This is a genomic window from Pedobacter yulinensis (assembly GCF_003029735.1).
Classification (GTDB): Bacteria; Bacteroidota; Bacteroidia; order Sphingobacteriales; family Sphingobacteriaceae; genus Pedobacter; species Pedobacter yulinensis.
Genome location: NZ_KZ686268.1, coordinates 402,003 through 459,673, shown reverse-complemented (window position 1 = coordinate 459,673; position 57,671 = coordinate 402,003). Strand labels below are relative to the sequence as shown.

Below are 57,671 nucleotides of genomic sequence, written 5' to 3'. Positions count from 1 at the left end.
TTACTTCGCCAAAGGGATTGACCATGATGGTGGTGACTATGGTGTAGCTATTTTATCTAAATATCCTTTCGCCAAAACAGAAAAACATGCTTTGCCGCACAATGACGACCCGAAAGCTGAGCCAAGGGTGCTGGCACTGACAGAAATCCGCCTGCCCGGCAAAAGAACGATTCTATTTGCTTGCACCCATCTTGATGCGCAGCGCAACCATGAAAACCGGGTCATGCAGGTGAAGGCCATCAACACATTGCTCAAAGACCAAAAGCTTCCGGTCGTGCTGGCCGGAGATCTGAACGCCGAACCCGGGTCAGAACCCATCAACTTACTTGACGAGGTCTTTACACGCAGTTGTACTGATTGTGCGCCAACCATCCCGGTGGTCAACCCGCGTAAAACGATAGACCATATTGCATTTGTAAAGAACAACAAGATCAGTGTCAGGTCGCACGACGTGATTGCAGAGTCTTATGCCTCAGATCATTTACCGGTGGTTTCTGTCCTGACCATTCCATAGATCTGGCGGCCATGCCGTGAAACGGGCGCAGCGCTGGTTCAAATTTTGTATCTTTCAAACATTCAAACCAGAAAGTATGAACGTTTCAGTACTCGCCAGCACCCTGATCGGGTCTGAGATCATCAAGATCGGAAATGAGGTAAACGACATGAAGCGCCAGGGCGCCGATATTGCCAACCTAACCATCGGCGACTTTGATCCCGAGATCTACCCGATCCCGGTGGCTCTCGAGCAGGAAATTGTTGCGGCCTATGGCGAGCATCAAACCAATTACCCGCCTGCTGACGGCATTTTGCCACTTCGGCAAACGGTTCAAAATCTACTAAAAGAGCGGTACCGCCTTGATTATGAGCCCGGGCAGATTCTGATAGCGGGTGGCTCGCGGCCGCTTATCTATGCTACCTACCTGGCCCTGCTTGACCCGGGAGATAAGGTAATTTATCCGGCGCCCTCCTGGAACAATAACCACTACTGCCATTTAACCGGAGCAGCTGGTATTGACATTGTTACCACACCAGAGACGAACTTCATGCCTGATGCCGCGCAGATAAGGCCGCATCTTAAGGGTGCCACGCTCCTGGCATTGTGCTCACCGCTGAACCCTACAGGCACGATGTTCGGCGAATCTCAATTGCGGGAAATTGCGGGGCTGGTACTTGAAGAAAACAAGTTGCGCGGGGCCGGCGAGAAGCCACTTTATATTCTTTACGACCAGATTTATTCTCTGCTGACTTTCGGGCGGAAGCATGTTGATCCGGTTACGCTTTACCCTGAACTAAAACCATATACGATCTATATTGACGGCATATCGAAGTGTCTGGCCGCTACCGGTGTACGTGTGGGCTGGGCTTTCGGTCCGGAAGAGGTCGTTTCAAAAATGAAGGCAATTCTCGGACATGTCGGAGCCTGGGCACCGAAGGCCGAGCAGGTTGCCGCAGCCAGGTTTTTTGCGGAGGCCGGCCAGGTCGACACCTTTTTGTCACTTTTTAAGCTGAAGATACAGGAGTCGCTCAATGCATTGTTTGAAGGGTTCCAGGATCTGAAAAAAGCCGGGCTAAGGGTTGATGCTGTGGAACCAATGGGAGCCATTTACCTGACCATTAAACTGGACTACATTGGCGCCACAACACCAGAAGGGTCGGTGCTGAAAACTAGTGCCGACGTCAATTTCTACCTGATACGTCAGGCACAGGCAGCGTTTGTTCCCTTTTCGGCATTCGGGAACGCCGAAGATATGCCCTGGTTTCGGGCATCTGTCGGGGCTTGTACTTTAGACGATATCCGGCAAATGTTACCCAGGATCGGCACTGCGTTGAAACAGCTTCGTTTTGACCAGTAAACGGATAACCGGGTAAAACAGAGTTCGAGTCCTGCAAAGTTGGTAACTTTTGTAAAGTTACCAACTTTAAGTTAAAAAATCAATCGCTTCATGAAAATTACGATTTGAATTCGCTCGTTTTGTGGAAATCGATGTCAGGATAATCTTGTTTTGTCAGATTGATCATGTAGTCGTTGTCGGCAAGGTAAGCAGGGTTCCCCTCTTTGTCTATGCCAATGTGCTGCTGCTTCCGTTTCAGAAATTCCTCCAGCTTTTTCCGGTCTGATGAAGTAACCCAGCTTGACCTGCTGTAAGTCAGGGTACGAAAACGGCATTTGGCACCGTATTCATGCTCCAGACGGAAGTTGATTACCTCAAACTGCAATTCGCCCACCGCACCGATTACTTTCCGGTTGCCGGGCTGCATGACAAACAATTGGGCCACGCCTTCGTCGGTCAGCTGCTCAATGCCTTTTTCGAGTTGTTTGGTGCGCATCGGGTCCATGTTTTCGACCTCTTTAAAGATTGAAGGTGAAAAGCTGGGAATGCCTTTGAATTGAAGTTTCTCTCCTTCAGTCAGTGTGTCGCCAATTTTGAAATTGCCGCTGTCGTATAGCCCCACCACATCGCCCGGCCAGGCCTCATCTACTATACTTTTTTCATTTGCCATGAAATCCATCGGGTTGGCAAATTTCAGCTTTTTATCCTGGCGGGTATGGTAGTAAAATTTGTTTCGCTCAAACTTCCCGGAACAGATGCGCAAAAAGGCTATCCGGTCGCGATGCTTGGGGTCAAGGTTTGCATGTATTTTGAAGACAAAGCCCGTAAAATTCTTTTCACTTACCCCCACGATCCGCTCCTCGGCCGGGCGGTCTTTGGGGCTCGGAGCAATGTCGATAAATGTATCAAGCAGTTCCTTGATGCCGAAATTATTAATGGCGCTTCCAAAAAAAACGGGTGCCAGCAGGCCTTCGGCATACAGGTTCTGATCAATCGTTCCGTAAATTCCTTCCACCAGTTCCAGGTCGTCTTTCAGGGTGCTGACCTCCTTTTCGCGCAGGTGCTGCTGCAATGCAGGGTCGTCAAGATCCCGGGCCTGAACCACAGACTCTGCTACTTTCGTTTTGTCTGGCTGAAAAAGATTCAGGTGGCTGTTATAGATGCTGTATACACCTTTAAATGTATGGCCCTGGCCAATTGGCCAGGATAGTGGGCACAGGCTGATGTTCAGCTTTTCTTCAATCTCATCGAGCAGGTCAAACGGATCTTTACCCTCGCGGTCCATTTTATTAATGAAGATGATAACTGGGGTGTTCCGCATGCGGCATACAGACATCAGCTTTTCCGTCTGCTCTTCCACTCCTTTTACACAGTCGACGACCAGGATCACGCTGTCTACTGCCGATAAGGTCCGATAAGTGTCTTCAGCGAAATCCTTGTGACCGGGTGTATCTAGAATATTGATCCGTTTACCACTGTACTCAAAACCCATCACTGATGTGGCTACCGAAATACCGCGCTGCTTCTCAATCTCCATAAAATCAGAAGTATTGCTTTGGTTTGCTTTGTTCCGCTTTACAGCGCCCGCAGTATTGATTGCACCACCAAACAGGAGAAATTTCTCAGTAAGCGTCGTCTTTCCCGCATCGGGGTGACTGATAATGGCAAAAGTTTTTCGTTTTTCTATTTCCGGATTGACCATGTTGAAGACTAGGAGACTCAATGAAAGCGATACAGTTAAACGCGGCAGACAGCCTGTATCCAACGAGCTTTATAAGCTGCAAAGGTAATAAAAAAGGCCGGCAAATTTGCCGGCCTCCATATTGGTGTGTATCTGATTTATCCTCGTCCTCCGCGCGATGGCCTGCCGCCTCCGCTGTTTTCTCCGCCTCTTGAACGGCTCTCGCCGCCGCCCATTGACCTGCCCTCACTGCGCTGAGGTGCCTGTTGTACACGCTCCGGGCGCTCCATGCGTTGGGGAGCTTCCATGCGTTGGGGGGCCTCACGCCGTTGTGGTGCCTCCATACGCTGCGGCGCTTCCATTCGTTGTGGCGCTTCACGTCTTTGCGGTGCTTCCATGCGTTGAGGTGCTTCCCTTCTTTCAGGTGCTTCCATCCGCTGCGGTGCCTGACGATCTTGTGGAGCCTGCATGCGCTGAGGCCGGTCTGCACGGTCCATGCTTCCCCGATTTTCTGAGACTGACCGGTCTGACTGGCCGTTGCCAGCTTCGCCGCGCGCCATCCGTTCAGGGCGCCCGCTGCTGCCGTTTTCAGTACCGCGGTTGCGGTTCAGTGTCCAGGGGCGGGTGCCCTCGCTCCGGTTCATCTCAGTTGATCCGTCTGTTCTTGAGGGCCTGCCGTTTGTTGTATTCCCATCGCGGTTCATGGCATTTACCCGACGGTCTCCCTGAGAAAAGTCGCGGCCTGCGCCACTGTTTCCGCGAACCGGCCTGGCGTCGCTGATGCTTCCGGCAACGACATTTCTCGGAGCTGCACTGCGGTTATCAACGCCCCTTGTTGGCCTCGGGTTGTAAATATTTACTGTGTTGTTGCTGATCCGGGTAGAGCCTGGCCTGTTGCTGCGATTTACGCTGTAAACCCGTACATCCTGGTTTGTGGCCCGTCTGATTTCATCAGCACGCGGACCTGTGTAGTAAGTTCTCCTGTTGTTCACGTACGTATTGTTGATGATCGTCGTGTTGCGGATAATGGTAACGTTGCGACCAGCATAATACCTCGGGTATGAATTGTAGTAGATTTGGCGTTGCGGTATAAAGTTCCAGCAGTAGTCTGGCATCCGGTACCGACGGCCGAAATTGATATTAATGTTGATACTTGGTCCCATCGGCGCCCAGCCGTAGTAACCACCACCGCTTCTCCAGTCAACCCAGGCCGGCCCCCAGACCGTGTCGGGAATCCAAAGCCAAGTGTTGTAACGGTTGTAAACCCAGCGGCCGTAATGAAATGGCGCCCAACCCCAGTCATAGTTGGAAACCCAGGTATTGCCGTAATCGGTCATTACCCAGCGGCCATTGGAATAATAAGGTCTGAATTCGCCCTGATCTACATCAGGCCGCCAAACGTACCCATATTCGGGGTCCTGGATCCAGGTACCGTAAGGTGATAACTCATCATAAAAGGTTTGCATCGAAACCTCTTCGTCTTGTGCCATAACTTTTTGGGTCGTGGTAACGGCAAGGAGCAACATGAGCCCCGGCACAATAGCCGCCAGTTTGAATCTTTTCATTTTGTGTGTGTGTTAAACCTAACTCTTTGTGTGTATCAATTAGAGAACCAAAACAGAAGAATGGTTTAAGCCTGGCACACAAAGACTTGACTATCGAACATAAAACGGTTTAGAATGCATAAAATTGCGTCATCTTTGGTGCTTTAAAGTTTTTATTGTGTGCTAAACAAGTCATAAGACAGTAATATTTGCTACACTTCTGTTTTTATAAAATTTTATATGGGCATTATGGCCGCTCGTAGCTTTAACCTTGGTTTGTTGCCATCATTCCGTTTCTTTCATTTTTTGCCTATCATTACACCATGCAAAAAGGCACACTATACCTGATCCCGGTTCCGCTGGCGGATAACGCGGCAGCAAAGACGTTTACTCCTTTCCTGGTCGATACAATAAATGCATTACGCTGTTATATCGTTGAGAATGAAAAAACGGCCCGCCGCTTTTTGAAAGAAGCAGGGCTTAGTCGTCCTCAAAGCGAATTGTTGATCCATGACTACGGGAAACACCAGCGTAACGGCAGCCTGAAACCTTACTTTACTGAGCTGAACGCCGGTGAAGATGTGGGGCTCATGAGCGAGGCCGGCTGCCCGGGCATAGCTGACCCGGGTGCAGAGATTGTAGCCGAAGCACATAAACTGGGTATCCGCGTGGTGCCTTTGCCCGGGCCAAGCTCCATCTTCCTGGCGTTAATGGCTTCTGGTTTTAACGGCCAGAGCTTTTGTTTTCATGGCTACCTGCCGATTGATAAAGAACAACGCAGTAAACGCCTGCGTGACCTCGAGGTTTCAGCAAGGAAATACCGCCAGACCCAGATGTTTATCGAGACACCATTTCGCAATAACCAGCTGCTTGAAGAGGTCTGCAAAAGCTGCAGGCCGGACACGCAGGTTTCTATTGCCTGCAACCTCACCGCCGATGATGAATTTGTGAAAACACAGCCTGTAGCTGCGTGGAAAAAAGAAACGATTGACCTGCACAAAAAGCCGGCAATCTTTTCGCTTTTTTAGCCGTGAACGGATTGTGTCTTGCCGTAGCGGGTAATGACCGTTCCCTCGAACTCAAGCCACTCTTTCCAGCGGCTGTCAATGTCAAGACCATCTGCGTATTTCTTAGCCAGTTTAATAAAAAGCATGTAGTGGTTAGCTTCGCTGGCCATCAGCTCGCGGTAAAACCCGGCCAGTTCTTCATCTTCAATATGCGCAGCGAGCACCTTGAAACGCTCGCAGCTTCTGGCTTCAATCATGGCTGCGAATAAGAGCCGCTCGGTAAGCTGCTCAACAGCGCTGCCGCCTTTCCTCATAAATCTGGCCAGTTCATTTACGTAGGCATCTTTTTTGTCCCAGCCCAGTTTGAATCCTCTTTTCAGCAAGTGCTCATGAACCCGCTGAAAATGGTCCATTTCTTCCTGTGCCAATGCTGCCATAGCCGTAACCAGTTCAGAACGGTCAGGGTTCAGTGTGATCAGCGTAATCGCATTGCTCGCGGCTTTCTGTTCACAGTAGGCATGGTCGCTCAGCAAGGCCTCAAGATTGCCTTCCACAACGTTTTTTACCCAGAAAGGATCAGTCGCAAGCTGAAGATTCAGAATGGTTGCCGTTTTCATCTGTACATATTTTTACTGTCCATAAATTCTATGACCCGGTCGGGAACAAAAAAACGAATGCTCTTGTTTTCAGCTATAGATTTGCGAATAAAGGAAGAAGAAATTTCCATGAGCGGGGTGTCCGTGAGCGTTACTGAAGGGTGGGCTTTCCACTCAGCGGCGTCAAAACCGGGGCGCGGATAGACAAACACCCGATAGTCGCGAAGCAGCACGTCGTAATTTTTCCACTTGTGGAGTGAAACAAGGTTGTCTGAGCCCATAATGAGCGCAAACGACTTATTCGGATACTTTTCACTCAGGTGTATAAGCGTGTCAACCGTATAGGATGGTTGGGGCAGCTTAAATTCGATATCGCTTACGCGAATGCCCGCCGCACCTTCCGTAGCCAGGTTAACCATTTCCAGGCGGTCGTACATGCCGGCCAGTCCCCTGCGCTCTTTCAAAGGATTTTGCGGCGATACAACAAACCAGACTTCTTCGAGCTCTGTATGGTTAGCCATATAACTGGCAATGATCAGGTGCCCCTGGTGAACTGGATTAAACGAGCCGAAAAATAATCCGATCATATTGCAAAGATAAAGCTGTTAGCCGTGCAGAAAATTCCGGACAAGCAATTCGGCTTCGGCGCAGGCCGTATCCAGGTCAGCGTTTTTTAAAATAACATCGAACTTGTCGGCATACTGCAGTTCTTTTTCGGCTTTGGCAAAACGTTCCTGCAATTTTTCGGGGCTGTCGGTACCGCGGCCGCTGAGCCGTTCTTTCAGCACTTCGAGCGAAGGGGGCTGAACAAAGATGGCGAGCGCATCATCATCGTACTTGCGTTTCAAGCGGAGCCCGCCCTCCACATCGATATCAAAAATAACATGGCGTCCATCTGCCCAGATCCGCTCAATTTCTGAACGGAGTGTGCCGTAAAAGGTGCCATTGTAGACTTCTTCAAATTCCACAAATTCCTGATGGGCTACCCGATGCAGAAATTCTTCTTTCGAAATGAAATAGTAATCTTTCTGATGCTCTTCCGTACCACGGCGTTCGCGGGTGGTGGCAGAGATCGAAAAACTGATTTCGGGGAATTTGCGCAGCAAGTGATGAACGATTGTTGTTTTACCGGCGCCTGAAGGGGCCGAGAATATGATGAGTTTACCTTGTATCATGTGGTTTGAGCGCGCGGGTTATAGTACGTTTAACAGCTGTTCTTTGATCTTTTCGAGCTCTTCTTTCATGCCTACGACCAGTTTTTGCATGGCCGCATCATTCGCCTTTGCGCCCATGGTATTGATTTCCCGTCCAATCTCCTGCGAAATGAAACCGAGTTTCTTTCCATTCGCGTCCGCGCTGCCCAGTGTCTGAACGAAATAATCGCAATGGCTTTTAAGCCTGATCTTTTCTTCCGTAATGTCTATTTTATCGATATAATAGATCAGTTCCTGTTCAAAGCGGTTCTGGTCTACGTTTACCTTACCCACAGCGTCTTCCAGGAATTTGCTGAACTTGTCGCGAATGTGTGTAATGCGCTGCGGTTCGAGGTCTTCCAGGGCCCGGAGATGACTTAGTATATTTCCAATGCGCATGCTCAGGTCTTTACTGAGAACGGCACCTTCGGCTTGTCTGAACGAATTGAAGTTTCTCAGGGCCTCCTGAAATGTGTGCTGCACCTGTTCCCACTCCTCTTCGCTAACCGTTTCTTCTGCATAACTGATTACTTCAGGGAAAGTAAGGATGGTAGACAACAGGTCCTGACTGCCTGCGCCCAATTCAAGATCCAAAGCTTTTAACTGGTTAAAATATTGTTGTACCAGTACCGTGTTGATGGTGGCGCCTTTAACCTCACCGGTGTTGCGTTCGGCCGAGATACTTACACTGACCTTTCCACGCTCAATTTCTTTACTGCAAAGGTTGCGAACGGCCAGTTCCTTCTCAGAATAAGCTTTTGGCAGCTTCAGGTTCAGTTCGAAGAACTTGCTGTTCAGCGATTTTATTTCTACACTGTACCTGCTTTCGGGGGCATCAGCCGTAGCCAGCCCGTATCCGGTCATGGATTTAATCATGTGCAAAGATAGGAAAAAGGCAGCTGCAATCCCACAGCCCGTCCCCAGTTGTTTGATTCATGTTCTGCAGTTTCGGCGCAGGCGGGCGGCGGTTACCGGATAGCGCTATGGAACCCAGGAACCTGGATTTAATAAGCTCGCCGGTAAATCCTTAACCTTTTTTAACAATGCTTTTAGCGAAACTATTGCTAATTTTACAGGATATCGAACCCCCATGCACAGGTCTTTCTTATTCGTCTGTTTCTTTTTTTCCATGTTCGGCGGCCGGCTGCTTGCCCAGGACATTGAGGCTACAGGTGCGGTACTCGAATGGGGCACCAAAAACCGCATTGGCGGTGTCGAGGTAACAAACAAGCGCAGCCGCATTGTGGTAAGTACCAGCACGCTTGGTCTTTTCAGCATTCGGGCGGTGATCGGCGATACGCTGATCTTTAGCGGGCGCAACTACAATGAACAACGGCTGGCAGTAACATCGGCGGCGCCTTTAGTCGTTAAAATGCTGCCCATGGTCAATGTGCTTGAAGACGTAACGATCACAGGTTTTAACAGAAAAACAGGATTGGATGAGGCCAGGCGTGATTTTAAACGAAACGGGTCTTTCTACGAGGGCAAGCCGCCCTTCCTGTCGTTTCTTTTTACACCCTTAACGGCCATCTATGAAATATTCGGGCGGACGCCAAGAAATGCCCGAAGATTCGGAAAGTACTACGCGTCAGAAAGTCAGAATATCCTGGTCGATCAGCTTTTCAACAGCCGGCTAGTTGCTCAGCATACGCCGCTTCGCGGCAAGGAATTGCAATCGTTCGTGTTCAATTTTCGTCCCGATTACGAGACTGTGAAAAAATGGAACAGCTATGATGCGATCAAATACGTCAAGGAAAGTTATAAACGGTACCAGGAAAATCCAGACGAAGTGCTTTCGATTGACAGCATCAATGCCATTTTACGCAGCGGTGGAAAGCAGGAATAACGGCCGGATCACGGGCCGGTGTTTCAGATAGCGAGCATTTCGCAGGCCTTCTCTGCAGCCATCTTTTCTGCATTCTTTTTATTGTAATCGCGGCCCACACCCTTGCTTTCGCCTTCAACCAGCACCTGAACGGTAAACAGTTTGGTGCTTTCGCCATCGCCGTTATTGGTCAGTTCGAACGAAACGTCTTTGCCGTGCCGCTGGCACCACTCAATCAGTTTGCTTTTAAAGTTCGTTTCGGTCAACTCGAGCGTATGGATGTCGATATGGGGCTTGACGATCCGGTTCAGGAGAAATTCCCGGGTAAAGTTATATCCCCGGTCCAGGTAAATGGCGCCAATCAATGCTTCAAAGGCATCGCCAAGCATGGAGTTGTGTTTAGTCTGGATACTGACCGATTTCTGGTCAAACTGGATGAATTTATCAAAGCCCATTTTGCGCGCCAGCTGGTTCAGGTTAGCGCGGTTCACGATCTTGGATCGCATTTCGGTTAGAAAACCTTCTTCGCGGTAAGGGTAGTGTTTGAAAAGAAGCTCAGCGATCACAGAACCGAGCACAGCATCGCCCAAAAATTCGAGCCGTTCATTGCTGCTGCGGCTGCCGTTCTTCAGTACCCGTGCCATAGAACGGTGCCTGAAAGCCATTTGGTACAAAGAGACGTTGCCGGGAACATACCCGATTACGTTACGGAGGTTCCTGACGAATTCTTTTTGCGGCGAAAAGTAGAGTTTGTAGAATTTTAAAATAGGCATTCAGCGAATAAACAACGGCAGCTTAACTAATTAAGCTAATTTATGGTATTTCGCGCCAAGATGCAAATTATCGAAGCGCGGAAGAGGTCGGCGTAATTTATTCTTCAAACTTTTTGAAAACCACAGAAGCGTTGTGACCGCCAAACCCGAAGGTATTGCTCAGCGCAGCACGTATTTCGCGTTTCTGTGCTTGATTGAATGTAAAGTTCAATGCGGGATCGATCTGCGGATCGTCTGTGAAGTGGTTAATGGTTGGCGGAACGATGCCTTCTTTAATTGCCAGAATCGAGGCGATCGACTCTACCGCCCCGGCAGCGCCCAACAGGTGGCCTGTCATGGACTTAGTAGAGCTGATGTTGAGTTTATAGGCATACTCACCGAAGAGATCAACTATGGCTTTGGTTTCGCTGATATCGCCAAGCGGGGTGGATGTTCCGTGAACGTTGATGTAGTCAATGTCCTCGACGGTCAGCCCGGCATCACGCAGTGCGTTGGTCATAACCAGGCGCGCGCCCAGGCCTTCGGGATGTGGTGCGGTGATATGGTTTGCATCGGCACTCATGCCTCCGCCAACAATTTCTGCGTAAATCTTTGCACCGCGCGCCTTTGCATGCTCGAGTTCTTCAAGGATAATGGTACCTGAACCCTCGCCGGCAACAAAGCCGTCGCGGTCTTTATCAAACGGGCGGGATGCTGTGGCCGGATCATCATTCCTGGTTGAGAGGGCATGCATGGCGTTAAAACCGCCAATACCCGCTTCATTGATGATGGCTTCAGAGCCTCCGCTTATAATTACATCTGCATAACCGGTGCGGATGTAATTCATCGAATCGATCAGTGCATTTGTAGAAGATGCACATGCCGAAACGGTAGAAAAATTCGGTCCGCGAAGACCGTACTTGATAGAAATATGACCAGGAGCAATGTCCAGAATCATTTTAGGAATAAAAAACGGGTTATAACGAGGGGTACCATCGCCTTTAGCGAAGTTAACCACCTCGTCAAGAAAAGTTTTCAGGCCACCGATTCCGGATCCCCAGATCACACCGATGCGGTTGGTGTCCAGGTTCTCAAAATCCAGGCCGGCATCCTTGATCGCCTCATCGGTCGATACAAGGGCATATTGCACAAAGGGATCGAGTTTACGGGCTTCCTTCCGGTCAAGAAAAACTTCAGGATTGAAGTTTTTAACCTCGCAAGCGAACTTGGTTTTGAACTTCTCCGTATTAAAGCCCTGGATGGGAGCAGCTCCGCTCACACCGGCAGTTAAAGCGTTCCAGAATTCCGGAACGTTGTTACCTATCGGAGTGAGCGCACCAAGCCCTGTTACTACAACTCTTCTTAGTCCCATTTATGACAGAAAGGGTTATTACTTAACGTTTTTTTCTAAATAAGCGATCGCCTGACCAACTGTGCCGATTGTTTCAGCCTGATCATCAGGAATGGCTACGTTGAATTCCTTTTCGAATTCCATGATGAGCTCCACCGTATCTAAAGAATCGGCGCCCAGGTCATTAGTGAATGAAGCTTCAGGCGTAACTTCGCTCTCATCAACACCTAATTTTTCTACGATAATAGCCTTAACTCTTGAAGCAATATCAGACATAGTTTTAAATTTTTTATGGTTAAATAATTCAGTGCAAAGAAAAATAAATTCTGACAATTTTCAAATGTTTTTATTTCTCCCTCCTGAGCCCAGTATTAACAGAGCTAATATAGAATTAGTTTTTTAATTTCGCCCTGACAAATCTGCCGTGGTTTTGAACAGAACATACCTCAAGCTTACACTCGACCTTGATTTTACGCTGATCGCCATCACCGCGCCGCTTCGCGATTATGTGCTCTGCCATAAGATCAACAATCAACTCGGAATTGAGCTAGAACGGGTCGAAGAGCATGAAGTTTACCTGAATGCCGACGATGCCCCGCTGTCCTTTGCCAAGTATTCTTATTACGTAGAAGACCGTGAACTGGAATTTCATATTCTCGGCAACCGGAACCCCGAGGGCTTCCTGGTGCCTGAAATGGCCCGGGTCGACTTCTTTATGATCATCCGCGACTTCATTGATGAAGAAGACCTGGATTTTGTACTTGCCGGTCTTAATAAATTGCCTGATATTCAGGTGGCTGCCCGCATTGACCCGCGTAAACTGAAGTCGAGAGAGAATCTGGTAATATAAATTTTATCTTGATCGTGTATTAAATACACTATATTTGGAGGGCTCAAAAGCCCCAATAACAAGACATTGAATTAATTTTGCAGTTTCCCGGTTCATGCGGAATACTGCCTTGTACATAAAAGATAATAAATGAAACCTTTCCATTCCAGAACCAAAATTGTCGCAACATTAGGCCCGGCTTCACAAAAGCCCGATGTTTTATACAGTATGTTTAACGCAGGGCTGGATGTCTGCCGTCTTAATTTCTCACACGGTTCACAGGCAGATCACCAGGTTGTTCTGGATACCATCAGGGACCTCAACCAGAAACACGGTTATAATGTAGGCATCCTGGCAGACCTTCAAGGCCCCAAGATCAGGATCGGACAGGTAAAAGACGGCGGGATCAACCTCATTAACGGAACCCGGACGGTTATTACCACAAAAGAATGTATCGGCGACGATGGCCGGATATATATTACGTACCCAAGCTTTCCCAAAGATGTGAAGGCAAATGAGATCATCTTGCTAGACGATGGTAAACTGCAAATGCGTGTAATTGAAACCAATATGGAAGACGAAGTGCTTTGCGAGGTTGTACACGGCGGTATCCTGACTTCGAGAAAAGGCGTTAACCTTCCCAATACAAAGGTTTCCATTCCTTCCCTTACCAAGGAAGACCGGGACAATCTGGAATTCGTGCTGCAGAATGATGTAGAATGGATCGGTTTGTCTTTCGTTCGCAAGGCTGAAGACATCATTGAACTTAAGCAGATCATCGCCGAGCGCGGAAAAACTGCCCGGGTTATTGCCAAGATCGAAAAACCTGAAGCGATTGCCAATATTGACGAGATTATCGAGGTAACAGACGGCGTTATGGTAGCCCGCGGAGACCTTGGTGTTGAAATGCCGATGGAAGAAGTGCCCTTGTTGCAGAAAATGATCGTCCAGAAATGCCGTGCCGCCTCTAAGCCCGTTATTATTGCTACCCAGATGCTGGAAAGCATGATCACCACGCCAAGGCCAACCCGTGCGGAGGTGAACGACGTAGCGAACTCGGTTCTTGACGGCGCCGATGCGGTGATGCTGAGCGGCGAAACTTCGGTAGGTGAATTCCCGCTGATCGTGATCGAAACCATGCAGAAGATCATTCAGAACATAGAGCAAAACAACTATCCTTTCCATGCCGATAAATTTTTGAAACCAAAATCGCCCAGTTTTCTGAGCGATGCGGTATGCGACTCGGCCTGTTTCCTTTCCAAGCAGACAGGGGCTGTGGGCATCGTTTCCATGACATTGAGCGGTTACACGGCTTTTGAAATTTCAAGTCACCGCCCCGAGGCACTTATCTATATATTTACCGGCAACAAAACCCTGCTGAATACCCTCAGTCTGATCTGGGGCGTGCGCGGGTTCTACTACGATAAATTTGAGAGCACCGATAATACGATTATCGATGTGAATCAACTGCTGAAAGAGCAAAAGCTGATTAAAAAAGGAGACATTGTAATCAATACCGCTGCCATTCCGATGGAACAAAAAGGCAAGACCAATATGGTAAAGATTACGGTGATCGACTAAACAGCCTTTCAAAAATAAGCAGCCACTGCCCGCAACGGCAGTGGCTTTTTTTTGTGGCAGCTGTTGATAAAAGAGCCGCCCGCACCTTGCTTTTTTGCCTAAATTGCCTCATCACATGTACCGATTTCATCGAAATGCCCAAGTCAGTTAAAATACTCCAGGCCTCTGCCGGCTCAGGAAAAACCTACAGCCTGACGCTGCATTACCTTATGCTGCTTTTTTCGGGTGAAAACAAGTACCGGGAAATCCTTGCTGTTACTTTTACCAACAAGGCCACCGAAGAAATGAAGTCCAGGATACTGGAAGTGCTGGAAGGGCTGGCACGAAATCATGAAGGGCTTGATGACATACGGCGGGCGCTGCTTGAAGCCCATCCGAAGCATACACCAGGCTCACTGCAGCTCGAAGCAGATAAGATTTACCGCAAGATATTGCATGATTACAGCCGTTTCTCGGTACGCACCATAGACGGTTTTGTGCAGCGGGTCATCAGGGGCTTTGCCTTTGAACTGGGCCTGGATACCGGGTACATGCTCGAAATGAATTATGACAAGGTAAAGGAACAACTGGCAGAGCAGCTTGACCGGCAACTCGATGAACAGCCGGGGCTGCTGCGCTGGATCATCAGCCTTGCATTAGACCGCATAACCAACAACAAAAGCTGGAATTACCGCACCGAATTGAAAGACCTTGCCGGCGAGATTTTTAAGGAACGGTATCAGCCATTCGATGCGGCCATGCAGGAACTTTCTGTACAGGACGGTATCGACACGCTCTTTGAGAATTACCAGCAACTTACCCGGCAGAGCATTGCCGTTTTCGAGGAAGAAATCGGTGCATTGGCGGCAAGCGCTCACGAGCTTTTTCAGACCGCTAACATCTTTCCTGAGCTGCTGAAGGGAAAGTCCCGCTCGCCCCTGCTGCTGCTGCAGAAGATCGCCGGAGGCGAGTTTGAAAAGATAGAAAAACTGGGAAAACTCATCGATACGCCTGCAGAGTGGTTTAAAACCGGCTACGAGGATCCAGTCTTCATTCCGTTAAACAGTGCCATTACGAAACTGTACCAGCAGTACGCAGCCGGCCTGCCTGACTATCTTGTTGCCCGTGCCGTTGAAGAAAACCTTTACTTTTTACGGCTTATGCAGGAAATGAGCCAGTTGCTCAAAGCCTATCGCGAAGAAAGCGGGAACCTGCTCATTAGCGATGCCCAACGGCTGCTCGAGGGCATAACGGGGGGCGACCAGGGGAACCCATCCTTCATCTGGGAAAAGACCGGAAGCCGGTACAAACACTTTCTGTTCGACGAATTCCAGGACACATCGGTAAGCCAGTGGAGCAGTTTCAGGCCGCTGCTGGCCAATGCCCTGGCAGAATCACAGGGGGAACGAACGGAGCACCTCATCGTTGGCGATGTCAAACAATCTATATACAGGTGGAGAAATGGCGACTGGAACATTCTTCACCGGCAGGCCCGGAACGACATAGGCACCGGCTACATTGACGAAGAGAACCTGGAGGCAAATTACCGCTCGGCAGAAAATATTGTCCTGTTCAACAACCACATTTACAGGCATGGTCCGGAGCTCCTGCAGCGGCGACTGAACGAGCTGATCGCTGACGAGGCTGCAGCAGATGTTCAATCCTGGTGGCGAGAGCAGGATTATGACACGATCATAGAGTCGGTCTATGCACAGGCTGCCCAGCAAACGCATGCGGGAACAGCGGCCGGTGGTACCGTTCGTTTGCAGGTTATCGACGAGGACGAAGAAGGACAGGCGCTGAGGTCTGAGGCGTTCAGAAGGCTGTCTATGGCGAAGGCGAAACTTGAAATCCGCGCCCTGCTGAGCGAACAGGGCTATCAGGCGGGAGACATCTGCCTGCTTGTTCGAAGCAATAGCGAGGCGCTGCATGCGGTGCAGAGCTTGATGGAAGACGATATCCCGGTCATTTCCGGCGAGGCCTTGCTGGTTGCCTCGAACCTGGCCGTGCGCCTGCTGGTCAACACACTTGAAATGCTTGGCGGAGCTGCTAAAAATACGCAGCTGCACCGGGCCAATTGCGTGAGCCTGTATGCCATGCTGAACGGTTCAGTAGCACCGGCCGAGTCGTTTCTGAAACTTGGCGCTAAAGACATCGAAAAATTGAGTGGGATACTGCCTGCGGCACTTTGCAAAAATTACAAGAAATGGCTGAGCCTGCCGCTTCCCGAACTGATCGAAAAGCTGATCATGGCGTATGAACTTCATTTGCCGCGCCATGCCGTACACCTGGCCTACATGCTGGCTTTCCGGGATATGGCAGGAAACTTCGCGCGGCGCGGGGATAAAGGCCTTCATGCTTTTTTAGACTGGTGGGATGAAGAGGGCCGGGATACAGCACTGCCTGCGAGTCAGCAAAGTGATGCCGTGCAGGTCATAACGATCCATAAATCAAAGGGGCTTGCTTTCCGTGCCGTGCTGATCCCCTTTTGTTCCTGGGACCTGAACGGCCTGCCGAACAGTATCTTTTGGGTGCCAAGCAAGAATACGCATTACCAGCATTTGCAAAGCCTGCCACTAAAGTATAAAAAAGCTTTAAGCAGGTCCGGGCTGGCGGCATCTTATTTTGAAGAGCTGCTGTATAACAATATGGATGCGCTGAATATGCTTTATGTTGCCACAACCCGGGCTAAAGACTACCTCTCGCTGACTTTGATGGGCAGAAAAAAGGAGGCCGCCGGCCTGGCCAATACCAGCGATCTGCTCCAGCAAACGCTTGGGCTTTATCCTGTTTTTTCGATCGAGAGAGCGGAGAACGGAAGTTTCCATCTGGAAGCTTACCCACCCGTGCGGCCATCCAAACCAAGCCGAAACCAGGCTTTAAGCCTGGACCGTTATCCCGTCTCTGAGCGGCTTTCTGCCTTGTTTGATAAGGAAAACCTTCGTAGCGATCTTTTTATAGGTCCAGATAGCGGACGCGAGGGGTCAGTTCTGCACGAGGCCCTGTCACGTACCGGCCACGGAGAAACACCTGCCGACGTTTTGGCTGAAATGCTCCTCGAAGGACTCATCAAAGCAGCTGAGCTACCCGGTTTCGTGGCGCGCGTTGAAGAAGTCCTGGCTCATCCCGAACTGTCTGCGCTGCTTGGGCAAGGCCATGAAGTACTTAACGAACAGACGATCATTGCCCCGGGCGGCCGCAGCAAGCGCCCTGATAAGGTACTCATAAAAGGCAGCGAGGTGATCATCATTGATTATAAATTTACACAGGAAGAACAGCATAAACACACCAGGCAGGTGCAGGAGTACCGGCAACTGCTGCTGCAAATGGGTTATGGAAAAGTTGATGCCTATTTGTTTTATGCGGTAAGTGGAACCTTAAAAATGATTTAGCCATGCATGCCTTTCTCGAAGAAGTTGCTCTCCACCTGGTTGCCACTTATGGCGACACCCTGAAAGACACGGCCATCGTCTTTAACAACAAGCGGCCTGTGGCCCATTTGCAGTACTACCTGTCAAAGGCTGTGGGCAAACCGTTCTGGAGCCCGGCTTTTTTTACCGTGCAGGAGTTCTTTGCCCGCTCTTCTGACCTGAAAACTGCCGATCATTTCAGCCAATACTTCACGCTGTATACTGTCTATTCACGGTTGCTCGAAGAAGAGGGAAACACGCCCGTACGCCCTGAAGTCTTTTACAGCGTCGCACAAACTATATTGAGCGATTTTGCGCAGATCGATAATGACCTGGCTGATGCAGACCAGGTTTTCGCTGAACTGGAAGATATCGCTGTGATCCAGAAGCAGTTTCAGCACCTGAACGAGGAACAGCAAGCCTTTTTAGAGCAGTTTTGGCGTTCTTTTTCTGCCGGTAAGCAGCAGGCTCAGCAGGAACATTTCATTCGCATGTGGCGCCGCATGCCCCGGCTGTACCACCAATTTCACAGAGAACTGGCGGCCCAGGGACTTAGTACCAGCGGCAATATGTACCGGCAGCTCGCAGAAGACCGCCCAGGCACCCCTCATTTTGCCCGCGATTTTTCTAAAATCATCCTGGTTGGGTTTAATGCACTCAGCAAGGCCGAAGCTGCGGTCTTTAAGCGCTGGCAGGAAGAAGCGCGCGCGGTGTTCTATTTTGATGCCGATGCTTATTATGTAGATGATCCCGTCCAGGAAGCTGGTCTCTTTCTGCGCCGTAACATGGGGCAGCTTCAGCTCAGGAACGAATTGCCTGCCGGCCGCTCGCCCATGAAAGAAACAGCCAAAAAGGTGTTTGTATACAAGGCCCAGGGCCGGGCAGCGCAGGCAAAAATTCTTCACCAGGCGCTCAGCCGGTCATATCTAGCCCTGCAAGATGCCGGTCCCTCGAAAGTGGCAGTTGTCCTGGCGGATGAGAGCCTGCTCGTGCCGCTGCTGCAAACCGTTCCGCAACAGTTTCCTGAAGATTTCGGCTATCCGATCCAGCTGAACATAACCATGGGCTACCCTTTGGCTGCCTCGTCTGTTTATGGGTTTGCAGATCTCTGGATAACGGTGCAGGAGCACCTATTCAAGAATGGATACAAAAGTGTGTATCACAAGGAAGCCAGTGCTTTTCTCAGTCACCCGCTGGCCCTGGTGCCCCTTGCCTTGCAGCAGGAACTGCAGGCCGGTATCCTGGCCAGCCAATGGATCGAAGTTCCCGTGTCTGCATTGCTGCGCAGCAGCAGTATAGCAGAACTATTTTTTGAGCGGCCCGCCAATCCGCGACAGGTACTCGGCATACTCACGGCACTTTTTGCAAGGGTGCTAGATAGCCAGCTGGCGGCCGGGCTGCTCAAACAACTCGATGCCGACCTTTTGGGGGGGCTGATCAAAGAGCTGAACCGGCTTAATGACACGCTGGGGCAGCATTTGCCCCAGGTAAAGGACTTGTCGTTTCTTTTTGGACTGGTCAGAAAGGCATTGTCAGGCCTTTCTGTTGCGATTCTGGGCGAGCCCCTGCAGGGTATCCAGGTTATGGGTCTGCTGGAAAGCCGTAGCCTTGACTTTGAAGAAATTTACATCATTGGCGCAAATGAGGGTGTCTTGCCAAATGCGGGGATTTCGCACAGCTTTATTCCAGACAGCATCAGGAGGGTATACGGACTGCCGGTGCTCGAAAACCAGGATGCCATTTCAGCCTACATGTTTTACCGGCTGCTGCACCGGTGCAAGTCTTTGCACTTGGTGTACAATGGCTTGTCAGATGAACAGAATACGGGCGAGCCTACCCGTTTTTTAAAGCAGCTGGAATATGAAAGCGGATTTGAGTTCAGCTATTTTGAGCAGCAGCAAACGATTAGCCCTTCCAGGCGTATTCCGTTCCAGGTTCAGAAGACCGGTGCCGTCAGGGAGCGGCTGGAGCGGTATCTGGATGCCTATGGGCCCTTCGCCAAAAAACTCTCTGCAACGGCGCTTACCACGTACCTGAACTGCCAGATGCAGTTTTTTTACCGCTACGTCGCCGATGTCAAGGAGCCAGATGAACTTATTGAAAATATGGAGTCTAACCAGATCGGGTCAATCCTGCACCTTGTTATGGAGAATTTCTACAGCCCGATGAAAGCACAGGAACAGGAAGTTACTGCAGAACGGATCCGCGCCGCGCGGCGTAACCTGGACGACCTTTGCCGCCGTGCGTTCGCTGAAGTGATCTTTAACAAAGCCGATGTTCCAGAAGGCTTTTCAGGCATGCAGCAGGTTATCCTGGCCATCGTAAAGCAATATGCCAGCGTAATAATTGATCACGACGAACAGATCGCGCCTTTTACCCTGGTCGAACTGGAAAACAAGGAGGCCTACGTACTGCCATATACCGTCGAGGTTGAAGGCCGGCCACGGAAGGTTAATTTGTATGGCATTATAGACCGTGTTGACCGGCGAAATGGCATAACACGGATTGTTGATTATAAAACCGGCAAGGATGAACTGCGGTACGCAACGGTTGCCGAACTGTTTGCACAGGATACGAAGAAGCCAAATAAGGCCATGGTGCAAACGCTTTTTTATACCTATATATATGAACAGGTAAAAGGTTTGCGGGCTGTCGAACCCAACCTTTACGTGGTACGGAAAATGAAAGAGGAAGGAACTTTGTTCAGTGAAGGCCCTGCCAGAAGCAGGTTGTTGCTTGAGGCCGATCAACTGCAGCAAATCAAAATGGGGTTCGAAGCTGAGCTGCAGGCTAAACTTGCTGAAATGTTTAGCCCCGACAACCCCTTCAGGCAAACTACAGTAGAAGAGAACTGTACCTTTTGTCCCTATTTAACCACCTGCGGCAAGTAGGGCCGTTTGCGCGATAGTTTGGCATAAAACGCGGAATGCAACAATTTGTCGGGGAGGCGCAACCGGCCTGCCAGGTAATTTTGCCGCGGCACAAGATTATTACGGCAGCGGCCCCACACCGATCAAAACACAGTCTTCTTTTTAAGATACATTAATTATATTTGCCGTCTGTAAATCAAAAACGTACAATGAGAGAGATACAATTCAGAGAGGCGCTTCGCGAAGCCATGAGTGAAGAAATGCGAAAAGATGACCGCATTTTTTTGATGGGTGAAGAAGTGGCCCAATACAACGGAGCTTATAAGGTGAGCCAGGGAATGCTGGATGAGTTTGGAGACAAACGTATAATCGATACCCCGATTGCTGAATTGGGATTTGCCGGAATCGGCATTGGTGCGGCCATGAACGGATTGATTCCGATCATCGAGTTCATGACGTTCAACTTCTCTCTTGTTGCAATTGACCAGATCATTAACGGAGCGGCAAAAATGCTTTCCATGAGCGGCGGTCAGTTCCCTATTCCTGCTGTGTTCCGCGGGCCGACCGGAAATGCCGGGCAGCTGGCAGCGCAGCACTCCCAGAACTTTGAGAACTGGTATGCAAATACCCCTGGCCTGAAAGTAGTTGTCCCGGCTACACCTTACGATGCGAAGGGCCTGCTGAAACAATCTATTTTAGATCCGGATCCGGTAATTTTTATGGAATCTGAGATCATGTACGGCGACAAAGGTGAGGTGCCTGAAGGTGAGTATTACCTGCCGATCGGTAAAGCGAATGTTGTAAAAGAAGGATCGGACGTAACGATCGTTACTTTTGGCAAAATGCTGAGTAGGGTGGTTAACCCCGCTGTAGAAGAGCTGACTAAAGAGGGAATCAATGCAGAAATCATTGACCTGCGTACCGTTCGGCCAATCGATTATGCAACCGTTATCAATTCTGTTAAAAAGACCAATCGGCTGGTTGTTGTAGAAGAGGCCTGGCCGCTTGCATCAATTTCTTCTGAGATTGCGTTTAACGTACAGAAAAATGCATTCGATTACCTGGATGCTCCGGTAACACGCATAACATGCGCAGATGTGCCGCTTCCTTATGCGCCAACGCTTATCGCAGCAAGTCTGCCGAATGTGGCACGTACCGTAAAGGCCGTTAAAGAGGTTATGTACGTATCGAAATAGAAACCTCCCAAAAACACACAAATAAAACCTGGTCCCGCAAGCATGCTTGCGGGACTTTTTAATTTATAGCAGCAGCCTGATATTCTGGCTGGCCAGGAACCGGTTTACGGCGCTTATAGCATTTTCCAGTCGGGTTTCAATACCGCCCACTACAACATAATTTGCGTTCAGGGCTTGTAATTCCTTGTGCCAGATGGTCATAAAATGCTCGCGGAGGTGTGGAAAATCACGCAGGGGGTCATCTGCCCAGGGCAAGTCAATGTCGAGCAATACATAAAAATCGTACTGGCGCTGGGGCAGTGCCTCCAGTACAACATCAGGGCTTTCGCCAAGAATTTCATCGCTCCAGATCTTTACAGTCAGAAATGTGGTATCGCAAAACAGTATTTCGTGTTCGGTAAGGGCCAGAATGGAATCTTCAAGTGCTACCTGTCCGTGAAACATGTTGATCTCATCCTGCATGGTGCAGGGGCCTGTGAGTGCGGCACAATAGTAACGCGCATACTCCGGGACCCAGTGGGTTTTATAATGTCGCGCAAGCTGTTGGGTAATTGTTGATTTGCCGGTGCTCTCGGGGCCGACTACGGCTATTTTTTTAATTGATCTGTTCACGTTGCTCAAGGTAGATTTTTTTCCATTCCAGGTAACCGCGGGCGGCAATGTATACATATAAGGCATACATCATTGCAGTAGGATAAAGTCCTTTGGAAATGTAGAGGCCAATATAGATCAGGTCGACAAAGATCCAGATCAGCCAGTTTTGCATGGCACGGCGTGCCAGGAAAATTTGTGCTACGAAGCTCACCGCTGTGCAGAAACTGTCCAGGTATGGAAAGGACGCATCGGTATGGCGGTAAAGCAAAGTGCCCAGGACAAAGGTAAAAAATACCGTTGCGCCGGCACAAAATAACCATTCGTGGTTGGTCATGCTCGTAATCGGTTGCTCGGCCGAAGCGTTGCCGCGTCGCCGGCTCCAGAAATACCAGCCATAAATGTTCATCAGCAGGAAATAAAACTGAAGTCCCATATCCGCGTAGAGGCGGGTTTCAAAGAAAATAAAAATATAGATAATAACGCTGACGATGGCGATCGGCCAGTTCCAGATAATGTTGCGCGCGGCAAGCCACACGCACAGGATCCCGGTAAACACACCCGCCCATTCGAGCAAAGAGGTCCCGAACAAAAAATTTTCAAAAGCCTCTGAAATGTTCAGGGCCACTACTGCTGGATGCATGGTCAAAAGTACGAATAAAGCATAAAAAAATCCGGCAGGGAAGGGCTTCCCGTGCCGGATAATAAACCAAACAAACTATTTATGAAGAAAACCCTCGGTGCAACTAGCGTTGCTGAGGATGCTTTAGATCTTATTTGACAGGCAGCGAACTGAAGCTTACTGAGGCTTTAACGCTAACATCCTGTTTCAAATTGTTTCTGAGTATATACTCCATCCGGATTCTCAGGTTCGTCCCTTTGATGTACTCATCTATGAAACGTGATTTGTCTACGTCAAGTACAAGCGGCGAGCCAATATTTTCTGAAATATCGTTTCGTGACGCTATCATGACTTCATGCCCTGTCTTGTTCGAAAGATAGAGCTTAATCGATTTAATAGTACCCAGGTTCTGGTCTGCCGGACTAACAGCCGTAATGCGTGCAGACTCGGCACGCACGTCGCGAACGTAGTCGTTGCCACTGGTATTTCCAAAAACCTCGTCAAAGCTGCTTGCAGAACTGATGGCCGAATTTGTCTGGCCAACCTGGGCGGAAGCCGGCAATACAACCGTCGAGGTGTATGGAAAACTTGACTTGATGAATGACTGTACGGTTGCGCAGCCAGAGGCTAAAATGGCACAGCAGAAGAGGGCGATGCAGAGTTTTTTCGTTGTGTTCATAAAAATGGATCATTGGTGTTTTGAGTTGCGCCTGTCCAGAAATTTGAACACCAAGTCTGTTTTTTCAAACAGCGTGTTTCTTCCGCAAGGCCTGCAACAGACAGCTAACGCTGAAACAGGTCCAAATATTAGGCCGATGGCGTTTTTATTTATTTTTTCTGTCACATATGCCTATCTTAGTGTGGTCGGGTGTCGTCGGCAGTACCTTTGGCAGCCTGGCACGTACCATGAATATGAAAAAAATACTTCCGGCAGTCTTTTGTCTTTTTGTTACGCTCTTTTTTGGATTTTCTGCTCCGCCGCAGGGTAGTATTATCGGGAAGGTCAATCCACCACAGGGCGCAGGGTCGGTGCTGGCTGTTATGGGCAGGGATACGATGCGTGCCAGCCTCTCAACAGGAAATTTCAGATTTAACGGGCTCAAGGCAGGGCTGTACCAGGTGTGGATTAAGGGAATTTCGCCCTACCGCGATACGCTCATCCGCAATATCGCGGTAACCGATACCAATACCACTGATCTGGGCACACTGCGTCTGCCCCGCTAATACGTTTCAGGCCGTTCAACCGGCTGTGTTTTATTTGAAAAAATTAAACACAGGTGTCAGCAAAAACCGTATCTTTGCATCCCGACAGAAGTCGGAGCTCCTCTTCTCTTCAGGAAGGTTATCTGGCTGTCTGTCAGGTCTTATTCCAGTATTATAAAGATAAAATTGACTTTTTAGCATATGCCAAGAGACACCTCCATTAAATCTGTACTCATCATCGGTTCAGGTCCTATTATTATCGGGCAGGCCTGCGAGTTTGATTACTCGGGATCACAAGCTGCACTTTCGCTCAAGGAAGAAGGCATTGAGGTATCCATTATCAACTCGAATCCGGCAACGATCATGACCGACAAGGTGATCGCAGATCACATTTACCTGCGTCCGCTTACGGTCGAATCCATTGAACAGATTCTTGTTGAACAGAAGATTGACGCGGTGCTTCCTACCATGGGCGGGCAGACAGCGCTGAACCTCTGTAAAGAGGCCGAAGAACGCGGGATCTGGGAAAAACATGGTGTAAAAGTGATCGGTGTTGATGTGGCAGCGATCGAAAAAACGGAAAACCGCGAGGCCTTCAGGCAACTGATGGTCGATATCGGCGTAGGTGTAGCCACCTCGAAAATTGCCAATTCATTCCTTGAAGGAAAAGAAGCAGCCCAGATCATCGGTTATCCGCTGGTTATCCGGCCATCCTATACGCTTGGCGGTTCGGGTGGTGGCTTTGTGCACCGCAAAGAAGAATTTGATGCGGCCCTGAAGAGAGGACTCGAAGCTTCGCCTACCCACGAGGTATTGGTTGAGCAGGCTGTTCTGGGCTGGAAAGAATATGAGCTGGAATTACTTCGCGATAGCAACGACAATGTAATTATCATCTGTTCGATCGAGAACTTCGACCCGATGGGTATCCACACCGGCGACTCGATTACCGTTGCCCCGGCCATGACGCTTTCAGACCGTTGTTATCAGGAAATGCGTAACCAGGCTATTCGCATGATGCGCGCCATCGGTAACTTTGCCGGAGGCTGTAACGTTCAGTTTTCGGTTAACCCGGCAAATGATGAGATCATTGCGATCGAAATCAATCCGCGGGTTTCGCGCTCATCGGCACTGGCCAGTAAAGCGACCGGTTATCCGATCGCAAAAATTGCCGCGAAACTGGCCATCGGTTACAACCTTGACGAAATCGAGAACCAGATTACGAAGACCACCTCGGCTTATTTTGAGCCTACCCTCGATTATGTGATCGTTAAGGTTCCGCGCTGGAATTTCGATAAATTTAAGGGAGCCAATAAAGAACTTGGTCTGCAAATGAAATCTGTAGGTGAGGTGATGGCCATCGGGCGCAGTTTCATCGAGGCGCTGCAAAAAGCTTGTCAGAGCCTGGAAATCAACCGCGCAGGGCTTGGAGCAGATGGCAGGCAAGTGCGTAACCTGGACGAAATTATGGAAGGCCTGGAGCACCCGTCGTGGAACCGCCTATTCCTGATCAAGGACGCCATGACCCTGGGTGTGCCGATGGAGTCGATCCGCAAGGTGACTCGCATCGATAAATGGTTCCTGAACCAGATCCAGGAGCTGGTGTTGCTGGAGACAGAACTTAAGCGTTATTCGCTGAATAATATACCGACCGATTTCTTTATGACGCTGAAACAGAAAGGCTTCTCTGACGTACAGATCGCCTGGCTGCTCGGCAATGTGACTGAAGATGAAGTTTATGAGCGCCGTAAGGAGCTTGGAATTAACCGTGTTTATAAAATGGTTGATACCTGTGCTGCCGAGTTTCCTGCTCAGACACCTTACTACTATTCCACCTTCGAAGAGGAAAACGAGTCAAAGGTTTCTGACCGTAAAAAGGTGATCGTATTGGGCTCAGGTCCAAACCGGATCGGTCAGGGCATCGAATTCGATTATTCTTGTGTGCATGGCCTGCTTGCCGCGAAAGAAACGGGTTTTGAGGCCATCATGATCAACTGTAACCCGGAAACTGTATCGACAGATTTCAACATGGCCGATAAACTTTATTTTGAGCCTGTTTTCTGGGAACATGTTCGTGAGATCATTGACCTGGAAAAACCTGAAGGTGTGATCGTGCAGTTGGGTGGTCAGACCGCTCTTAAAATGGCCGAAAAACTGAAAGAAAAAGGCATCAAGATCATTGGTACATCTTTCGACGACATGGACATTGCAGAAGACCGTGGTCGTTTCTCTGACCTGCTGAAAGAACTCGATATTCCGTATCCAAGATACGGCGTGGCAGAGAATGCTGAAGAAGCACTGCTCGTGGCGAAAGAAGTGGGTTATCCTGTGTTGGTGCGCCCAAGTTATGTGCTTGGCGGACAGGGCATGAGCATCGTAATCAACGATGAAGACCTGGAAAAGGCGGTAGTAAAGCTCCTTGGCGATCTTCCTGGCAACCGTGTGCTGATCGATCATTTCCTTGATCGTGCGGAAGAAGCCGAGTCAGATTCGATCTCTGATGGCGACGATGTACATATTATCGGGATGATGGAGCATATTGAGCCTGCAGGCATCCATTCCGGCGATTCAAGCGCTGTTCTGCCTCCGTTTGCGCTTTCACAGCATGTACAGGACCAAATGGAAGTGTACTCGAAAAAACTTGCAAAAGCGTTGAACATTCGCGGCTTGCTGAATATTCAGTTTGCAATAAAAGATGAGAAAGTATACGTAATTGAGGCTAACCCGCGTGCATCGCGCACCGTACCGTTTATTGCCAAAGCTTACGATGTTCCGTATATTAATATTGCGGCGAAAATCATGCTGGGCGTAAACAAGCTGAAAGACTTTACGATTGAGAGAAAACTCGAAGGTTTTGCTATCAAGGAACCTGTCTTCTCATATGAGAAATTCCCCGAAGTGGCAAAAGAGCTCGGACCAGAGATGAAATCAACGGGCGAAGCGATCCGGTTCATCAAGGACCTTGAAGACCCATACTTCCGTCACTTGTACAAAGAGAAGTCAATGTATTTAAGCAAATAGCATCAAGCCCCGAAAGGGGCTTTTTTATTGTTTGGTCCAGATTCGGGTGTTCAGGTCAAGTTCTGTAATGATGCCAAACATGAAGCCGATCAGTTCCAGGTCACGCCGTAAAACATCGTTTGCAAGCAAGGACCGGAACACAGGTGCTTCAAAGCAGTTGTTTGCCAATGGGAAGGCGATGTACATCTTCGAATTGAAGAATGAAAGCGAGATGGTTTCTTTGCAGCGGTTGTTCAAGACGCAGATACGGGCCATCATAGCCGGCGTGAGCAGGTAACGCGCTTCGACCTGATCTGTTGAATAGACTATAAATTCGCGGGAAAAATCGGGGCTTTCGAGTTCCACCACCTGCTGTTCGCCAAAGCTGTAAATGTTCTTTGAAAACCAGGCCCCGAAACTTCCGGCCAGACTCCTGGGCTGAATAAGGGTGAGCCCATCAAAATGTTTGTTGAAATCGGCAACAAAAACAATACCTTTCAGAATGGTATGCCAGTGTTCCCGCCGGCCATTTTTGGTTTGGGTCTCGGTTTTATACTCGGCGTGCACTTCCGCGAAGTAAAAGGGAGTTTTGTCGGACTTCCCGGTTACCAGATCTTCTGTATGATACCGGTCTGGAATTTTGTTGAAAAGTTGTGCGTCTATAAACTCCTGTTCTTCAATGCCATATGCTGGTTGTATTTGCAGGGTGGGATCTATCGTTCTTAATGCTGTTGCAATTACTTCCCGCTTAAATGTATTCCTGTAAGTGGCTGCAGCATTTGAAGCGATAGAAAGAATGATAAAGCCGGTTACCACAGGGGCCGCGGCCAGGCCTATGGCGATAAGCGGATCGAGTTGCAGGGCAAAGAAAAGAAGCAGAAACAGCAGTACGCCGAGACCGAGGAAGCTAAAGCCATAAATTTTTGACTTAGCCACCTTTTTACGTACTGGTTCCAGGTTCTCAAGCGCAGGGCGCAGGTTCATGAGAGCGGCGTGGTATTAATTGTTGAAAAGTGCCTTTGCATTGGGGGCCTGCCGTTCGGCTTCGGCTACCGCCAGTACAGGAAGCGGAGTATAATTGAGAATGCCGGCAAGAACGTTACCGGGGAAGGTCATGATGCCGTTGTTGTAGTCAGTTACGGCGCTGTTATAGTGCCGTCTGGCCGCAGCAGTCTGTTCTTCGCTTTCTGTCCAGGTGATTTGCAGGTTCTGAAAATTGCTATTTGCTTTTAGCTCGGGGTAATTTTCTGAGTTGACGATGATGCTCTTTACGGCTGTGCCGATTTGTTGGTCAAGCGCCGCTTTTTCAGCCGGACCTGTGGTTCCGGCCATTGCCTTGCTGCGCAACCCGGTAATTTTTTCAAGTGTGCTGCTTTCATAGCGTGCATAGGCTTTTACCGTTTCGACCAGGTTGGGGATAAGGTCGAACCGTTTTTGAAGCATAACATCTATGGCAGAGAATGCATTGGTTACCTGATTTTTCTTTCTGACCACAGAATTGTAGAAGCCGATAAGGGCGAAGATCAGGATGGCGGCTATAACAAGTGGGAGGATCATTTCTGCGTTTTTGAGCGCTGTTAAGGTATTAAGAAAAGCCGCCTAATCAGGGCGGCTTTTACCAATCAATATTAAAAAGGAGAACCTTTTATTTATCTAAAATTACAACACCTTTGGCCTCAAATGCAAGTTCTTTTTTCGGTTCGGTAATTTTAGCTACTTCGTCTGCAGGTTTATTGGCATCTTCTGCGTAATGGCGAAGCGTTTCAACAGATATGGTTTGTTTTTTTGCAATGCCATCAAGAACAACTTTTTTCCCGACGATATCCATCGGCATAAAGAATGCGTAGTCTTTAAAAGTTACGCGCATGGGTTCGCTGCCTGGCATTTTAAGCGTGATCCAGCAGCCTTTCTTTTTACAAACATCGACGACCTCCCCCTGGATTTTCAGGTCTGCCGTCTTGTTGTCGCCCATGGCCTGTTCCATTTTTGCTGCTGCGAGGATGTTGCCGTCTGCGCTTACACCCGTTCCAAAAGATTTGCCTTTGAGTTCGGTTTGCTGGGCGAAAGTTGCGGTGCTCAGGGCGGCGATAGCCAGTGTCAGTATCAATTTTTTCATTTCGATCGGTTTGACACAAAGGTATTTAAAAAAATGGAGATACACCTTCTAGGTTTTTAAAACCTAGAAGGTGTATAGCGGCCGCTGGCCGCAAAAAAAATCCTCGTTATTTTTCAATAACGAGGACAATCATCCCTATTGTGTCAATGACTACATCACTGACAGATCATGTATTGCAAACGCATTGCCACAAATGACTTTAATGGATCTATTTGTTAAATAGTTGCTAGTCAATCTGTTAATTTTGTTCATTTTTTCGCTACAAGTTTCGCTGCGATTAATGAACGGGGAAAAATTTGCTTAAAAGTGTGGAAACCGGGTAAAATAATCCCCTTACCCGAAAAGTAAAGTAAAGGCTTCTTCTATTTTACCGATCGCCTCTATCCGGATGCGAAACCTGGTTGTGTCAATGCCTTTGAGGTTATAACGTGAAATAAAGATGCGCTCAAAGCCGAGTTTATCTGCTTCGGCAATACGCTGCTCGATCCGGCTTACCGCGCGTATCTCGCCAGAAAGCCCGACTTCGGCCGCAAAGCAGTTTTTGCCTGATACGGGTATGTCTTCATGCGAAGATATTGCAGCAACCACTACGGCCAGGTCAATTGCGGGGTCTTCAACCTTGATTCCCCCGGCAATATTCAGAAACACGTCTTTGATGCTTAGCCTGAAGCCGCATCTTTTTTCAAGAACCGCCAGGAGCATGTTCATTCGGCGGGTGTCAAAACCGGTTGCGGAACGCTGTGGTGTGCCGTACGCCGATACGCTAACGAGGGCCTGTGTCTCGATCAGCATGGGCCTGGCACCCTCAAGCGTAGAAGCGATCGCAATTCCGCTCAGTTCTTCCTCCCGCTGGGAGAGCAGGATTTCTGACGGGTTCGAGATTTCGCGCAGGCCGTTGCCCTGCATCTCATAAATGCCAAGCTCAGAAGTAGCGCCGAAACGGTTTTTTATTGACCTGAGAATGCGATACACATGGTGACGGTCGCCTTCGAACTGCAATACCGTATCGACCATATGTTCCAGGATTTTTGGTCCGGCAATAGAACCGTCTTTGGTAATGTGACCAATCAAAATCACCGGTACGCCGGTCTCTTTTGCAAAACGCAGCAGTTCAGCGGTACACTCCCGGACCTGCGAAATGCTTCCTGGAGTAGAATCAATATGCGCAGAGTGCAGCGTCTGTATAGAATCTACCACAACCACATCTGGCTGCAGCGCCTCGAGTTGTTTGAAGATATTTTGGGTAGCTGTTTCGGTCAGGATGTAGCATTCAGCGCCATCCTGGTTCCTGATGCGTTCAGCACGCATTTTGATCTGTTGTTCGCTTTCCTCTCCAGACACATAGAGAACCTTCCGGTTGCGCATATTTAAGGCGATCTGCAGCATCAGCGTCGATTTGCCGATGCCGGGTTCACCCCCGATCAGCACCATCGATCCCTCGACCAGTCCGCCGCCCAGCACCCGGTCCAGTTCGGCGTCGCTGGTCGGCATGCGCCGTTCTTCGATCGATTCGATGTCAGTTACCTTACTTGGCTTGCTGAGTATGCGGCTGCCGGTCTCTGAGCGCCAGGTTGGAACTTTGGTGTTGCCACGTTCCAGAACCTCTTCCACAAAGGTATTCCATTGCTGGCAAGCCGGGCATTTGCCCAGCCACTTGGGCGATTCATAGCCGCAACTCTGACAAAAATATGCTGATCTGGTCTTAGCCACAGGATTGGTCTTTGAGGTATTAAACAGAGAAAATTTTGAAGGCAGGCTTTAAGGGGCCTGCCTTCAAAATTAATTTTTTAGAGCTTGATTTCCTCGTCCTTGGCCGAAATAAAATGGTATTCGGTAAGGTGGTAGGAGGGCTGGGATTTAACCTTAACCCACTGGCCGTATTTAACGAACCACTTCCTTTGCAGTGAAAAAAGTCCTTTTTTGACGTAAGCTTCGATATAGGGATGCACCGAAAGCGTAATGTTCTTCTCGTTCTGCTCACGCAGGATATAGGCCAGGTTGTTTTCAATATCATCCATAAGGACAATACTGGAGCGGATCTCCCCGGTTCCGCCGCAAGTCGGACAAACTTCATTTGTCACGATGTTCATCTCAGGCCGCACCCGTTGACGTGTGATCTGAACAAGACCGAATTTACTTGGCGGTAAAATGGTATGCTTTGCCCTGTCAAGAAGCATCAGGTCGCGCAGGTGATCGAACAGTGCTTTGCGGTTTACGGGCTTATGCATGTCAATAAAATCGACCACGACGATGCCGCCCATATCACGCAGCCGCAGCTGGCGGGCAATTTCTTTGGCCGCTTCTTTGTTCACCTGAAGGGCATTTTCTTCCTGGTTCTCTTTGCTTGCCGTGCGGTTGCCGCTGTTCACGTCAATAACGTGCAGCGCCTCGGTGTGTTCAATGACAAGGTAGGCACCTCCGGCCAGGTTGACCGTTTTGCCAAAACCGTTCTTGATCTGTTTTTCAACGCCGAAGTGCTCGAAAATCGGTTCCTTATGTTTATACAGTTTGACGATTTTCTCCATCTCAGGAGAGATTTCCCGCACGTAAGAACGGATATCTTCGAAAAGGTCGGGCGAGTTTACATAAACATTTGCAAAGTCAGTGCTGAAGATATCGCGTATCAGGGTGGAGGTGCGGTCCATTTCTCCCCAAACCCGTTTTGAGGGCTCCGCCTCGGGCAGCTTGCGGGCAAAATTTTCCCATTTTGCAACCAGGTCCAGCAGATCTTTCTGCATTTCTGCTACACCGCGGCCTTCAGAGACGGTGCGGATAATGACGCCGAAATTTTGCGGTTTGATGCTTTCGATGATCTTTTTCAGGCGGTTGCGTTCGGTATTGCTCTTGATCTTTTTAGATACAGAAATTGCATTTGAAAAAGGTACAAGCACTACATAACGACCGGCTATAGACAGGTCGGAGCTCAGCCTGGGTCCCTTGGTCGAGATCGGCTCTTTGGCGATCTGAACAGGAAGAAGCAGGTTTTTCGATAAGACCTCGGAAATTTTTCCGGACTTATTGATATCGGGCTCTGTTTTGAAATTGTCTAAAAGATTACCACGTACCGAACCGTTGCGTTTAATTTTCGTGAGCTTAATCAAAGACTGGACCTGCGGTCCCAAATCGAAATAATGCAGAAACGCATCTTTTTCATAACCCACATCAACAAACGCAGCATTCAGACCGGGCATAATTTTCTTTATGCGGCCCAAATAGATGTCGCCTACGGCGTAGTTGTTGTTGACCTGTTCGTTATGAAGTTCTACGAGTTGTCTGTCTTCGATTAAGGCAATCGTTACTCCCGTAGGAGCCGAATTGATTATTAATTCCTTAACCAACAGCTATAGATTTCAAGGCTGTTGAGCAGCCTTAGTAAATACAATGGATACTCATTACACAAAAACAGATACAAACGCAGAAATACAAGCCATTGGTTTAACGGCCTGTACTTGCGTTGTTCTATCAAAATAAGAAATTATTTTTTCTTATGTCTGTTTTTTCTAAGGCGTTTTTTACGCTTGTGGGTAGCCATTTTATGTCTTTTTCTTTTTTTACCGCTTGGCATAGTCTTTTGATTTTAATGTTTTTATTAATCCTGTTAATTAATTTTTATTTTCAAGCTCAGCCACCTTCTTATCCAGGAACTGGGTAAGGGTTGGGTTGCCGGCTATCTTTTTACTTTGCAGATAAGCCTCAATGGCCTCTTTGTTCCGGTTCAGGTTCTCGTAAGCTGTTCCCAGGTAGAAATAGGCGTCGGCAGAGGCTTTCTGCTCAATCACCTTATTAAATCTCGGGATAGCTTTTTCAAACTGGCCTGATTTCAACGAAAACAAGCCCAAGTTCATGTTTGCCCGGATGTTTGAAGGGTCTTTTTTAATCACATCAAGCAGCATCGCAATTCCCTGCATCGGCATGCCCATACCGTTCACAATCGTGATACCCATGCCCATTTTCGCTTCCAGGTTGGTCGAATCGATAGCCAGCGCGTTTTTGAAAGAAAGGTTCGCCTTTTGCAGCAAGGCGGGCTGCATGATACTGTCTTGCGACAGGTCATATGCCTTAAGAAACCGGTTGCCCGATTTGTTCCAGTTGGTCAATGAGGGCTCTGCCTTCGCTACAAACTCCAGGTAAAGCGCACTCGGTGCAGCCTTTTCCAGGTCGTCCCATTTGCCGGCAAGTGCAGCTGCACTTTGTACCTTTTCTGAGCCTTCAGCTTTTTGAAAGGCCGCCTCCAATGCATTAACCTGGCTGGCCATGTCGGCACTGATCTCGCTCTTTGCAAGTGCAGAAGCGTTTTCGATTTTCAGTTCGGGCGAGGCGGCTGATGGCTGCTCCATAGCTGCCGTTTTGCCATTTTCCTCTGTGGGTTTCACCAGGCCCTTAATGTCTCTGGTAAACAGGAAAACCATCAGCAGCAATACTGCTGCGATGACTCCACCTTGTTTTAGTTTAAGATTGTTTACCATCTGACCGGGTAATTAAGCTTCTACTTTGATTTTTTTAGAATTATTTTTCACTTTGTCTACGAAAACCTTTGCCGGTTTAAAGCTTGGAACAAAGTGCTCTGGAATGATGATAGCAGTGTTCTTCGAAATGTTTCTGGCAGTTTTTTGTGCCCTTTTCTTTACCACAAAGCTCCCGAATCCGCGCACGTACACATTCTCTCCGCCGATCATGCTGTTCTTGATCACTTTGAAGAATGCTTCTACTGTTTCCTGTACATCTACCTTTTCGATACCCGTCTTTGTTGATATCTCTGAAATAATATCTGCCTTCGTCATTTTATTGTATTAATTAATTATGTATGTTACTTATTATAGGTGTTTTGGGGTTGCAAAAGTATTGCTTTTAAACGACATCGGGAAATAAAAGATGATTTTTTTAGCTGGTTCATGATCAGGCCATTGCAACTTTTTAATGAAGCAAAGAAATACTGCGTATTTTTGCATTTATGGGCTTTCAAGACAAATTAATCAGCTGGTATCAGGTGAATAAACGCGACCTTCCGTGGCGGCGCACAAATGACGCATACACCATCTGGCTTTCTGAGGTAATTTTGCAGCAGACGCGTGTAGAGCAGGGTATGCCTTACTTTTACCGGTTTCTCGAAGCCTATCCGACCGTGAACGATTTTGCTGCCGCCAGCGAGCAGGAAGTGCTGCGGCTATGGCAGGGTCTCGGTTATTACTCGAGGGGCCGCAACATGCATTTTACAGCCAGGCAAGTCGCTGGTTCACCAGGCGCAAACTTTCCCCAAAAACATGAAGACTTGCTGAAATTGAAGGGCGTGGGGGCATATACTGCGGCCGCTGTCGCGTCTTTTTCTGCAAATGAAGCTGTGCCTGTGGTCGATGGAAATGTTTACCGTGTACTGGCCCGCGTTTTCGGTATCCATACGCCGATCAACAGCACGGCAGGTAAGAAGATTTTTGCTGAGCTGGCTTCCCAGTTGCTGGACCGCCATAGACCCGGTCTGTACAACCAGGCCATTATGGAATTCGGTGCGCTGCAGTGTAAACCGGTATCGCCCAACTGCGGCGTGTGCCCGCTCCGGGATGAATGTTATGCATTCAGAAATGCCGAAGTCAAAATGCTGCCGGTCAAGATCCGGAAGGCCAAACCACGCGCCCGGTTTTTCTTTTACCTGGTTTGCTGCAAGGGTGACCAGGTACTGGTCAGGCAGCGCGGACCAGGTGATATCTGGCAGCACCTTTACGATTTTCCGCTGGTAGAACAGGCGGCAGATACCGGTAGTTTGCCGGCCGGTAGTACGCTGGACACCATTAAAAACCGCTTTGGCAACGAGGCAAAGCTAACATTGCTCAGCTACAAAAAACACTTGCTTACCCACCAAATTATCCATGCTCATTTTTTTGCTTTAGAAAATTATATGGTTAACTTTAAAGAAGAAGCGGAATTAAAGTGGGTTTCCAAAGACGAGCTGGAGCACCTTCCATTGCCAAAAATAATCTCCGGATTCAAGGATGATTTTCTGAACAACTAAACCAAAATATATATGTCTGGAATTAACAAGGTCATTTTAGTCGGGCACCTGGGTAAGGATCCTGAAGTAAGGCATCTCGACGGCGGAGTGACGGTAGCCAGTTTTCCGCTGGCCACATCAGAGACTTACAACAAGGACGGCAAGCGGGTAGAGCAGACCGAATGGCACAACATCGTGCTGTGGAGGGGGCTTGCGGAAGTGGCATCTAAATACCTGCAGAAAGGTAAGCTGGTTTACATTGAAGGCAAACTCCGCACGCGGTCTTTCGAAGACAAGGAGAAGGTAAAAAAGTATGTGACCGAAGTGGTGGCCGAGAATTTTACAATGCTGGGCCGCAAAAGCGATTTTGAACAGCCGGCACATCAGGCTCCAACCGGCCATACAACCCCGCAGCATGCCAAACATGACGATGATTTTACGCTTCCGCCCGGCGAAAATATGGCAGACGATCTGCCGTTTTAACGGCGCAAATATAAGGCGCCCCCTGCTTGCAGGGGGCGCTTCTTATTCTACAGTAACTGACTTTGCAAGATTTCTTGGTTGGTCCACATTGCACCCGCGCATCACGGCAATGTGGTAAGAAAGCAGCTGCAGCGGAATGGTGGCCAGCAGCGGCAAAAAAGCCTCGTCAGACGCGGGAATCTCGATACAGTAATCGGCCATCTGCCTCACTTCGGTATCACCCTCGGTTACGATCGCAATCACCTTGCCTTTTCTGGCCTTTACCTCCTGGATATTGCTGATCACTTTTTCATAAGACGAATTGCGGGTAGCAATGAAGACAACCGGCATTTCCTCATCGATCAGTGCAATGGGGCCATGTTTCATCTCTGCTGCGGGATAACCCTCTGCATGGATGTAAGAGATCTCTTTTAACTTCAGCGCTCCTTCCAGCGCGACCGGGAAACCGCTGCCTCTTCCGAGGAAAAGACAGTTGCGCGAATCTTTAAATTTGGCCGCTATTTCTTTGATATAACTGTCAGACGACAACGCCTCCTGGATTTTTTCAGGAATGTGGTCCAGTTCAGTGAGCAGGCTGGTCATGGCAGAAGTGCTGATTTTACCGCGCTGCTGAGCCATATACAGGGCGATCAAGGTTAACACCGTAACCTGGGCGGTAAAGGCTTTGGTCGAGGCAACACCGATTTCCGGGCCTGCATGGGTATAGACGCCCGCATGGCTTGTGCGGGGAATTGACGCGCCAACAACGTTACACACGCCAAAAATGGTCGCTCCTTTTTCCTTGGCCATCTCGATCGCCGCCATCGTATCGGCCGTCTCGCCCGATTGCGAAATGGCGATCACCAGGTCTTTCTCAGAAATAATCGGGTTCCGGTACCTGAACTCTGAAGCATATTCAACCTCGACCGGAATGCGGGCATATTCTTCGATCAGGTACTCTCCTACCAGGCCGGCATGCCAGGAAGTGCCGCAGGCTACAATGATAATGCGGTCCAGATTCTTGAGCTTCTCGGTATACTCCTTGATGCCACCAAGCTGCACCAGTCCCTGTTCAGGGTAGATACGGCCCCGCAGACAGTCTTTCACCGACCTGGGCTGCTCGTAGATCTCTTTGAGCATAAAATGGTCATAGCCTCCCTTTTCAAGCATTTCCAGCTTTAATTCGAGCTCGTGTATCTTTGGTGTCTGAATCACATTGTCGAGCCGCTTGATCAAAATGTCCTGGCGCGTAAGAACGGCAAGCTCATTGTCTTTCAGATAGATGACGTTTTTAGTGTATTCTACGATCGGTGTCGCGTCTGACGCAATGAAATACTCGCCTTCACCTACCCCAACCACCATCGGGCTCCCTTTTCTCGCCGCCACCAGGGTATCCGGGTCTGCCTTGTCCATGACAACGATGGCGTACGCGCCGATCACTTCAGCCAGGGCCAGCCGTACCGCTTCCGCCAGGTCAAGCTGCTCCATTTCCTGTACCTCTTCGATCAGGTGAACGAGCACCTCGGTGTCTGTATCGCTCGAGAAAATATGGCCGCGGCTTCCGAGTTCTTCTTTGAGACTGGCGTAGTTTTCAATGATGCCGTTGTGAATGATAGACAGGCGCCCGTTGTTTGATGTGTGGGGGTGCGAGTTGCGATCTGACGGTGCACCGTGTGTAGCCCACCTGGTATGGCCCATGCCGGCGGTGCCATTCAGGTTTTCGTCCTGGGCAAAGGTTTCCAGGTCTTTGACCTTTCCTGCTTTCTTGTAAATGCTCAGCCGGCCGTGGTCAATGAGCGCCACGCCCGCGCTGTCATAGCCCCTGTACTCGAGGCGCTTAAGTCCTTTGATAATAATCGGCCACGCATCGCGATGGCCGATGTATCCAACTATTCCGCACATAAAATTTGGTTATAAATGTAAATCCCCCGAATGTACAAACATCCGGGGGATTTACACAAGAATTATGTGTCTGTCAGTTGATGACGGTATAATAGATGTTTAACTTAAGTTTTTTTCCGGGAGCGGTGAAAGAATTGACCACTGACCGGCCTGCGGTAGTTGCTGTTGGCTGCAGGGAGCCGGCAAACCCGAAGTCGGACGGAACCACGGCCAGAAATGTTCCGGTGTCTTCCAGTTTTCCGTCAAGCAGGTCCTGGATATAAAACGCAATATTGAATACGTAACGGTTTTTAGAGGCATCGTAGATCCCGCCAAAGCTTCCAAAGGTGCTCATCGACCTGAAGTCGCCTCCGGGATTCTGCTGGCCGTCGTAAGGATTGTTGTCGGGAAGCCGTGCTGGCTGCCCTGCGATGTCGTTTCTGAACAGGTTAAGGCGCGGTGCTGGCGTAAACGGTGATACAGGCACGCCCGGCGCCAGGTTAACAACAAGTTCAGCCTTATTAATAACAACGCGGCCCTTTTGCTGGACCCAGGTTTTCAGGCCTGGAAAAGAAATTTTGTTTTTAACACCCACAAGGCCTTGGAGATAGGTAACCTGCGTAGCCGTGGCAGGGGCGGCCAATTGTTCTGCAACCGGGGTTCCGCTGTAGTCATGGCGAATCGTAGCCGCCTGTCTTACGGTATTCGTAATCGGGAAAGCGACGCCAACCGTATCGGTCTGCGTAGCCGTTGTTGCGTTTTGTTTGCGGTAGTATACTTCCAGGCTACTGGTGTTTCCGTAACCGGTTACCCCTTCGCCCGCGGCAGAAAAGTCAATAAATGCCATGCCGCCTGTTGCGCCGGCTGGGACGCTTGCCTTAACCTGGAAACCTTTTAAAGCGCGGTTAAAGGCAGCAGTTGTTGCACGTGAGGCAGAGTCCAGGTTCAGAAGGCTTTGCTGGAAAAATTCTTTGCTGAGCCTGATCCTGATTTGTGCCGGAACGCTGCGCAGGGTGTCTTTACCTGTAATCACATCGTTGATCTTGATGCGTGTATTCGGGAACAGCTTACCGGTGTAGGTGCCAAGCGTGGCGCCGTTGACCGGCCACACCTTATCACTTCTGAAATTTTCGCTGGTATGAATGACCTCGTTAAGCTGGTTAACCGTAAAGGTATAATTGGCAGTACTGTCGCCATAAAATTGTGGCCCGTATTTTAACACCAGGAACACAGAGTCAAGCTGGGCGTTCGTGCCAAAAGAATAACCAGTGCTGGGCAGGTCAACGCCCATGACAACAGAACTTTCCGTTTTGCCGAAAACTGCATCGTTCATCGAGCCCAGGGGGTACCTGGCCAGACCTGCTGTAGAAATCGGCTGATCCTGAACAGTTTGTGAAGCCAGTGTTACGGTACTGTCTAAAGTGCCGACGATCTCGATCTCCGGATCAAGGCCAACCGAACCCGGGCCCTTGCATGATGCAAAAACAAAAAGACTTATTAACAAGGTCAATAAGTCTGTTTTAAAAAATTTCATATATGTGTAAATACCTGTTAAGCTACTGAAACCAATTCCTCGCTCGAAAGTTCCTCATAAAAGTTATAGAAGTTTTCGAAATCGGCGGTTAAATTATGCGCTAATGTTGGCTTATTTGAATCTTTAACAAACTTTAACACATCTTCAGAGACTTTTTCATCGCCAATAACGACCGCATCAGCGTAAGTAACAGCACCTTTATGCAGGTCATCACAGCCAGCGTTTTCAAAAACCTTGGTGTCGGCATCGGTCATGTTGCTCATTACGGCTTTCTTAGAAAGACTGCTGTTCAGCTTTTCGTCAAAACAGTTCTCATAGATCGAATACACCACCCGCGAATTTTTGAAGGTAGGGTCGTTTTTATAGGTCGTTTTCACATAAGCCGGTACCAATGCACTCATCCAGCCATGGCAATGAATGATGTCCGGCGCCCAGCCCAGTTTCTTAACAGTCTCAAGCGCCCCTTTGCAAAAGAAGATGGTGCGTTCGTCATTGTCGCCATAAAACGATCCTGCGGCATCCCTGAAAACGAACTTACGCTGGAAATACTCTTCATTATCCAGGAAATAGACCTGCATGCGTGCAGCAGGGATCGAAGCGACCTTGATAATGAGCGGGTTGTCGTTATCATCAATAATGATGTTCATTCCCGACAAACGGATCACTTCGTGCAAACGGTTCCTCCTCTCATTGATGTTACCGAACTTCGGCATCAGGATGCGGATTTCAAATCCTTTGTCCTGCATGGCCTGCGGCAGCTGACGCGTAATTTCTGAAATTTTGCTTATTTCCAAAAAAGGCGACATCTCATGCGTAATGATCAGAAGCTTCGTTTTGTCCATCTCCATATCTCGAATAAAATTTATGTTAAAGAAAAGATAATCAGGGGGCAAAGATAAGCAAAATATTAATATTTAGCAAAATAGGCGGCATTTTGTTTGTTTGTAACGGAGAAATATCGAAACTTTACCGGTTCAAATATTCAGACGAAAATTGGAAGTAGTAAACACCGTTTCAGCCCTTAAAGCATTGGTCGCCCCGCTGAAAAACGCGGGCAAAAAAATTGCACTCGTGCCAACCATGGGGGCCCTGCACAATGGGCACATCTCGCTTATAGAAAGCGCACTTGTACTGGCAGATACGGTTATCTGCAGCATTTTCGTAAACCCTACGCAGTTTACCGATCCGAAAGACCTGGAACGGTATCCGCGACCCCTGCAGAAAGACCTGAATATGCTTATTGGCGCGGGCTGCAACATTCTCTTTATGCCCGATGTGCAGGAAATGTATCCAGAGCCTGAGCAATGGTATATCGACCTTGGTGAAACCGAGTTCCTGCTCGAAGGCGCGTTCAGAAAGGGGCATTACCAGGGAGTTACCCAAATCGTTAAAAAACTCTTCGATGCGGCTACACCTGATGTAGCACTGTTTGGTCAGAAAGATTACCAGCAGGTACTCATGATCAGGAAAATGACGGCGACTTTTAATATGCCGATCGAAATCGTCTCCTGCCCGATTATCCGCGAGCGTGACGGCCTGGCCATGAGTTCCAGGAACATACACCTTTCAGAGACCGACCGCAAACACGCCCTGATCCTGAGCCGTGCACTCCAGTATGTGCAGGCCAATTTCAGAAAGAAGCCCATTGCAGAATTGCTGGAGCATGCACAAAGCTTTTTCAGAAACGTTGCCGGGCTCGAGCTCGAGTATTTTACCATCGCAGACGGAGAAACCCTCCAGCCGGTAACTGATGATGCCGGGGCCAATGTTGTAGCGCTCGTTGCAGCCCGGGTTGGCACTACCCGCCTGATCGACAACATGATCCTTTCTTAGGCAGGCGGCATGCCGGATGTCTGAATATGAGATTCACTCAAAAAAACTCAGCTAAACTTTTTCTACCTTTGCGCCATGATTATAACGATCCTGAAATCCAAGATTCACCGTGTGCGCGTAACGCAGGCCGAGCTCAATTATGTTGGCAGCATTACGATAGACGAGGACCTGATGGATGCGGCGAATATCATCGCAAATGAAAAGGTGCAGATCGTGAACAACAACAACGGCGCCCGGTTTGAAACGTATGTGATACGTGGGGAGCGCGGTACCGGTACAATCTGCCTTAACGGCGCCACAGCCCGGCTCGCACAGGTTGGCGATGTGCTGATCATCATGTCTTATGGCGCGCTTCCTATCGAAGAAGCGAAGAAGTACCAGCCCGTGCTGCTTTTTCCTGACGAACAAAATCACCTGCTTAAATAAGCGTGCAACACAGAGCGCTGGCCACCGGTAAGTACATTTTTTTATTTTTACTTGGCCTTGGCTTGCTGTTTCTGGCCTTCAGAGGACAGGACATGTCGGCCTTGTGGGCTGAAATAGCGCGGGCAGACCCGCTCTGGGTTACCGCATCTGCTGCCTGCGTGGTCGCTGCTAATGTCGTACGCGCCTGGCGATGGAACCTGCTATTCTCTTCCCTGAACTTCAGGGTTTCCCTGCGCAATGCCTTTACTGCGGTTATGGTTGGTTACCTTGCCAACCTGGCGCTCCCCCGGGTAGGCGAAATAACCCGCTGTACAGCAGTGAACCGGTCAAATAACATCCCGCTTTACGCGTCGCTGGGTACAGTTGTTACAGAAAGGCTGTTTGATGTGCTCGTGTTGTTCGTCACGCTCTGCGGTATGCTGGCTTTCCAGTACGCCGTTGTGGGCAATTTTATGAACGGATTGCTGAACCAGGTGCTTGACCGGCTGCAGACAGGTGGTTTTACCGTGCTGGTTATCTGTTGCTGCGCAGCTATTGCGGTAGCTGCATTCTGCTGGTGGTACCTGCGCAGAAAAAAAAGCCGGTCTATGCTGCGTATTATTGCCGGACTGAAACAGGGTCTTCGCTCCTTTGAGCTTTTGAAACAGAAAGCGGCCTTTGTAGGTTCCAGTATTCTTATCTGGTTGCTCTACTTTCTTTCTGTTTACCTGGCTCTGTTTTCCCTTCCGGCCACAGCTCACCTTGGCCCCCAGGCGGCCTATACGGCACTCGTTTTTTCGGGCCTTGCCATGGTAGCCCCGGTTCAGGGCGGCATAGGCGTTTATCATTGGATGGTCGGCCAGGCTCTCGCCTGTTACCTGGTTCCGTTTGCTGACGGACTTGCCTATGCCACCATCATTCATTCCTCGCAAATGATCTTCATTTTGGTTGTGGGTAGTCTGGCATTGGTTTGTAACCTTGTCTGCAAACCCGAAACCGGCAGGCCGGGGAGCGCAGCATAAAATAAATACTATGGCTGCATAGTAATTTCGGCCAAACTGTTATCTTTGGTATACCCAAATTCTTAGTACGAGTAAGTATGCATTTCGAGTTAAGTGAAGAACAGCGCATGATCAGGCAGGCCGCCCGCGATTTTGCCCAGCAGGAATTGAAGCCAGGTGTGATCGAGCGCGATGAACACCAGAAATTTCCGGCAGAACAGGTAAAACAGCTTGGTGAACTGGGATTTCTGGGCATGATGGTCGATCCGAAATACAACGGAAGCGGCCTGGATGCCATTTCTTATGTGCTGGTAATGGAAGAGTTGTCTAAGATTGACGCTTCAGCCTCGGTTGTAGTTTCAGTCAACAACTCGCTGGTGTGTTACGGACTCGAAGCTTTCGGTTCTGAGGCGCAAAAGGAAAAATACCTGAAACCGCTGGCGGCTGGCGAGCAGATCGGCGCATTTTGTTTGTCAGAGCCCGAAGCAGGCTCTGATGCCACTTCGCAGCGCACTACCGCAGAAGACAAGGGCGATTATTACCTGCTTAACGGAACAAAGAATTGGATCACGAATGGCAGCACAGCTTCTACTTATATTGTGATCGCACAAACGAATCCTGAACTCAGGCACAAGGGTATCAATGCCTTTATAGTCGAAAAAGGTACACCGGGCTTTACCGTCGGGCCAAAAGAGAACAAACTGGGCATCAGGGGGTCTGACACGCATTCGCTGATGTTTAACGATGTCAGGGTGCCTAAAGAGAACCGCATCGGCGAAGATGGCTTCGGATTCAGGTTTGCCATGAAAACGCTTGAAGGCGGACGCATCGGCATTGCTGCGCAGGCATTGGGTATTGCTGCCGGCGCATACGAATTGGCTGTCAGGTATGCCAAGGAACGTAAAGCATTCGGTAAGCCGATCTCCGAGCACCAGGCTATTGCATTTAAGCTGGCCGATATGGCCACGCAGATTGAGGCGGCCCGGATGCTCGTGTACAAGGCCGCATGGTTAAAGGACCAGGGGCTGCCCTATACCGAGGCCGGCTCAATGGCCAAGCTGTTTGCTTCTAAAGTTGCCATGGATGTGACTGTAGAGGCCGTGCAGGTGCATGGGGGTTACGGTTTTGTCAAAGAATACCATGTTGAGCGGCTCATGCGCGATGCCAAAATTACCCAGATTTACGAAGGAACCTCTGAAATACAGAAACTGGTTATTTCAAGGGAGGTTCTTAAATAATTCCCCGCCCTGCAGGATGATTCCCCGGTTGGTTAGTGTACGGTTCGCTCAATCTCTTGAAAGCAGGAGGGGAACACCGGCCTGCAGCCCGTTCATCAGGCGTGCAGGCCAGATGCAACTAGTCTTTAGAAGAGAAGGCGCCGAATATGGCTTTGATAATGGCTACAACGATGGCCAGAATGGCGGCGGCAAGAAACCCGCTGGTATTAAAGCCATCCATAATGCGGTCCACCAACAGGATCATCAGCACAGTGATGATAAAGGATACCAGTCCGAGGGTTAGAAAATTGATCGGGAAGGTGAGCACCCGGAGCAGCGTTCCGATGGTGGCATTCACCAGGGCGACCAGGATTGCGGCCAAAAGGGCCGTGCCATAACTGTCTACCTGTACTCCGGGAACCAGTTTTGCGCCAAGAAAAAAGGCGAGTCCCATGAGCAGGATTTCAATAATCGTTTTCATATGTTTATTTTTATCAAATGAGATATTTGGTTGTATGCGCGTTATTCGCCTTGTCTTGTGGCAAAACAAATAGCAAGCCAGTTTACCTGGGTTTTTCAGCAGACAGCAGCGGCATCGTGATCAAAAACATAGACCGAAACGGCTTATATCAGCTTCAGCGGGACACCCAGGCGCTCGATTCGATGGCCCTTATCGATGTGGTGGAAACTCCTGCCGCAGACGACAGCCTGACGATGGAAAAGACTGTCACCGGGCGCCTGCACCTCCGCGGCGACTCCCTGCTTTTTTTGCCAGACACACCTTTTACCCGGGGGAAGACTTACCTCGTGCAAACCTTTGTCAATTCCCGTTTCGCCGCTGGCGGTGATGTGCTCAGGGGCAAACTGCAACCGCGTGTTAAGCCGGTAGCAGTTACGCTGAGGCGCTGAAGTGGTCGCTGGTAAACAAACATTTGAAAAAAAAGAATCTTTTTGTACATTTGCAAAGTAATTGTGAATTCGAGAAGGGGACTATGTCCCCTTTTTCTATACAAAAAGGTGTAATGACAGCGGTAGAAAAGAGAGTAAAAGAGCTCGTCGAGGAAAAGATCGGCGACCGTCCGGAGTTGTTTCTTGTCGATATACGCATGCTTCCGAACAACAAACTGATTATTCAGGTAGATGGGGATGAAGGTATCGGCATACAGGAATGTGCGGCGATCAGCCGGCACGTAGGGTTTCATCTCGAAGAGGAGAACCTGATTGAAAAGGCGTATAACCTTGAAGTATCCTCGCCCGGCGTGGGAGAGCCCCTGAGGCTGACCAGGCAGTACCACAAGAACATTGGCCGGACAGTTTCCCTCAAGTTGACCGATGGCGTTAAGAAAGAAGGCGTGCTGAAAAGGATCGAAGGCGAGAACATCGTTATTGATGAATCAGTAAAAGAAAAAGGTAAAAAGGCGGTCACCGTGGAAACGGCTGTTCCGTTCCAGGAAATAACAGAATCAAAGATTTTAATTTCATTTAAGTAAAATGAGCAGCAGTATCAATTTAATTGACTCTTTCCAGGAGTTCAAAGATTTTAAAAACATCGACCGTCCGACGGTGATCAGTGTGTTGGAAGAAGTTTTTCGCAGCATGTTGCGAAAAAAGTACGGTACAGACGAAAACTGCGACGTAATCGTAAACCCGGATAATGGTGACCTTGAGATCTGGCGAACCAGAAAAGTAATGGAAGACGGGTTTTCAGAAGACGATGATCTGGAGATTGAATTGGCAGAGGTGAAAAAGTACGACGCTGACCTGGAAGTTGGCGACGACTACATTGAGCAGATTACACTGGAGAGCTTTGGCCGCCGGGCTATTCTGGCTGCACGCCAGACACTGGTTTCAAAAGTGCTCGAACTTGAAAAAGACGAAATCTTTAAAAAATACAAAGACCGCGAAGGTGAGATCGTTACCGGCGAGGTTTACCAGGTCTGGAAAAAAGAGACCCTTGTGCTAGACGATGAAGGCAACGAACTGCTGATGCCAAAGACCGAGCAGATCCCTGCAGATTATTTCAAAAAAGGCGATTCGGTACGCGCGGTGATCTCTAAAGTTGATATGGTAAACAGCAACCCGAAGATCATCATTTCGCGAACAGCACCAGAGTTTCTGCAGCGGTTGTTTGAAATGGAGGTTCCTGAGATTTTCGACGGACTGATCACCATCAAAAAAATCGTTCGTGAGCCTGGTGAGCGCGCCAAGGTGGCGGTAGAGTCTTACGATGACCGCATTGACCCGGTTGGCGCCTGCGTTGGTATGAAAGGTTCAAGGATTCATGGCATTGTGCGTGAGTTGAAGAATGAAAACATAGATGTTATCAACTTTACAAACAATGTTTCGTTGTACATTCAGCGTGCGCTCAGCCCGGCCAAGATTACGTCGATCAAACTTGATGATGAGACAAAACACGCATCTGTTTATCTGAAGCCGGACCAGGTTTCCCTGGCCATTGGCCGCGGCGGTCACAATATCAAATTGGCAGGCAAATTGACGGGCTATGAAATCGACGTATACCGTGAGGCTGGCGAGGAAGATGAAGATGTGGACATCGAGGAATTTGCAGACGAGATTGACGGGTGGATTATTGATGAACTGAAGGCCATCGGATGTGACACTGCGAAGAGTGTACTGGCGCTTTCTGTGGAAGATTTGGTGAAGAGAACCGACCTCGAAGAGGAGACCATAAAAGAAGTAATTCAGATTCTGCAATCAGAGTTTGAGTAATGTTGAGGCGACTATCCGATTTTTCAAAACTTCGTTAGTCTGCCAATAAAACATTACTTTTGTATGTAATTAGAAAAAAAGGAGATAAATGTCAGACGACAAGCCTATAATTTTATTTAAAGCAGTTAAAGAACTAAACATTGGTATCGCTACTGCCGTGGATTTTTTGGCGCATAAAGGTTATTCCATAGAGAACAAACCAACGACCAAACTATCCAGGGAGATGTATGATGCTTTGTTGAAAGAGTATCAGGGAGACAAAATAGTTAGAGAAGAAGCGAAGCAAATAGTTATTGGCAAAATTCGTCGTGACGAGCCGGAGGCAGCCGAGAGGCAGCCAGAGCCGCCGAGAAGAAACAGGGACGATGACCAGGGCGAAATCCTGATCAAAAATGTGCACAGTTTCAATCAGCCCAGCACACCGGCAGAAACTCCCAAACCCACAGCACCGGCCGAAAGCCCTGAGACAGGCTTGCCTGGGGTTAAAGTCGTAGGAAAGATCGATCTGAATGATCTGAACCCTAAAAACCGCGTTGCTAAAAAAGAGGAGCCTGCAGAAACTGCGCCTGCGCCGGTCAAAGAACAGGAGCAGCCAAAACCGGAACCTCCGGTAGCAGTGACACCTGCGCCTGCGCCTGCACCACAGCCTGTGGTAGCAAAAGAAGAGCCTAAGGAAGAAGTCAAGAAGCCTGAACCAGCGGTTACGCCTGCTCCTGAGCCTGCAAAGGCTGCCGAACCAGATGTGATCAAAGCCCGTTCAGTAAGGCTTTCGGGTCCGAATATCGTAGGTAAGATTACCTTGCCGACCACCCCAGACCGCCGCAATCCTGTTGCCTCTTCAAATGAGAGCGCAGATGCGAAGCGCAAACGCAAACGCAAAAAGACACCTGGAGCACCGGGTCAGGGTGGGCAGCCCGGCCAAGGTCAGCCGCAGGGTGCCGGACAGCGTCCGGGTCCAGGCAACAACCGTCCAGGACAAGGAAACAACCGTCCGGGACAGGGTCAGCGCAATGACTTCAGGAACCGCAATGCGGCTCCCGGAGCACCAAAAGAAGAACCTACAGAAAAGGAAATACAAGACCAGATCAAAGCTACGCTGGCCCGCCTGAGCGGTGCCGGTAAGTCGGGCAAGTTTGCACAGCGTGCAAAATTGCGCCGTCAGAAACGTGATGATGTGGCGCTCTCGGCCGAAGAAGCGGCAATGGAGCAGGAACTGCAATCGAAAGTATTGCGGGTAACTGAATTCGTAACGGCGAACGAACTGGCGAGCATGATGGATGTCCCGGTGACAAAGATCATCGCTACCTGTATGAGCCTGGGCATGTTTGTGTCGATTAACCAGCGTCTCGATGCCGAAACGCTGACGATCGTAGCCGATGAGTTTGGTTACGAGATTCAGTTTGTGAAACCGGAAGATGAGGAAGAAAGCATCATCGAGGAGGAGGATTCAGACGAAGCGCTGGAACCAAGAGCACCGGTTGTAACCATTATGGGTCACGTTGACCACGGTAAAACCTCGTTGCTTGATTACATCCGTAAAGCGAATGTTGTAGCCGGTGAGGCCGGTGGTATCACCCAGCACATTGGTGCTTACCAGGTAACAACCACCTCGGGCAAAAAGGTTACTTTCCTGGATACACCTGGTCACGAAGCTTTTACAGCGATGCGTGCCCGTGGTGCCAAGGCAGCCGATATTGCCATCATCGTTATTGCAGCAGATGATGCGGTGATGCCGCAAACCCGCGAGGCGATAAACCACGCACAGGCTGCAGGCGTTCCTTTGGTCTTTGCCTTTACAAAAGTTGACAAACCGGGAGCCAACTCTGACAAGATCAGGGAGCAGCTCTCAGTCATGAATATCCTGGTTGAAGATTGGGGCGGTAAATTCCAGTCGCAGGAAATATCGAGCAAAAGTGGTCTGAATGTAGACCTGTTGCTTGACAAAGTATTGCTTGAAGCCGAATTGCTTGAGCTGAAAGCCAATCCGAACAAACGTGCCGTAGGTACGGTGATTGAGGCGGCGCTTGACAAAGGCCGCGGTATTGTAACGACGGTGCTGGTACAGGCAGGTACGCTCCATGTAGGCGATCCGATCCTTGCCGGCAGCTACAGCGGACGCGTAAAAGCTTTGTTTAATGAGCGCGGGCAGAAGGTAGACAAAGCCGGTCCGTCTATCCCGGTACAGGTTCTTGGCATGCAGGGCGCGCCAACAGCCGGCGACCGCTTCAATGCACTCGAATCGGAGAGCGAAGCACGTGATATTGCAAACAAACGGATGCAGCTTCAGCGCGAGCAGGGACTGCGCACGCAGAAACACATTACGCTTGATGAGATCGGCCGTCGTTTGGCAATCGGCAACTTCAAGGAACTGAACATCATTGTTAAAGGTGACGTGGATGGTTCAATTGAAGCCCTTTCAGACTCCCTGCTGAAACTCTCTACCGAAGAAATTCAGGTGAACATTATCAGCAAAGGCGTTGGGCAGATCTCTGAATCAGATGTATTGCTGGCTTCAGCTTCTGACGCAATCATCATCGGTTTCCAGGTCCGCCCGTCAACGAGCGCAAGGAAACTTGCCGAAGCAGAGCAGATCGATATCCGTTTGTATTCGATCATCTACGACGCGATCAACGAGATCAAATCAGCGATGGAAGGCATGCTCGCACCTGAGTTCGAAGAGAAGATCACGGCGAATGTTGAGATCAGGGAAACCTTCAAGATTTCTAAAGTTGGCACGATTGCAGGCTGTATGGTTCTCGACGGTAAGATCACCAGGAATAGTAAAATTCGGATCGTGCGTGATGGTGTAGTTGTTTACACCGGCGAACTGGCTTCGTTAAAACGTTATAAAGACGATGTGAAAGAGGTTGCTCAAGGCTACGAGTGTGGTCTGAACATCCAGAATTTCAACAACATCGAAGTAGGCGACATCGTGGAAGCTTACGAACAGGTAGAAGTAAAAAGAAGGTTGTAATCAGCCTTTTATTTAAAATAGAAAAGCGGCGATAAGCCGCTTTTCTATTTTTTGGAGGTGGTGCTAGCATAAAGCATTTCAGCCTTTCAACTGAATGAAATGAACGGGTATCTTGTTTTGCCAGCTCAACACATCTGATTATTTTTGTTCCAATCAATCTCTAATTATGCACTCTCCTCGCTTTCGCGGAGTTTATACTCCGCTTTTCCGCAGGCTCGGTTTACTCTCATCAATCCTCACTTATCTATCATCAATTACACGTTTGCAGGACCTCTATACTGGAATCCACGCAAGTGTAGCATCAGTTCGCGGCTGCGGAAAGAGCGTACAATAAATTTCGCTTGACTTAATAACAGCAGCTAATAAACCATACCCGGTTGTAACCCCCTAAATCAATTATATGAAACGTAATCCTTATTACCTGGCGATGCTCCTGCTCGTCTTAATTGGATGTAACAAATCCGACCTACGTCCCCTCGAATCTGTACACGGGTCAAAACAACCGATGGCCACACCGACAACTTCGCGCGACCAGCTTTGGGACGTGTTAGGTTTCGGTTATAATGTGACAGAAATGTATGGAAGTAATGACTCTCACAAGGCTAAAATTATTGATGTTGAACGCCTCAAAACTGACTATCCAACCCGCGTAGGTGTGGACCAGTCATCCAGTCAATACCTGTATTATCAGGTTGGGGAAAATGCGCGAACCTGGTCGGAAAAAATGGTAAATACCTTCGGCGGCGGGCTTGATATCAAGGTTCTGGGTCTAAAGCTGTTTAAGTCCACCATAACTTCGACATTTACCAACACTGATGCATTCTCGTCGAAATACCAGTATGGAACACTCAATCTGGTTATTAAACAAAAGCGACTGAATTTTGTCGCGGATGCAAGTTTTCTTCAGAATTACCTCGATCCCAATTTTGCTTACAACATTCAAAATTTAGCCCCTGCTCAGATTGTTCAGTTTTACGGAACTCACGTGCTGACGGATGTCATCTTGGGTGGCAAACTGGAATTTAAATACCAAGGCCAGAGTTCCAGTTCTACAAGAGAACGCGCAGCAACCGCAGCATTGGCAGCAGGGATAGAAGGAATCTTCAACGTGAACACCGGGATCAATTACAACTTTAACGATGTAAATACCACTTTCGACAATTCGCTTTCCTATAAAGCTTATGGGGGAGATAACACGGTCTCTCTGCTTGGCACAATTCCGCTTGGAAATTCTTTGCCGGTAATAAATGTAGCTCCGTGGCAGGCTACAGTTACCCCAGCCAATTCGCAAATGATTGATATCGGCACAGATGGGTTATTGCCCATTTACCTGCTTGTTGCTGACCCGGTAAGACGTGAGGCTTTGAGAAATTATATCTTACAGTATTATGCCGATAATGAAGTTCAGATAACCGAAGTTCCAGTGCCGGTTTATGAGTATTACAATGCTCAGACAGGCAAGCACGCTTATAGTCTCGAGGCACCGCAGGCGTTCCAATCGAAATATGCGCCTTATCAGTACAACGCCCAGAGATTTAAAGCATATGCCGTACAAGTGCCAGGAACCGTGCCTGTCTATCAGTTCTATAATAGGAATCTGGACGATAGGGCTTTAACAACAAACCCCTCGCCGGGTTGGGCTGGGTACAGCTACGATGGCGTAAATTTCTACGCCAGCCCGTCTCAGGTGGCCGGCACGATTCCTGTGTATGAATTTTATCATTCTGGCGTATACAACCATAACTATTCAAATCATCCTACAGAAACCCTCAATTGGCCTGGTTGGCAATCTGCGGGCACTCCTTTCTATGCTTATCCAAATTAACTGTCGGTTATGTAAGAAGTCCACATGTTCGAAGCAGATGTTGATGGCCAAAAAACCGGAGCATGTAACCCGCACGAAAAATTAGAGATTTCCAATCATTACCAGGAAAAGCGGCATAGCCGCTTTTCCTCTTTAATCAGATCTGCTGTACTGAAATCGTATTGATTTGCAATATGCTGCCCACACCAACCAGGTACTCGGAATATTTATAATGTTTGAATAAACCGGCTTTTTGTCGATCTTAGCCATTACGGTGGAAAAAGAGGGTATCACGAAAAATTTGAAAACAGCAAATTTCCCATTTGTTGATAGCATCCGCTGTCTAGCGATGATGGGGATTGTCTTTGAACATTGTACCTATGCGGGAACTTATCTTTTTGACACGTTTACGCCACGTCTTGCTACCTATGTATCGCTTATCCAGTTTCCCAAGTTCGGCACTGTAGCTTTTTTTATGCTTGCTGGATTTCTTCTCGGAGAGAAATTTTTCACCTATACACCCTGGGAATACTTCAGACGAAGGTTGCAGACGACAATCAAGCCCTGGTTGTTCTGGTCGCTTTTGTTTGTAGGCGCCATGTTCTTGAAGACCTGGATTATTGAACACAAGTCTGCTGGTTTTTCCCTCGGCGAAACCCTCGCCCAGACAGTACAAAGGGTTTACCTCTTTACGAATTACTGGTTCATCATCAATTTCCTGGTGTGCATCGGCACATTGCTGCTTTTTCGCCGTTTTTTATACTCGTGGTGGCTCGGCCTGGTCCTGCTGCTTGTGACCCTCGTTTATGCGTTTAACATCCACTTGCTCTGGTTCTTCCCTGTACATACGACAGCAATCTTTGGATTTGTATTTTTTCTCTGGCTGGGCGCCTGCCTGCACCGGAACTGGGAACAGGTGTCAATACTGTTAGACAGGGTTCCACACCTCGTTTTTGTCCTGCTTTTTGCTGGAACCTTTTATCTGTCTGTCTATGAGATCCAGGTACTGTATGCGCAGCAAGTCGAAGATCCGTTCAATACGCTTCGTCTGAGCAACCTTCTTTATTCGCTTTGCGCCGTCTTCTGGCTATTAAAGATCAGGTCGATTCCGTTTACCCGGTTCTTCCAGCCCAGAGATACCACTTTTGGTATATACCTGATCCATTACATTCTGGTCTATAATTTTCTTCCTGAGCTGCTCAGGCCGCTGGGTCTGTTAAATGTACAGGACCTGTCGCTTATCGAAATTATCCTAAGTTCTGTCGGGAAATTTGTGGTGGTCTATCTAACTACGTTTGCGCTTGTAAAATTGATAGCCAGGAGCCCATTAAGGGGATTAATCGGCAGATAGTCGCTGGCACGAACTGGACGTTACTGCTACCGCGTCTGCGACTCCATGACAAGAAGCAATTCCTGTAACTTATCGGTATCAATCGTGAGGTTACAGCCTTCGCCACCTTCAAGCACCAGGTCATCGCGATCAGGAGTTCCGAAAAGATAAAAGTACCTATGACCAATCGATGCCGCTAAATGCCAGTAACATTGATTGTGATAAATTTTGTCTCTCCTGAACTCGAGAACGCAGCCATTGGGTCGCATAAACAAAGAATTGACCAGGCCTGCGCCGTGCATGGATACAATGCTGTCTGCAGATGCAGTAAGCCTGACTTGCTCTTCCCAGTTCAGGTCCTCGTATGAAATAACCTCATAACCCATCTCCCGAACGGCCTGCTGGACTGCCACTTCATTCAGCACACGTCTGTACCGGGCTTTTTCCCTGCTTATATATAACTTTCTGCCCAGACCTTCGCTGATATCTAGTTTCGTCACAATAAGTTCCCGCATCTGTTGCATGATCCGGTCGTTGATGTAGCCAGTTAAACAAACGTGTGTAGCGACCGAGAGGTTGTTAGCCTGTACAAGTTCGTCTTCAACTATAAATTCAATGGCTGCAGGTTCCAAGCCGAAGAACTGGAGTGTCTGCAAACCCGTATTTCTGACATAGGCTGTATCGGGCAAAAGCAGGATAAAGTCCGGCAAGCGATCACGAATAACGAAAAGGCGCGGTAGAAAATCACAAAACCAGTGGTAGTGCTCTGAAGTCCATTCATCGAATGCCAGCAAATACTTTCCTTTCGGCAGTTTGCGCTTTCGCTTGAATAGCACCTTTTTTACGTAATGCTTCTTACCAAAAAGATGTGTGTACCGGCGTTCATCCAGGAGGGAGATCTTGTTCATTTCAAACCGGCCCCGTTCATAAACAAACCCTTTTTTGTTGACTACACAATGTCTCAAACTAACCAGGTCGACATCGTAAGTTTCGTAGGCAAATTCCTTTCGGCAAAAGTCCAGGTCGCCGGGCCTGTAATTGGCGGGCATGCTTCGCGTAATTGTATAACGGTCTAAAATATGCTCCATGGATAGGTTTCTAGGGCTGTTAAGTTAAGGTTCGGTAAATGTCAAGGGTTTTGCTGATGCAGCGTTCAATTGGGAACGCGGTCAGCCGCTGCGTACCGGCTAAGCGCAGCGAATTCCGAAGCGCGTCGTCGTTAACCATTCTTTGTAGTTCGTTCTCTAATGAATGGGGTAATTCATCATCAAAATATAAAGCGGCACCTGCCCCTATTTCCTGAAAACAACTGTGGTTGTTCAGAAGCACCGGGCAGTTGTTTTTGTAGGCCTCAAGAATAGGCAGCCCGAACCCCTCATATTTAGAAGGATAAACAAAACAGATCGCCCGCTTATATAGGGTGTTCAGCTGGGGATCAGTAGCGTTTAAGTGCAATGTTTTGGCTAAAATGTGATGCCGCCTCAAAAATTCGGTCTCACCAAAACTCAGTGGCCCGCCGCCGGCAAGCACCAGATGTAGCTCTGGATCAGTTTTGCTTAACTCGGAGAAGGCATGCGCAAGAAGGTAAAAGTTTTTATAACTCCACCTGCCGCCTACAAATAAGATGTATTTTCCGGGCAGCTGGTTCACAGAAGCATATTGGAGGCTTGAAGAATCGATCCCGTGATAAACGACTTCGATTTTATGCTCGGGTACGTCGCTATACTTCAGGATATCTGACTTGGTGTAGCCGGAAATAGCAATGATCTTATCAGCCTTTTCCATGACGAGCCGCTTGTGATAAGGCGTTGGGTCGCTCGACGGGAAGAGGTGCGGCAAAGCTTCGTAGGTCATATCATGCACCGTAAGCACAAATGGCTTTTTAAGGTATTTTAAAAAATAGGGATCGTAGTAAGTAGGGTGGAATACCGAGAACCGGTTTTGACGCAGCAAGTATTTCACGTAAGACTTGTTGCGTTTTAGCAATCTCGCCTGGCTGCCAAATAAGGGGTCAAAAATTCGAGATTGCAGCAACTGCGGCTCGTCTTGTATGTAAAAATTATCTGATCGAGCCACCCCCAGTTTATAGCTTGCATCGTCAGTTCGTTGAATACCGCCCATGAGGTGTTTGAAGTACCGCGAGATACCACCATAGCGCTGTTCTGCAAAAATTTGGTGATCAAATAAAACTTCCAGCATACTAACTTTGGCGTCTGAATCTTGGGAGAAACAAAAGAATGAAATTCATGAAGGCTTTCAGGACTTTATAACTGAAGGGATATGTTTTTATATACAAAAACTGCTCTAACTTCTTGAATTTTAACGTCTGCAGATAACTGTAGTTACTTGCAAAACTTTGGAAATGCCTTTCAAAAACCGCGTCCCTTTCGGCATTCATCGTCGGGTAATTTTCCTGATCTGAAGAAATGCCATTCACGTCGTAAATGGTAATCAACCATGCTAAGTGCCTGTAAGATGCCTGGTGTTTACAGATCGCGACCGAAAAAAATTCCCAATCAGAAACAATGCGATAGGATTCATTATAAAAAGAAATGCGGTCAAACAACGATCTCGCAATAAAGGTAGCCTGGTGCGACAGGTTCTGCACATAAAAAAAATCGAAATCCAATCGGTCAGGGTAAATCCGTGTTTCGGGTTGGCCGTGATGGTCATAAAGCGCATCTCCATAATAAATATCCAGTCCTTCAGACATCTCCGCCACTGCTTTTTCCACGACATCCGGGCGGTGGAAGACATCGCCGCTGTTCAGGAACAGGAGGTACTTTCCATGACTTGCCCTGATACCTTTGTTCATGGCCTGGTAAATGCCGGCATCCTGTTCGCTTACCCAGTAATGTGGCTGCGGGTCAGACTGCGGGATCGCCTCGGCGCTGCCATCTGTACTGCCCCCGTCAATGACAATATATTCCAGGTTTGCATAGGTCTGTTCTTGCACGCTGGCCATGGTGCGGCGTAGCCCCTCGCAATTGTTATAGTTTACAGTGATAACAGATATCTTCAGGTTATTCATGTTCCGGAGATGATACAGGATTAAGTATAGCCCTCAGCTGCGACTTCACAACCGCAGGCGTAAACGGGCGCATGGCACCGATCGCGTTGTCATGTATGCGCTGCCATAGGGCTTCAGAGCGGTACAGTTCAAGGATGCGTTCTGCGAACTCTTGCGCGTCGTTTGCAACAAGCACCTGCTGCTCTGCTTCCAGGTTCATCCCTTCTACACCGATACTTGTAGATACAATCGGGAGCGCATATTCCAGACTCTGGCCGATTTTACCTTTCATTCCCGCCCCATACCTGAGTGGCGCCACAAATACGCGGCTTTGCTGAAAATACGCAGAAATGTCTGCAATATAACCCGGAACGACAACTCTTGCTTCTGCCAGGCTGCGAATCTCGGCCGTAGGATTATTGCCCAGCAGGGTGAGCGTTACATCAGGTTCAGACCGCCACACAAGCGGCATGATTTCTTTAACAAGCCATTTTGCCGCGTCTCTATTCGGGGTATGGTCATAACTGCCAATGAAAAGCAGTCCGGCGCGTTGTTGAAACGGAAGCCCATTCTCATGACGAACCAGGTGGATGTTCGGAATAACCGTGGTATTGCTGATGCCCTGTTGTTGCAACACCTGTTGTTCGGTAGCAGTGATGCAAACCGTCACGTCGGCTGCCCTGGCCAGCTTCAATTCCAATTCTTTATATTTATCAGCCTGCTTTAGCACTTTCGCATTCTGATGCAGAACGCCTTCACGTTCCATGCGTACATAATGCAGATCTACTGTATCGTAGATCCACTGAAGTTCGGGCCTTCCATTCCTCACAAAAGAGAAGCGGCGATTGAGTTCCGGCCGGCAGGCCCACACCCAGGCTGCCGCCTTGCAGGCCGCTTTAACCTGCGCATAGAAATGCCTTTTACCGCGGTACCGAAGCAGCACCTCTATTCCGGCATCACACAACATTTTATAGTATGGAGCTTCAGGTTGCCCGTTTCCGGGAACAAAGACAATTTTTAACTGAAGTTCCTGCATCATATTCAGCAACTGCCAGACCCTGTAAGATCCTGACTCGCGGTCGAAGCGTGGAAGATAAGAATCGATAAAAACCAGTTTTCGGCCCGGCATATGCCGCTCAGCCGCCAGGCGCACATCTTTACCTGAGGTTGGGTAGCCAGCAAGTTCAGCCGACCATTTGTTTAAAAAGCGCTTTTTATTGATTTCCTGGAAGGATTTAACATTGCCCTTTTTGGAAACTTTACCAGAACTGATGCCCTCGAAATGGACCAGACAAGAATCTGGCTGGTAAATGACCTTTTTGCCTAATACATGTTGTACGGCCAGGCAAAAATCAGTGTCTTCATAGTAAGCGGGGGTGTAGCTGGTATCAAGGCCGCCCAGTTTTTCATAATCTGACCGGCGAAACAGCAGGCTGGCGCCAGATATGTAGTCGACCGGTCGCCTGAAATTGTATTTCGACACCCTGTAATCGTCATGACGACCGTAGTTCACACTGCGCCCATTGTTGAACAGTACACAGCCGGCCTCCTGCAAAAGACCGTAAGGGTAGATGAGCTTCGATCCCGCCGCTCCCGCGGTTTCATCGTTTTCCAGGGCACCCACTAAGTTTTCGAGCCAGCCCGGCTGAACGAGCGTGTCATTGTTTAAGAGCGCAATATAGAATCCGCGCGATTGAGCGATACCCCGCCTGCAGCTCTGTATAAAACCTGAATTTTCATCGTTTCTGATGTAGCGGATCCCAGCAATCTGCTGCAGCTGTGCAGCTGTATCGTCGGTTGAGCAATCATCGACAACGATGATTTCGGCCGCTATACCGGCCGGCAGGTGCAGTCGAAGCGACCTCAGGCAGTTCAGCGTGAAATAGACCTGGTTAAACACCGGAATGACGATAGATACCTTTACATCGGCTTCCGTCTCAAATGACAGCTCAGAAAGCGGAATCCGCTCCTCATAGAACCCGGGTCTGAATGCCGGCTCTATAAAGTATCGCAGTCCGCAGAAGGTCGCCGCAGTTGTCTGGATACGGTCAGACCAGGATGGCCTGCCCCGGTTTTTTAGGGCATTTACCGGTTCCCGCCAGGCCTCCGCATAGGGCCTGTATAGCGACCGGTTGAATCTGAAGAAGTTCAGGCAAACCAGCAGCAGGCGCAGCAGGTAAAAGACATAAAATTTCGGATGCAGGAAATACCACGAGCCCGCTCCGGCCTCCAGTTTGCGGTAATATTTCCTGCTAACCGTCAGGCAAACCCGGTCATTATTCCGGTCAATCCATCTTGTAATTTTATTTTTGCTCATAGCGTGCCGGGTCCT

50 protein-coding genes (1 of these 50 only partly in view) are annotated in these 57,671 nt (G+C 48.8%); 23 read left to right on the top strand and 27 right to left on the bottom strand.

Annotated elements, in window-relative coordinates; genetic code table 11:
* Both C7T94_RS02015 and C7T94_RS02010 read left to right on the top strand, forming a co-directional pair.
* Positions 1-514: the 3' portion of an endonuclease/exonuclease/phosphatase family protein gene (locus C7T94_RS02015; protein WP_204353190.1), read on the top strand. Its footprint begins 269 nt before the window's first position; 514 of the gene's 783 nt are visible here — the last part of the coding sequence; the start codon falls outside the window, past its left edge; its stop codon occupies positions 512-514.
* Positions 515-590: 76 nt separating this feature from the next.
* Complete coding sequence (locus C7T94_RS02010) at positions 591-1,853, top strand: pyridoxal phosphate-dependent aminotransferase (RefSeq protein ID WP_107213145.1); 1,263 nt, start codon at positions 591-593, stop codon at positions 1,851-1,853.
* A gap of 97 nt (positions 1,854-1,950) precedes the next feature.
* On the opposite strand, the gene C7T94_RS02005 is transcribed toward C7T94_RS02010, so the two are convergent.
* The gene (locus C7T94_RS02005; protein WP_107213143.1) at positions 1,951-3,534 is read right to left on the bottom strand and encodes a peptide chain release factor 3; all 1,584 of its coding nucleotides are present in this window, start codon (positions 3,532-3,534) and stop codon (positions 1,951-1,953) included.
* Positions 3,535-3,671: 137 nt separating this feature from the next.
* Positions 3,672-5,078 (bottom strand): DUF6600 domain-containing protein, encoded by a 1,407-nt coding sequence (locus C7T94_RS02000; protein WP_107213141.1) that lies wholly within the window; start codon positions 5,076-5,078, stop codon positions 3,672-3,674.
* A gap of 302 nt (positions 5,079-5,380) precedes the next feature.
* Here C7T94_RS02000 and C7T94_RS01995 point away from each other — a divergent pair, with 302 nt between their 5' ends.
* A complete protein-coding gene (locus C7T94_RS01995; RefSeq protein ID WP_107213139.1) occupies positions 5,381-6,085 on the top strand; it encodes an SAM-dependent methyltransferase in 705 nt (234 codons plus the stop codon).
* Here C7T94_RS01995 and miaE read toward each other — a convergent pair.
* From miaE to C7T94_RS01975, 4 genes are read right to left on the bottom strand one after another with little or no spacing between them, the layout of a single operon-like run.
* Positions 6,082-6,681: a MiaE family protein gene (gene miaE / locus C7T94_RS01990; RefSeq protein WP_204353189.1), complete on the bottom strand. Its 600-nt coding sequence runs from the start codon at positions 6,679-6,681 to the stop codon at positions 6,082-6,084. The two genes, C7T94_RS01995 and miaE, sit on opposite strands and share 4 nt — an antisense overlap.
* On the bottom strand, positions 6,678-7,247 hold the full coding sequence (gene nadD, locus C7T94_RS01985; protein ID WP_107213137.1) for a nicotinate (nicotinamide) nucleotide adenylyltransferase: 570 nt from the start codon (positions 7,245-7,247) through the stop codon (positions 6,678-6,680). Before nadD ends, miaE begins: the two co-directional genes overlap by 4 nt.
* A gap of 18 nt (positions 7,248-7,265) precedes the next feature.
* Complete coding sequence (gene gmk, locus C7T94_RS01980) at positions 7,266-7,835, bottom strand: guanylate kinase (protein ID WP_107213135.1); 570 nt, start codon at positions 7,833-7,835, stop codon at positions 7,266-7,268.
* A gap of 18 nt (positions 7,836-7,853) precedes the next feature.
* Positions 7,854-8,729, bottom strand: coding sequence for a YicC/YloC family endoribonuclease (locus tag C7T94_RS01975; protein WP_239494903.1), 876 nt, complete (start codon positions 8,727-8,729; stop codon positions 7,854-7,856).
* Between the two features lie 214 nt (positions 8,730-8,943).
* On the opposite strand from C7T94_RS01975, the gene C7T94_RS01970 reads away from it, so the two are divergent.
* On the top strand, positions 8,944-9,699 hold the full coding sequence (locus tag C7T94_RS01970) for a hypothetical protein (RefSeq protein WP_162618514.1): 756 nt from the start codon (positions 8,944-8,946) through the stop codon (positions 9,697-9,699).
* 23 nt (positions 9,700-9,722) lie between these two features.
* Here the strand turns inward: C7T94_RS01970 and rnc are convergent, their stop codons facing one another.
* The 3 genes from rnc to C7T94_RS01955 all read right to left on the bottom strand — a co-directional run bounded on the left by rnc (position 9,723) and on the right by C7T94_RS01955 (position 12,057).
* Positions 9,723-10,451, bottom strand: coding sequence for a ribonuclease III (rnc, locus tag C7T94_RS01965; RefSeq protein WP_107213132.1), 729 nt, complete (start codon positions 10,449-10,451; stop codon positions 9,723-9,725).
* A 97-nt stretch (positions 10,452-10,548) separates the two neighbouring features.
* Entirely contained in the window at positions 10,549-11,802 is a 1,254-nt protein-coding gene (gene fabF / locus C7T94_RS01960; protein WP_107213130.1) for a beta-ketoacyl-ACP synthase II, read from the bottom strand.
* Positions 11,803-11,820: 18 nt separating this feature from the next.
* Positions 11,821-12,057, bottom strand: a complete 237-nt coding sequence (locus C7T94_RS01955) for an acyl carrier protein (protein ID WP_008508386.1) — start codon at positions 12,055-12,057, stop codon at positions 11,821-11,823.
* A gap of 154 nt (positions 12,058-12,211) precedes the next feature.
* On the opposite strand from C7T94_RS01955, the gene C7T94_RS01950 reads away from it, so the two are divergent.
* The 5 genes from C7T94_RS01950 to C7T94_RS01930 all read left to right on the top strand — a co-directional run bounded on the left by C7T94_RS01950 (position 12,212) and on the right by C7T94_RS01930 (position 21,646).
* Positions 12,212-12,631: an IPExxxVDY family protein gene (locus tag C7T94_RS01950; protein ID WP_107213128.1), complete on the top strand. Its 420-nt coding sequence runs from the start codon at positions 12,212-12,214 to the stop codon at positions 12,629-12,631.
* A gap of 129 nt (positions 12,632-12,760) precedes the next feature.
* Entirely contained in the window at positions 12,761-14,191 is a 1,431-nt protein-coding gene (gene pyk / locus C7T94_RS01945; RefSeq protein WP_107213126.1) for a pyruvate kinase, read from the top strand.
* A gap of 134 nt (positions 14,192-14,325) precedes the next feature.
* The gene (locus C7T94_RS01940) at positions 14,326-17,562 is read left to right on the top strand and encodes a UvrD-helicase domain-containing protein (protein WP_107213124.1); all 3,237 of its coding nucleotides are present in this window, start codon (positions 14,326-14,328) and stop codon (positions 17,560-17,562) included.
* Between the two features lie 2 nt (positions 17,563-17,564).
* On the top strand, positions 17,565-20,471 hold the full coding sequence (locus tag C7T94_RS01935; protein WP_107213122.1) for a PD-(D/E)XK nuclease family protein: 2,907 nt from the start codon (positions 17,565-17,567) through the stop codon (positions 20,469-20,471).
* 161 nt (positions 20,472-20,632) lie between these two features.
* Positions 20,633-21,646, top strand: a complete 1,014-nt coding sequence (locus C7T94_RS01930) for a pyruvate dehydrogenase complex E1 component subunit beta (RefSeq protein ID WP_262503083.1) — start codon at positions 20,633-20,635, stop codon at positions 21,644-21,646.
* 63 nt (positions 21,647-21,709) lie between these two features.
* Here the strand turns inward: C7T94_RS01930 and C7T94_RS01925 are convergent, their stop codons facing one another.
* From C7T94_RS01925 to C7T94_RS01915, 3 genes are all read right to left on the bottom strand, one after another.
* Positions 21,710-22,258, bottom strand: coding sequence for an AAA family ATPase (locus C7T94_RS01925; RefSeq protein ID WP_107214622.1), 549 nt, complete (start codon positions 22,256-22,258; stop codon positions 21,710-21,712).
* The gene (gene pnuC / locus C7T94_RS01920; RefSeq protein WP_107213118.1) at positions 22,242-22,880 is read right to left on the bottom strand and encodes a nicotinamide riboside transporter PnuC; all 639 of its coding nucleotides are present in this window, start codon (positions 22,878-22,880) and stop codon (positions 22,242-22,244) included. The genes C7T94_RS01925 and pnuC overlap by 17 nt, the downstream gene beginning before the upstream one ends.
* A 130-nt stretch (positions 22,881-23,010) precedes the next feature.
* On the bottom strand, positions 23,011-23,538 hold the full coding sequence (locus tag C7T94_RS01915; RefSeq protein ID WP_107213116.1) for a hypothetical protein: 528 nt from the start codon (positions 23,536-23,538) through the stop codon (positions 23,011-23,013).
* 167 nt (positions 23,539-23,705) lie between these two features.
* Between C7T94_RS01915 and C7T94_RS01910 the strand changes: the two genes are divergently transcribed.
* Together C7T94_RS01910 and carB are read left to right on the top strand one after the other, a co-directional pair.
* Positions 23,706-24,083, top strand: a complete 378-nt coding sequence (locus C7T94_RS01910) for a carboxypeptidase regulatory-like domain-containing protein (protein WP_107213114.1) — start codon at positions 23,706-23,708, stop codon at positions 24,081-24,083.
* Positions 24,084-24,263: 180 nt separating this feature from the next.
* Entirely contained in the window at positions 24,264-27,080 is a 2,817-nt protein-coding gene (gene carB, locus C7T94_RS01905; protein WP_107213112.1) for a carbamoyl-phosphate synthase large subunit, read from the top strand.
* A 24-nt stretch (positions 27,081-27,104) separates the two neighbouring features.
* Here carB and C7T94_RS01900 read toward each other — a convergent pair whose 3' ends face one another.
* The 7 genes from C7T94_RS01900 to C7T94_RS01870 all read right to left on the bottom strand — a co-directional run bounded on the left by C7T94_RS01900 (position 27,105) and on the right by C7T94_RS01870 (position 33,956).
* Positions 27,105-28,043 (bottom strand): DUF3137 domain-containing protein, encoded by a 939-nt coding sequence (locus C7T94_RS01900; protein ID WP_107213110.1) that lies wholly within the window; start codon positions 28,041-28,043, stop codon positions 27,105-27,107.
* 15 nt (positions 28,044-28,058) lie between these two features.
* Positions 28,059-28,616 carry a LemA family protein gene (locus tag C7T94_RS01895; RefSeq protein ID WP_107213108.1) on the bottom strand — a complete coding sequence of 186 codons (558 nt, stop codon included), beginning with the start codon at positions 28,614-28,616 and terminating at the stop codon, positions 28,059-28,061.
* An 88-nt stretch (positions 28,617-28,704) separates the two neighbouring features.
* Entirely contained in the window at positions 28,705-29,175 is a 471-nt protein-coding gene (locus tag C7T94_RS01890) for a DUF4920 domain-containing protein (protein ID WP_107213106.1), read from the bottom strand.
* A 333-nt stretch (positions 29,176-29,508) separates the two neighbouring features.
* A complete protein-coding gene (gene radA / locus C7T94_RS01885) occupies positions 29,509-30,885 on the bottom strand; it encodes a DNA repair protein RadA (RefSeq protein ID WP_107213104.1) in 1,377 nt (458 codons plus the stop codon).
* Positions 30,886-30,962: 77 nt separating this feature from the next.
* Positions 30,963-32,513, bottom strand: coding sequence for an Rne/Rng family ribonuclease (locus C7T94_RS01880; protein WP_107213102.1), 1,551 nt, complete (start codon positions 32,511-32,513; stop codon positions 30,963-30,965).
* 264 nt (positions 32,514-32,777) lie between these two features.
* Positions 32,778-33,641: a tetratricopeptide repeat protein gene (locus C7T94_RS01875; protein WP_107213101.1), complete on the bottom strand. Its 864-nt coding sequence runs from the start codon at positions 33,639-33,641 to the stop codon at positions 32,778-32,780.
* A gap of 12 nt (positions 33,642-33,653) precedes the next feature.
* Entirely contained in the window at positions 33,654-33,956 is a 303-nt protein-coding gene (locus C7T94_RS01870) for an HU family DNA-binding protein (RefSeq protein WP_107213100.1), read from the bottom strand.
* Positions 33,957-34,126: 170 nt separating this feature from the next.
* Between C7T94_RS01870 and mutY the strand changes: the two genes are divergently transcribed.
* Positions 34,127-35,179, top strand: a complete 1,053-nt coding sequence (gene mutY, locus C7T94_RS01865; protein ID WP_107213098.1) for an A/G-specific adenine glycosylase — start codon at positions 34,127-34,129, stop codon at positions 35,177-35,179.
* A 12-nt stretch (positions 35,180-35,191) separates the two neighbouring features.
* The gene (locus C7T94_RS01860) at positions 35,192-35,641 is read left to right on the top strand and encodes a single-stranded DNA-binding protein (RefSeq protein ID WP_107213097.1); all 450 of its coding nucleotides are present in this window, start codon (positions 35,192-35,194) and stop codon (positions 35,639-35,641) included.
* A 42-nt stretch (positions 35,642-35,683) separates the two neighbouring features.
* Here the strand turns inward: C7T94_RS01860 and glmS are convergent, their stop codons facing one another.
* The 3 genes from glmS to C7T94_RS01845 form a co-directional block, all read right to left on the bottom strand.
* Positions 35,684-37,522: a glutamine--fructose-6-phosphate transaminase (isomerizing) gene (glmS, locus tag C7T94_RS01855; protein ID WP_107213096.1), complete on the bottom strand. Its 1,839-nt coding sequence runs from the start codon at positions 37,520-37,522 to the stop codon at positions 35,684-35,686.
* Between the two features lie 73 nt (positions 37,523-37,595).
* Positions 37,596-39,011 carry a DUF4270 domain-containing protein gene (locus C7T94_RS01850; protein ID WP_239494902.1) on the bottom strand — a complete coding sequence of 472 codons (1,416 nt, stop codon included), beginning with the start codon at positions 39,009-39,011 and terminating at the stop codon, positions 37,596-37,598.
* A 41-nt stretch (positions 39,012-39,052) separates the two neighbouring features.
* Positions 39,053-39,877: a glycogen/starch synthase gene (locus C7T94_RS01845; RefSeq protein ID WP_107214621.1), complete on the bottom strand. Its 825-nt coding sequence runs from the start codon at positions 39,875-39,877 to the stop codon at positions 39,053-39,055.
* Between the two features lie 151 nt (positions 39,878-40,028).
* Between C7T94_RS01845 and panC the strand changes: the two genes are divergently transcribed.
* The 4 genes from panC (at position 40,029) to C7T94_RS01825 (ending at position 43,512) form a co-directional block, all read left to right on the top strand.
* Positions 40,029-40,868 carry a pantoate--beta-alanine ligase gene (gene panC / locus C7T94_RS01840; RefSeq protein ID WP_107213094.1) on the top strand — a complete coding sequence of 280 codons (840 nt, stop codon included), beginning with the start codon at positions 40,029-40,031 and terminating at the stop codon, positions 40,866-40,868.
* Positions 40,869-40,943: 75 nt separating this feature from the next.
* Positions 40,944-41,294 (top strand): aspartate 1-decarboxylase, encoded by a 351-nt coding sequence (panD, locus tag C7T94_RS01835; protein ID WP_107213093.1) that lies wholly within the window; start codon positions 40,944-40,946, stop codon positions 41,292-41,294.
* Positions 41,295-41,296: 2 nt separating this feature from the next.
* On the top strand, positions 41,297-42,295 hold the full coding sequence (locus tag C7T94_RS01830) for a lysylphosphatidylglycerol synthase transmembrane domain-containing protein (protein WP_162618513.1): 999 nt from the start codon (positions 41,297-41,299) through the stop codon (positions 42,293-42,295).
* A gap of 77 nt (positions 42,296-42,372) precedes the next feature.
* The gene (locus C7T94_RS01825; RefSeq protein WP_107213089.1) at positions 42,373-43,512 is read left to right on the top strand and encodes an acyl-CoA dehydrogenase; all 1,140 of its coding nucleotides are present in this window, start codon (positions 42,373-42,375) and stop codon (positions 43,510-43,512) included.
* A 118-nt stretch (positions 43,513-43,630) separates the two neighbouring features.
* On the opposite strand, the gene C7T94_RS01820 is transcribed toward C7T94_RS01825, so the two are convergent.
* Positions 43,631-43,972, bottom strand: coding sequence for a phage holin family protein (locus C7T94_RS01820; protein WP_107213087.1), 342 nt, complete (start codon positions 43,970-43,972; stop codon positions 43,631-43,633).
* 17 nt (positions 43,973-43,989) lie between these two features.
* Between C7T94_RS01820 and C7T94_RS01815 the strand changes: the two genes are divergently transcribed.
* The 6 genes from C7T94_RS01815 (at position 43,990) to C7T94_RS01790 (ending at position 52,350) form a co-directional block, all read left to right on the top strand.
* Positions 43,990-44,400: a hypothetical protein gene (locus C7T94_RS01815; RefSeq protein ID WP_107213085.1), complete on the top strand. Its 411-nt coding sequence runs from the start codon at positions 43,990-43,992 to the stop codon at positions 44,398-44,400.
* 113 nt (positions 44,401-44,513) lie between these two features.
* Entirely contained in the window at positions 44,514-44,981 is a 468-nt protein-coding gene (gene rimP, locus C7T94_RS01810) for a ribosome assembly cofactor RimP (protein ID WP_107213083.1), read from the top strand.
* 1 nt (position 44,982) lies between these two features.
* Positions 44,983-46,221 carry a transcription termination factor NusA gene (gene nusA / locus C7T94_RS01805; RefSeq protein WP_107213081.1) on the top strand — a complete coding sequence of 413 codons (1,239 nt, stop codon included), beginning with the start codon at positions 44,983-44,985 and terminating at the stop codon, positions 46,219-46,221.
* 88 nt (positions 46,222-46,309) lie between these two features.
* Positions 46,310-49,195, top strand: a complete 2,886-nt coding sequence (gene infB / locus C7T94_RS01800) for a translation initiation factor IF-2 (protein WP_107213079.1) — start codon at positions 46,310-46,312, stop codon at positions 49,193-49,195.
* A 400-nt stretch (positions 49,196-49,595) separates the two neighbouring features.
* The gene (locus C7T94_RS01795; protein ID WP_107213077.1) at positions 49,596-51,020 is read left to right on the top strand and encodes an MAC/perforin domain-containing protein; all 1,425 of its coding nucleotides are present in this window, start codon (positions 49,596-49,598) and stop codon (positions 51,018-51,020) included.
* 253 nt (positions 51,021-51,273) lie between these two features.
* Complete coding sequence (locus tag C7T94_RS01790) at positions 51,274-52,350, top strand: acyltransferase family protein (RefSeq protein WP_262503095.1); 1,077 nt, start codon at positions 51,274-51,276, stop codon at positions 52,348-52,350.
* 26 nt (positions 52,351-52,376) lie between these two features.
* Here C7T94_RS01790 and C7T94_RS01785 read toward each other — a convergent pair whose 3' ends face one another.
* Genes C7T94_RS01785 through C7T94_RS01770 form a run of 4 tightly spaced genes read right to left on the bottom strand, consistent with a single transcriptional unit; the run spans position 52,377 to position 57,656 of the window.
* Positions 52,377-53,417 carry a glycosyltransferase family 61 protein gene (locus tag C7T94_RS01785; protein ID WP_107213074.1) on the bottom strand — a complete coding sequence of 347 codons (1,041 nt, stop codon included), beginning with the start codon at positions 53,415-53,417 and terminating at the stop codon, positions 52,377-52,379.
* 19 nt (positions 53,418-53,436) lie between these two features.
* Positions 53,437-54,528, bottom strand: a complete 1,092-nt coding sequence (locus tag C7T94_RS01780; protein WP_107213072.1) for a glycosyltransferase family 4 protein — start codon at positions 54,526-54,528, stop codon at positions 53,437-53,439.
* A gap of 1 nt (position 54,529) precedes the next feature.
* Positions 54,530-55,360: a glycosyltransferase family 2 protein gene (locus tag C7T94_RS01775; RefSeq protein WP_107213070.1), complete on the bottom strand. Its 831-nt coding sequence runs from the start codon at positions 55,358-55,360 to the stop codon at positions 54,530-54,532.
* Positions 55,353-57,656 carry a glycosyltransferase gene (locus tag C7T94_RS01770; RefSeq protein WP_107213068.1) on the bottom strand — a complete coding sequence of 768 codons (2,304 nt, stop codon included), beginning with the start codon at positions 57,654-57,656 and terminating at the stop codon, positions 55,353-55,355. Before C7T94_RS01770 ends, C7T94_RS01775 begins: the two co-directional genes overlap by 8 nt.
* Positions 57,657-57,671: the final 15 nt, after the last annotated feature.

What these genes read in the sequence shown, in the direction of transcription:
- C7T94_RS02010 (WP_107213145.1), top strand. Translation starts at nt 591, where the DNA reads ATGAACGTTTCAGTACTCGCCAGCACCCTGATCGGGTCTGAGATCATC.
- C7T94_RS02005 (WP_107213143.1), bottom strand. Translation starts at nt 3,534, where the DNA reads ATGGTCAATCCGGAAATAGAAAAACGAAAAACTTTTGCCATTATCAGT.
- C7T94_RS02000 (WP_107213141.1), bottom strand. Translation starts at nt 5,078, where the DNA reads ATGAAAAGATTCAAACTGGCGGCTATTGTGCCGGGGCTCATGTTGCTC.
- C7T94_RS01995 (WP_107213139.1), top strand. Translation starts at nt 5,381, where the DNA reads ATGCAAAAAGGCACACTATACCTGATCCCGGTTCCGCTGGCGGATAAC.
- miaE (WP_204353189.1), bottom strand. Translation starts at nt 6,681, where the DNA reads ATGAAAACGGCAACCATTCTGAATCTTCAGCTTGCGACTGATCCTTTC.
- nadD (WP_107213137.1), bottom strand. Translation starts at nt 7,247, where the DNA reads ATGATCGGATTATTTTTCGGCTCGTTTAATCCAGTTCACCAGGGGCAC.
- gmk (WP_107213135.1), bottom strand. Translation starts at nt 7,835, where the DNA reads ATGATACAAGGTAAACTCATCATATTCTCGGCCCCTTCAGGCGCCGGT.
- C7T94_RS01975 (WP_239494903.1), bottom strand. Translation starts at nt 8,729, where the DNA reads ATGATTAAATCCATGACCGGATACGGGCTGGCTACGGCTGATGCCCCC.
- C7T94_RS01970 (WP_162618514.1), top strand. Translation starts at nt 8,944, where the DNA reads ATGCACAGGTCTTTCTTATTCGTCTGTTTCTTTTTTTCCATGTTCGGC.
- rnc (WP_107213132.1), bottom strand. Translation starts at nt 10,451, where the DNA reads ATGCCTATTTTAAAATTCTACAAACTCTACTTTTCGCCGCAAAAAGAA.
- fabF (WP_107213130.1), bottom strand. Translation starts at nt 11,802, where the DNA reads ATGGGACTAAGAAGAGTTGTAGTAACAGGGCTTGGTGCGCTCACTCCG.
- C7T94_RS01955 (WP_008508386.1), bottom strand. Translation starts at nt 12,057, where the DNA reads ATGTCTGATATTGCTTCAAGAGTTAAGGCTATTATCGTAGAAAAATTA.
- pyk (WP_107213126.1), top strand. Translation starts at nt 12,761, where the DNA reads ATGAAACCTTTCCATTCCAGAACCAAAATTGTCGCAACATTAGGCCCG.
- C7T94_RS01940 (WP_107213124.1), top strand. Translation starts at nt 14,326, where the DNA reads ATGCCCAAGTCAGTTAAAATACTCCAGGCCTCTGCCGGCTCAGGAAAA.
- C7T94_RS01935 (WP_107213122.1), top strand. Translation starts at nt 17,565, where the DNA reads ATGCATGCCTTTCTCGAAGAAGTTGCTCTCCACCTGGTTGCCACTTAT.
- pnuC (WP_107213118.1), bottom strand. Translation starts at nt 22,880, where the DNA reads ATGCATCCAGCAGTAGTGGCCCTGAACATTTCAGAGGCTTTTGAAAAT.
- C7T94_RS01915 (WP_107213116.1), bottom strand. Translation starts at nt 23,538, where the DNA reads ATGAACACAACGAAAAAACTCTGCATCGCCCTCTTCTGCTGTGCCATT.
- C7T94_RS01910 (WP_107213114.1), top strand. Translation starts at nt 23,706, where the DNA reads ATGCCTATCTTAGTGTGGTCGGGTGTCGTCGGCAGTACCTTTGGCAGC.
- carB (WP_107213112.1), top strand. Translation starts at nt 24,264, where the DNA reads ATGCCAAGAGACACCTCCATTAAATCTGTACTCATCATCGGTTCAGGT.
- C7T94_RS01900 (WP_107213110.1), bottom strand. Translation starts at nt 28,043, where the DNA reads ATGAACCTGCGCCCTGCGCTTGAGAACCTGGAACCAGTACGTAAAAAG.
- C7T94_RS01895 (WP_107213108.1), bottom strand. Translation starts at nt 28,616, where the DNA reads ATGATCCTCCCACTTGTTATAGCCGCCATCCTGATCTTCGCCCTTATC.
- C7T94_RS01890 (WP_107213106.1), bottom strand. Translation starts at nt 29,175, where the DNA reads ATGAAAAAATTGATACTGACACTGGCTATCGCCGCCCTGAGCACCGCA.
- C7T94_RS01875 (WP_107213101.1), bottom strand. Translation starts at nt 33,641, where the DNA reads ATGGTAAACAATCTTAAACTAAAACAAGGTGGAGTCATCGCAGCAGTA.
- C7T94_RS01870 (WP_107213100.1), bottom strand. Translation starts at nt 33,956, where the DNA reads ATGACGAAGGCAGATATTATTTCAGAGATATCAACAAAGACGGGTATC.
- mutY (WP_107213098.1), top strand. Translation starts at nt 34,127, where the DNA reads ATGGGCTTTCAAGACAAATTAATCAGCTGGTATCAGGTGAATAAACGC.
- C7T94_RS01860 (WP_107213097.1), top strand. Translation starts at nt 35,192, where the DNA reads ATGTCTGGAATTAACAAGGTCATTTTAGTCGGGCACCTGGGTAAGGAT.
- glmS (WP_107213096.1), bottom strand. Translation starts at nt 37,522, where the DNA reads ATGTGCGGAATAGTTGGATACATCGGCCATCGCGATGCGTGGCCGATT.
- C7T94_RS01845 (WP_107214621.1), bottom strand. Translation starts at nt 39,877, where the DNA reads ATGGACAAAACGAAGCTTCTGATCATTACGCATGAGATGTCGCCTTTT.
- panD (WP_107213093.1), top strand. Translation starts at nt 40,944, where the DNA reads ATGATTATAACGATCCTGAAATCCAAGATTCACCGTGTGCGCGTAACG.
- C7T94_RS01825 (WP_107213089.1), top strand. Translation starts at nt 42,373, where the DNA reads ATGCATTTCGAGTTAAGTGAAGAACAGCGCATGATCAGGCAGGCCGCC.
- C7T94_RS01820 (WP_107213087.1), bottom strand. Translation starts at nt 43,972, where the DNA reads ATGAAAACGATTATTGAAATCCTGCTCATGGGACTCGCCTTTTTTCTT.
- C7T94_RS01815 (WP_107213085.1), top strand. Translation starts at nt 43,990, where the DNA reads ATGAGATATTTGGTTGTATGCGCGTTATTCGCCTTGTCTTGTGGCAAA.
- rimP (WP_107213083.1), top strand. Translation starts at nt 44,514, where the DNA reads ATGACAGCGGTAGAAAAGAGAGTAAAAGAGCTCGTCGAGGAAAAGATC.
- nusA (WP_107213081.1), top strand. Translation starts at nt 44,983, where the DNA reads ATGAGCAGCAGTATCAATTTAATTGACTCTTTCCAGGAGTTCAAAGAT.
- infB (WP_107213079.1), top strand. Translation starts at nt 46,310, where the DNA reads ATGTCAGACGACAAGCCTATAATTTTATTTAAAGCAGTTAAAGAACTA.
- C7T94_RS01795 (WP_107213077.1), top strand. Translation starts at nt 49,596, where the DNA reads ATGAAACGTAATCCTTATTACCTGGCGATGCTCCTGCTCGTCTTAATT.
- C7T94_RS01785 (WP_107213074.1), bottom strand. Translation starts at nt 53,417, where the DNA reads ATGGAGCATATTTTAGACCGTTATACAATTACGCGAAGCATGCCCGCC.
- C7T94_RS01780 (WP_107213072.1), bottom strand. Translation starts at nt 54,528, where the DNA reads ATGCTGGAAGTTTTATTTGATCACCAAATTTTTGCAGAACAGCGCTAT.
- C7T94_RS01775 (WP_107213070.1), bottom strand. Translation starts at nt 55,360, where the DNA reads ATGAATAACCTGAAGATATCTGTTATCACTGTAAACTATAACAATTGC.
- C7T94_RS01770 (WP_107213068.1), bottom strand. Translation starts at nt 57,656, where the DNA reads ATGAGCAAAAATAAAATTACAAGATGGATTGACCGGAATAATGACCGG.